Annotated in this window: 48 protein-coding genes and 1 tRNA gene (1 of these 49 cut by a window edge); 18 read left to right on the top strand and 31 right to left on the bottom strand. The window is 64.1% G+C overall.

The window, feature by feature from the left end; genetic code table 11:
- Nucleotides 1–184 precede the first annotated feature (184 nt).
- From LG661_RS06485 to LG661_RS06460, 6 genes are all read left to right on the top strand, one after another.
- Entirely contained in the window at nucleotides 185–3,247 is a 3,063-nt protein-coding gene (locus tag LG661_RS06485) for an ATP-binding protein (protein ID WP_230531060.1), read from the top strand.
- Complete coding sequence (locus LG661_RS06480) at nucleotides 3,244–4,455, top strand: YcaO-like family protein (RefSeq protein WP_230531059.1); 1,212 nt, start codon at nucleotides 3,244–3,246, stop codon at nucleotides 4,453–4,455. Before LG661_RS06485 ends, LG661_RS06480 begins: the two co-directional genes overlap by 4 nt.
- A gap of 1 nt (nucleotide 4,456) precedes the next feature.
- Nucleotides 4,457–5,221, top strand: coding sequence for a TfuA-like protein (locus LG661_RS06475; RefSeq protein WP_230531058.1), 765 nt, complete (start codon nucleotides 4,457–4,459; stop codon nucleotides 5,219–5,221).
- Nucleotides 5,222–5,314: 93 nt separating this feature from the next.
- On the top strand, nucleotides 5,315–6,514 hold the full coding sequence (locus tag LG661_RS06470; protein ID WP_230531057.1) for a gluzincin family metallopeptidase: 1,200 nt from the start codon (nucleotides 5,315–5,317) through the stop codon (nucleotides 6,512–6,514).
- Between the two features lie 62 nt (nucleotides 6,515–6,576).
- Complete coding sequence (locus LG661_RS06465) at nucleotides 6,577–7,077, top strand: hypothetical protein (protein WP_230531056.1); 501 nt, start codon at nucleotides 6,577–6,579, stop codon at nucleotides 7,075–7,077.
- A gap of 100 nt (nucleotides 7,078–7,177) precedes the next feature.
- On the top strand, nucleotides 7,178–8,809 hold the full coding sequence (locus LG661_RS06460; protein WP_230531055.1) for an acyl-CoA synthetase: 1,632 nt from the start codon (nucleotides 7,178–7,180) through the stop codon (nucleotides 8,807–8,809).
- 12 nt (nucleotides 8,810–8,821) lie between these two features.
- Here the strand turns inward: LG661_RS06460 and LG661_RS06455 are convergent, their stop codons facing one another.
- On the bottom strand, nucleotides 8,822–9,622 hold the full coding sequence (locus LG661_RS06455; RefSeq protein WP_230531054.1) for an enoyl-CoA hydratase: 801 nt from the start codon (nucleotides 9,620–9,622) through the stop codon (nucleotides 8,822–8,824).
- 134 nt (nucleotides 9,623–9,756) lie between these two features.
- Here LG661_RS06455 and LG661_RS06450 point away from each other — a divergent pair, with 134 nt between their 5' ends.
- Nucleotides 9,757–10,341, top strand: coding sequence for a peroxidase-related enzyme (locus LG661_RS06450; RefSeq protein ID WP_230531053.1), 585 nt, complete (start codon nucleotides 9,757–9,759; stop codon nucleotides 10,339–10,341).
- Nucleotides 10,342–10,355: 14 nt separating this feature from the next.
- Here the strand turns inward: LG661_RS06450 and LG661_RS06445 are convergent, their stop codons facing one another.
- Together LG661_RS06445 and LG661_RS06440 are read right to left on the bottom strand one after the other, a co-directional pair.
- Nucleotides 10,356–11,030, bottom strand: a complete 675-nt coding sequence (locus LG661_RS06445) for a nitroreductase family protein (RefSeq protein ID WP_230531052.1) — start codon at nucleotides 11,028–11,030, stop codon at nucleotides 10,356–10,358.
- 184 nt (nucleotides 11,031–11,214) lie between these two features.
- A complete protein-coding gene (locus LG661_RS06440; protein WP_230531051.1) occupies nucleotides 11,215–11,613 on the bottom strand; it encodes a helix-turn-helix domain-containing protein in 399 nt (132 codons plus the stop codon).
- Between the two features lie 348 nt (nucleotides 11,614–11,961).
- Here LG661_RS06440 and LG661_RS06435 point away from each other — a divergent pair, with 348 nt between their 5' ends.
- On the top strand, nucleotides 11,962–12,543 hold the full coding sequence (locus LG661_RS06435) for a GNAT family N-acetyltransferase (protein ID WP_230531050.1): 582 nt from the start codon (nucleotides 11,962–11,964) through the stop codon (nucleotides 12,541–12,543).
- On the opposite strand, the gene LG661_RS06430 is transcribed toward LG661_RS06435, so the two are convergent.
- The 7 genes from LG661_RS06430 to phhA all read right to left on the bottom strand — a co-directional run bounded on the left by LG661_RS06430 (nucleotide 12,501) and on the right by phhA (nucleotide 17,249).
- Nucleotides 12,501–12,764: a hypothetical protein gene (locus LG661_RS06430; protein ID WP_230531049.1), complete on the bottom strand. Its 264-nt coding sequence runs from the start codon at nucleotides 12,762–12,764 to the stop codon at nucleotides 12,501–12,503. The genes LG661_RS06435 and LG661_RS06430 overlap by 43 nt on opposite strands.
- Before the next feature lie 15 nt (nucleotides 12,765–12,779).
- Nucleotides 12,780–13,793: a LysR family transcriptional regulator gene (locus tag LG661_RS06425; RefSeq protein WP_230531048.1), complete on the bottom strand. Its 1,014-nt coding sequence runs from the start codon at nucleotides 13,791–13,793 to the stop codon at nucleotides 12,780–12,782.
- A gap of 234 nt (nucleotides 13,794–14,027) precedes the next feature.
- Nucleotides 14,028–14,726: an acyltransferase family protein gene (locus LG661_RS06420; protein ID WP_268995437.1), complete on the bottom strand. Its 699-nt coding sequence runs from the start codon at nucleotides 14,724–14,726 to the stop codon at nucleotides 14,028–14,030.
- On the bottom strand, nucleotides 14,726–15,094 hold the full coding sequence (locus LG661_RS25050; RefSeq protein ID WP_268995436.1) for an acyltransferase family protein: 369 nt from the start codon (nucleotides 15,092–15,094) through the stop codon (nucleotides 14,726–14,728). Before LG661_RS25050 ends, LG661_RS06420 begins: the two co-directional genes overlap by 1 nt.
- Before the next feature lie 233 nt (nucleotides 15,095–15,327).
- Nucleotides 15,328–15,882 (bottom strand): calcium-binding protein, encoded by a 555-nt coding sequence (locus LG661_RS25045; RefSeq protein WP_268995435.1) that lies wholly within the window; start codon nucleotides 15,880–15,882, stop codon nucleotides 15,328–15,330.
- A 331-nt stretch (nucleotides 15,883–16,213) separates the two neighbouring features.
- Nucleotides 16,214–16,289, bottom strand: a tRNA-Lys gene (locus LG661_RS06410).
- Between the two features lie 102 nt (nucleotides 16,290–16,391).
- Nucleotides 16,392–17,249 carry a phenylalanine 4-monooxygenase gene (gene phhA, locus LG661_RS06405; RefSeq protein ID WP_230531047.1) on the bottom strand — a complete coding sequence of 286 codons (858 nt, stop codon included), beginning with the start codon at nucleotides 17,247–17,249 and terminating at the stop codon, nucleotides 16,392–16,394.
- 117 nt (nucleotides 17,250–17,366) lie between these two features.
- Here phhA and LG661_RS06400 point away from each other — a divergent pair, with 117 nt between their 5' ends.
- From LG661_RS06400 to LG661_RS06390, 3 genes are all read left to right on the top strand, one after another.
- Nucleotides 17,367–17,843 (top strand): Lrp/AsnC family transcriptional regulator, encoded by a 477-nt coding sequence (locus tag LG661_RS06400; protein ID WP_230531046.1) that lies wholly within the window; start codon nucleotides 17,367–17,369, stop codon nucleotides 17,841–17,843.
- A 119-nt stretch (nucleotides 17,844–17,962) separates the two neighbouring features.
- Nucleotides 17,963–18,892 (top strand): IS1595 family transposase, encoded by a 930-nt coding sequence (locus tag LG661_RS06395; RefSeq protein WP_230531045.1) that lies wholly within the window; start codon nucleotides 17,963–17,965, stop codon nucleotides 18,890–18,892.
- A gap of 259 nt (nucleotides 18,893–19,151) precedes the next feature.
- Entirely contained in the window at nucleotides 19,152–19,433 is a 282-nt protein-coding gene (locus tag LG661_RS06390) for a hypothetical protein (RefSeq protein ID WP_230531044.1), read from the top strand.
- A gap of 15 nt (nucleotides 19,434–19,448) precedes the next feature.
- On the opposite strand, the gene LG661_RS06385 is transcribed toward LG661_RS06390, so the two are convergent.
- Nucleotides 19,449–19,622: a hypothetical protein gene (locus LG661_RS06385; protein ID WP_230531043.1), complete on the bottom strand. Its 174-nt coding sequence runs from the start codon at nucleotides 19,620–19,622 to the stop codon at nucleotides 19,449–19,451.
- A gap of 426 nt (nucleotides 19,623–20,048) precedes the next feature.
- Complete coding sequence (locus LG661_RS06380; RefSeq protein WP_230531042.1) at nucleotides 20,049–20,228, bottom strand: hypothetical protein; 180 nt, start codon at nucleotides 20,226–20,228, stop codon at nucleotides 20,049–20,051.
- Nucleotides 20,229–20,599: 371 nt separating this feature from the next.
- Between LG661_RS06380 and LG661_RS06375 the strand changes: the two genes are divergently transcribed.
- Nucleotides 20,600–20,875, top strand: coding sequence for a hypothetical protein (locus LG661_RS06375; RefSeq protein WP_230531041.1), 276 nt, complete (start codon nucleotides 20,600–20,602; stop codon nucleotides 20,873–20,875).
- 103 nt (nucleotides 20,876–20,978) lie between these two features.
- Here the strand turns inward: LG661_RS06375 and LG661_RS06370 are convergent, their stop codons facing one another.
- Nucleotides 20,979–22,538, bottom strand: coding sequence for a 2-isopropylmalate synthase (locus LG661_RS06370; RefSeq protein ID WP_230531040.1), 1,560 nt, complete (start codon nucleotides 22,536–22,538; stop codon nucleotides 20,979–20,981).
- Nucleotides 22,539–22,919: 381 nt separating this feature from the next.
- On the opposite strand from LG661_RS06370, the gene LG661_RS06365 reads away from it, so the two are divergent.
- Nucleotides 22,920–23,246 carry a hypothetical protein gene (locus LG661_RS06365; protein WP_230531039.1) on the top strand — a complete coding sequence of 109 codons (327 nt, stop codon included), beginning with the start codon at nucleotides 22,920–22,922 and terminating at the stop codon, nucleotides 23,244–23,246.
- On the opposite strand, the gene LG661_RS06360 is transcribed toward LG661_RS06365, so the two are convergent.
- From LG661_RS06360 to pdxY, 3 genes are read right to left on the bottom strand one after another with little or no spacing between them, the layout of a single operon-like run.
- A complete protein-coding gene (locus tag LG661_RS06360) occupies nucleotides 23,237–23,950 on the bottom strand; it encodes an NUDIX hydrolase (RefSeq protein WP_230531038.1) in 714 nt (237 codons plus the stop codon). The genes LG661_RS06365 and LG661_RS06360 overlap by 10 nt on opposite strands.
- Nucleotides 23,947–24,852, bottom strand: a complete 906-nt coding sequence (locus LG661_RS06355; protein WP_230531037.1) for a PhzF family phenazine biosynthesis protein — start codon at nucleotides 24,850–24,852, stop codon at nucleotides 23,947–23,949. Before LG661_RS06355 ends, LG661_RS06360 begins: the two co-directional genes overlap by 4 nt.
- A 3-nt stretch (nucleotides 24,853–24,855) precedes the next feature.
- Nucleotides 24,856–25,704: a pyridoxal kinase PdxY gene (pdxY, locus tag LG661_RS06350; RefSeq protein WP_230531036.1), complete on the bottom strand. Its 849-nt coding sequence runs from the start codon at nucleotides 25,702–25,704 to the stop codon at nucleotides 24,856–24,858.
- A 147-nt stretch (nucleotides 25,705–25,851) separates the two neighbouring features.
- Here pdxY and LG661_RS06345 point away from each other — a divergent pair, with 147 nt between their 5' ends.
- Together LG661_RS06345 and LG661_RS06340 are read left to right on the top strand one after the other, a co-directional pair.
- Nucleotides 25,852–26,373, top strand: coding sequence for a DedA family protein (locus LG661_RS06345; protein WP_230531035.1), 522 nt, complete (start codon nucleotides 25,852–25,854; stop codon nucleotides 26,371–26,373).
- Nucleotides 26,374–26,436: 63 nt separating this feature from the next.
- Entirely contained in the window at nucleotides 26,437–26,595 is a 159-nt protein-coding gene (locus LG661_RS06340; protein ID WP_230531034.1) for a hypothetical protein, read from the top strand.
- An 11-nt stretch (nucleotides 26,596–26,606) separates the two neighbouring features.
- Here the strand turns inward: LG661_RS06340 and LG661_RS06335 are convergent, their stop codons facing one another.
- Together LG661_RS06335 and ilvC are read right to left on the bottom strand one after the other, a co-directional pair.
- Entirely contained in the window at nucleotides 26,607–28,358 is a 1,752-nt protein-coding gene (locus LG661_RS06335) for a patatin-like phospholipase family protein (protein WP_230531033.1), read from the bottom strand.
- Between the two features lie 121 nt (nucleotides 28,359–28,479).
- On the bottom strand, nucleotides 28,480–29,529 hold the full coding sequence (ilvC, locus tag LG661_RS06330) for a ketol-acid reductoisomerase (RefSeq protein WP_268995434.1): 1,050 nt from the start codon (nucleotides 29,527–29,529) through the stop codon (nucleotides 28,480–28,482).
- Between the two features lie 248 nt (nucleotides 29,530–29,777).
- Here ilvC and LG661_RS06325 point away from each other — a divergent pair, with 248 nt between their 5' ends.
- Nucleotides 29,778–30,326, top strand: coding sequence for a DUF924 family protein (locus tag LG661_RS06325; RefSeq protein ID WP_230531031.1), 549 nt, complete (start codon nucleotides 29,778–29,780; stop codon nucleotides 30,324–30,326).
- A gap of 3 nt (nucleotides 30,327–30,329) precedes the next feature.
- On the opposite strand, the gene ilvN is transcribed toward LG661_RS06325, so the two are convergent.
- Genes ilvN through LG661_RS06310 form a run of 3 tightly spaced genes read right to left on the bottom strand, consistent with a single transcriptional unit; the run spans nucleotide 30,330 to nucleotide 33,374 of the window.
- On the bottom strand, nucleotides 30,330–30,872 hold the full coding sequence (gene ilvN / locus LG661_RS06320) for an acetolactate synthase small subunit (protein WP_230531030.1): 543 nt from the start codon (nucleotides 30,870–30,872) through the stop codon (nucleotides 30,330–30,332).
- Nucleotides 30,873–30,903: 31 nt separating this feature from the next.
- Nucleotides 30,904–31,584 carry a glutathione S-transferase family protein gene (locus tag LG661_RS06315; RefSeq protein WP_230531029.1) on the bottom strand — a complete coding sequence of 227 codons (681 nt, stop codon included), beginning with the start codon at nucleotides 31,582–31,584 and terminating at the stop codon, nucleotides 30,904–30,906.
- A 17-nt stretch (nucleotides 31,585–31,601) separates the two neighbouring features.
- Entirely contained in the window at nucleotides 31,602–33,374 is a 1,773-nt protein-coding gene (locus LG661_RS06310; RefSeq protein WP_230531028.1) for an acetolactate synthase 3 large subunit, read from the bottom strand.
- Nucleotides 33,375–33,654: 280 nt separating this feature from the next.
- On the opposite strand from LG661_RS06310, the gene LG661_RS06305 reads away from it, so the two are divergent.
- Nucleotides 33,655–34,485 (top strand): RMD1 family protein, encoded by an 831-nt coding sequence (locus tag LG661_RS06305; RefSeq protein WP_230531027.1) that lies wholly within the window; start codon nucleotides 33,655–33,657, stop codon nucleotides 34,483–34,485.
- On the opposite strand, the gene miaA is transcribed toward LG661_RS06305, so the two are convergent.
- Nucleotides 34,460–35,395, bottom strand: coding sequence for a tRNA (adenosine(37)-N6)-dimethylallyltransferase MiaA (miaA, locus tag LG661_RS06300; protein WP_230531026.1), 936 nt, complete (start codon nucleotides 35,393–35,395; stop codon nucleotides 34,460–34,462). The two genes, LG661_RS06305 and miaA, sit on opposite strands and share 26 nt — an antisense overlap.
- A 15-nt stretch (nucleotides 35,396–35,410) precedes the next feature.
- On the opposite strand from miaA, the gene serB reads away from it, so the two are divergent.
- Nucleotides 35,411–36,319, top strand: coding sequence for a phosphoserine phosphatase SerB (serB, locus tag LG661_RS06295; protein WP_230531025.1), 909 nt, complete (start codon nucleotides 35,411–35,413; stop codon nucleotides 36,317–36,319).
- Between the two features lie 98 nt (nucleotides 36,320–36,417).
- Here the strand turns inward: serB and LG661_RS06290 are convergent, their stop codons facing one another.
- From LG661_RS06290 to LG661_RS06250, 9 genes are all read right to left on the bottom strand, one after another.
- Nucleotides 36,418–37,239, bottom strand: coding sequence for an alpha/beta fold hydrolase (locus LG661_RS06290; protein ID WP_230531024.1), 822 nt, complete (start codon nucleotides 37,237–37,239; stop codon nucleotides 36,418–36,420).
- Nucleotides 37,240–37,641: 402 nt separating this feature from the next.
- Complete coding sequence (locus tag LG661_RS06285; protein ID WP_407666666.1) at nucleotides 37,642–39,156, bottom strand: DegQ family serine endoprotease; 1,515 nt, start codon at nucleotides 39,154–39,156, stop codon at nucleotides 37,642–37,644.
- Nucleotides 39,157–39,245: 89 nt separating this feature from the next.
- Complete coding sequence (locus tag LG661_RS06280; RefSeq protein WP_230531023.1) at nucleotides 39,246–39,437, bottom strand: DUF2065 domain-containing protein; 192 nt, start codon at nucleotides 39,435–39,437, stop codon at nucleotides 39,246–39,248.
- A gap of 21 nt (nucleotides 39,438–39,458) precedes the next feature.
- On the bottom strand, nucleotides 39,459–40,472 hold the full coding sequence (gene hflC, locus LG661_RS06275; protein ID WP_230531022.1) for a protease modulator HflC: 1,014 nt from the start codon (nucleotides 40,470–40,472) through the stop codon (nucleotides 39,459–39,461).
- The gene (gene hflK, locus LG661_RS06270) at nucleotides 40,469–41,632 is read right to left on the bottom strand and encodes an FtsH protease activity modulator HflK (RefSeq protein ID WP_230531021.1); all 1,164 of its coding nucleotides are present in this window, start codon (nucleotides 41,630–41,632) and stop codon (nucleotides 40,469–40,471) included. The genes hflC and hflK overlap by 4 nt, the downstream gene beginning before the upstream one ends.
- A gap of 136 nt (nucleotides 41,633–41,768) precedes the next feature.
- The gene (locus tag LG661_RS06265; protein WP_230531020.1) at nucleotides 41,769–42,281 is read right to left on the bottom strand and encodes a dihydrofolate reductase; all 513 of its coding nucleotides are present in this window, start codon (nucleotides 42,279–42,281) and stop codon (nucleotides 41,769–41,771) included.
- The gene (locus LG661_RS06260) at nucleotides 42,278–42,760 is read right to left on the bottom strand and encodes a GNAT family N-acetyltransferase (protein WP_230531019.1); all 483 of its coding nucleotides are present in this window, start codon (nucleotides 42,758–42,760) and stop codon (nucleotides 42,278–42,280) included. Before LG661_RS06260 ends, LG661_RS06265 begins: the two co-directional genes overlap by 4 nt.
- A 37-nt stretch (nucleotides 42,761–42,797) precedes the next feature.
- A complete protein-coding gene (locus LG661_RS06255; protein WP_230531018.1) occupies nucleotides 42,798–43,103 on the bottom strand; it encodes a DUF2293 domain-containing protein in 306 nt (101 codons plus the stop codon).
- Nucleotides 43,104–43,109: 6 nt separating this feature from the next.
- Nucleotides 43,110–43,473: the final stretch of a thymidylate synthase gene (locus LG661_RS06250; protein ID WP_230531017.1), read on the bottom strand. It continues 431 nt past the right edge of the window; only the last 364 of its 795 coding nucleotides appear in the window; its start codon lies off the right edge, out of view — the gene reads right to left on this strand; it ends in the stop codon at nucleotides 43,110–43,112.

Below are 43,473 nucleotides of genomic sequence, written 5' to 3'. Positions count from 1 at the left end.
GGCGCCGGCCCAAGCGGCCGGCGCCTTTTCGCTGTCGCCTTCACCGCAGCAATCGAACCCGTCCTTGGGCCTGCGCTGCTCTGTAACATAGACGAATGGCTCCGGTAGCCCGGACATGAAGGGCGTCGCGCGCAAGGCGAATCCCGACTAACATATCCGCCCCCTGCCTAAGGGAGCGGAGCCGATGGTAAAGCCTGCAGGTGAAGCACCATCATCGCTCAGGACGGTGACAGCCATCGCCGGTGAGCGTCGCCAGGTCACGGCGCTGTTCTACGATATCGTCGGCTCCACGCATCTTCTCCAGAAACTCGACCCGGAGGATTTCGCTCTCCTGCAGCGTCAGGTTCACAACCGCGCAGCCTCCGCGATCAGCAGCAACGGCGGATATTTCGACCGCCTCCAGGGCGACGGCGGATCCGCCTATTTCGGATTGCCGGTCTCGCAGGAGGATGCCGCGGAATGCGCCGTCGCTTCGGCGCTGGAACTGGTGGAGTGGAGCCGCACCTTCAACGAGAATGCGGAACCCGGCGAGGAACTGCGCGTCCGGGTCGGGATCGCAACCGGCATGGTCATCGTCTCCGACGTGGACGGCTCGGCCCTTCCGGGACCGAAGGAGATCATCGGAATCGCCCCGACTCTCGCCTCGCGCATTCAGGCGGAGGCGGACCCCAACAGCGTCCTGGTCTCGGATGCGACCTACCGGCTGACCCGCGGCGCCTTCGAATACGAGTTCACCGGCGAGCGAAGCCTGAAAGGCTTCGAGGGCTCCGTGCGCCTGTGGAGGCTGATCGCGCAGCGCCCGCTGGCGGACCGGTTCTCATCCTCGCATCAGACACTGACGCCCTTCGTGGACCGCATCGATGAACTCGAAGCCTGCCGGCAACGATGGGCCGAGGCTCGGGAAGGGCGAGGACAGGTCATCGTCATCGCGGGTGAGGCAGGAATCGGCAAATCGCGTCTGGTCGCGGAGTTGAGTCACGATGTCTCCTGCGCCGGATGCGAGACGTGGATCCTTCAGTGTCTTCCCCGTGGCAACAATCGCCCGCTGCATCCTTTCACCGACGCCCTGAGGCTGAGGATCCGGAACGATGCGCCGGGACCTTCCGCCCTCAATGGTCAGGACATACGCGCCTTCCTGCACTCGACCGGCGCAGAGATCAGCGACAGCACCATCGCGATGCTGACATTTCTGTCCGGCGGCAGGAGCGATTCCGCCTCGCATATTCCCTTCCCCGACCTCTCGGCCGATGACGCGAAACGACAGGCAATCGATGCAGTCTTCGAGGTCCTCACGGCCCTGTCACGGCGCAAGCCGCAGCTGGTTGTGCTCGAGGATATTCACTGGGCCGACACCCTGACCCTGGCCACCATCGCGGAGCTGACATCCAGGATCCGGGATGAGAAGGTGCTCGCCATCCTGACGACGAGGGACACTTCCCCGCCCCTTCCGGTCGAGCCCAACGTGATGGCGATGTCCTTGCCGCGGCTCGAAGCGCAGGACACGCCGCATCTGCTGGAACCGATCTGGAGCAATCCGCTCCCGGAAGGCCTCGCCCACTTCATCCATGAGAAGAGCGAGGGGGTTCCGCTCTTCGTGGAGGAACTCGCCACCCTGCTCAAGGAGCGCTTCGGGGGCACGCCATCGACAGCAAAGGATTGGAGGCGCACGCTCAAGGAAAGCAATGTCGCCTCCCTTCAGGAGCTGCTCTCGGCAAGGCTCGCCGGCCTCGGCGAGGCACGGCGGGTGGCGCAGGTCGCCAGCGTTCTCGGGCGCGAATTCCAGGCAAGCCTGCTCTCGCATCTCATCGACGAGAGCGCCTCGGGCATGTCCCTCGACAGGTTTCTCACCGAGCTGGTGCAGGCGGGAATCGTCAGGCGCCAGGGAGCCGGCAGTGAGATCTCATACCGCTTCCGGCACATTCTTCTCCAGGAAGCGGCCTATGAGAGCCTTCTGAAGGCAGACCGCCGCGAGATCCACAAGAGGATCGTCGAACTCGTCGAAGCCGGAGTGGCTCCGCCCCCGCCGGACGAGATCATGGCATGGCATTGCGAGCAGGCGGGGCGGCCCCTTGATGCCGCCTCTTACGCCGTCCGGGCGGCCGAGAACTGCGCCATGCGCTCTGCCATCCACGAGGCCGAACAGCTTCTCGCCATGGCGGAGAACAATCTATCCCGCTGCGAGCCGGGAGCGGAGACCGAGGATGTCCGGCTCCAGCTTCTCGCCACCAAGGGCCCGGTCGCGATCTCCACCTTCGGGAAGGGATCTCCCGAAGCGCGGACGATCTACGATCAGGCGATTGCGATCTGCCGGCAGCGCGAGATCGACGACAGGGAGAAGTGGTTTCCGCTCTATTGGGGCTGGTGGTACACCGCGCCGGACGGCGACACCAACAGGAGCCGGTCCCGGATCCTGATCGAGGATCTCGACCGGGCGAAGCATCCCGAGGTCAGACTCCAGAGCCTTCATTGCGCCTGGGCCGCCAATTTCCATGCCGGCCAGCATGGTCTCTGCATGGATTGCATCGAAAGAGGGTTGACGCTCTACGACCCGGAGCGCGGACGCGTCAGCCGCGTCCGGTACGGCGGGCATGACGCGAATGTCTGCGGCCTCGGCGAGCGGGCGCAGCTCCTGTGGCTCACGGGCGATCCCAGCGGTGCGGATGAGAGCATGGCGAAGGCGCTCGAATGGGCCGAGGCCATCGACCATCCCGGCAGCCTCTGCCATGCGCTCGACATCGCGAACCTACTCAGCTGCTACAAGCGCGACATCGCCGGAACCATCGCATTCTCGCGCCGCCTGCGCGAGCTTGGAGAAACCTACGAGCGGCCCGAGATCCGTGCGAAGAGCCGCATCTTCGGAGGCTGGGGCATCGCTCTTCAGGGACAGGTCGCAGAAGGTCTGCAGGAACTGGAAGAGGGGCTGGAAATCCAGCAGGCCACCGGGACGGATGAGGATGTGCCCGTCTATCGAAGCCTCTGGGCGGAGCTTTTGGTTCTCTCCGGAAGAGCCGAACGCGCTCTGTCCGTCCTCGATGAGGCCATCCGGGATGCGGAAGCGACGGGCAATCTCGTCTGGGCTCCGGAGCTCTACCGCCAGCGCGCTTCAGTGAGGGAGCAGGCGCAACCCGACCGCAGCGCATCGCTGCAGGATCTCGAGCGCGCCCTTGCGCTGGCCGAGACGCAGGGAGCGAAGGCCCTTGCCGAACGCGCTCGCGCGGATGCCGAACGGCTGCAGGACCAGCCGTGAAGGCGACCCACGCGCCAGCGGCATCGGCGGTTCCGGAACTGCTGGAGATGCATCCGGCCTGGAGCATGGACGAGAGAGACAATGCCGCCTCTGACTCTTGGCTCCACCGGCTGATCGCAAGGAGAGGCGATTTCGGCATCACCCGGATCGGATCAGTCACCAGGCTCGACCGGATCGGCATTCCCATGGTGCAGGTGGCAAGGCCGCTCTCGCTGTCCAACGCCGTCAGTCAGGGCAAGGGCCTGACCTTCGCCGAGGCGACCGCATCGGGACTGATGGAAACCATCGAGAGCTGGGCGGGAGAGAACCTTCCGCAAAACCGGCTGGTGAGTTGCACGGCCGAAGCCTGGGGAGAGGATACCTGCCGTCTTTACGAACCTTGGACGACAGGCGATGCTCCAGGAGAGTGGCGCGGCCGTCCAATCGCCTGGATCGAGGGCTGGGACCTGTTCAGCGGCGACACCAGGCCAGTGCCGGTTGCTCTTGTCGACACCATCTACACGCTGCCCTCTCCGCACCCAGTGATGTTTCCGCGCACGACGACGGGGCTCGGCGCGGGTAGAAATCTCGCCCGCGCCATCATTCAGGCAGGTCTCGAGATCCTGGAACGGGAGGCCATCGCACAGGCCCGTCACGATCCGCACTTCTTCGACATGAACCAGGTCGACACCTCAAACCTGAGCGATGCTCGGTGCACGGAGCTTCTCGCCAGGATCCGGCAGGCCGATCTCCTCTGCGCGTTGTGGCTGACGCCTGCGGCTCATGGCCTGCCGGTCTACTGGTGTCACGTGATGGAGCGCGGTCCGCCTCGCGAACTGGTCCCTCTGCCGAGCGAGGGCTTCGGATGCGATTTCACCCATGCGGGCGCTGTTACGAAGGCTGTTCTCGAAGCCTGCCAGGCCAGGGGCACGGCCATATCCGGGGCAAGAGAGGACATCACGCGGGCGCACTATCCCCAGGACTACGATCGCGCGCATCTGGCGGCGTGGCGGGAGCAGCTTGCGTCCCCGCGGCGGCTTCGCCTCGCTCCCCGTTCAGATGCGCGAGAGGAAGTGTCCGATCAAGTCAAACTGAAGCGCGTGACGGACGCATTGCGCGAGGCAGGGGCGAAAGCGGCCATCGTCGTTCCTCTGTTCAGCGATTCCGAAAACGACATCCATGCAGTACGCCTCGTTGCGCCGCCCCTGCGCCTGGACCCGGGGGCGTGAGATGGGAACCGTCGTCGCCTTTCTCGGCCCAACCCTCAGGCGCGATAACGCAATTCTCCGCCTCGATGCGATCTGCTGTCCGCCTGCGGAACAGGGCGATATCGTTCGCGCCGTTCTTTCGATGCAGGCAGCCGTGATCGTGCTGATCGACGGCGTATTCGCACAGGCGCCCGCAATCCGGCACAAGGAAATCCTGTGGGCGCTCGCCCGTGGCGTCCATGTGGTCGGAGCAGGCAGCATGGGAGCCTTGCGGGCGGCCGAGCTGCACCCCTTCGGAATGCAGGGGCATGGCCTTGTCTATCGTTGGTACAGGGTCACTCCCCTTGCCGACGACGACGAGGTCGCCGTCGCGATGATGCCGCGGGAACTGGGGTCCCATGCGCTCAGCGAGGCACTGATCAATATCCGTCTCACCCTCCGGAAAGCCGAGCGGGCGGGCATCATCACACAGGAACTCCGGCAATCGCTCGGCGAGATCGCCCGCAGCCTCCACTTCGTCGACCGCACCTATCAGGTTCTTTTCCAGCGCGCCTGCATCCTGCTCCCGGAAGAGCAACGGATGCCGATCGAGCCGCTGAAGGACTGGATCTGCACGAATGCTGTCGATCAGAAGCGCATCGACGCCGTCGGCCTCCTGCGCCGGATCGTATCCGAACGGGATGCGTTGCTCGCAACGCGCCACGATCCGACATTTTCGTTTCGCATGACGGAGGCGTGGGCTGCGGACCTGGATACGGCCGGATTGTACGGTCCCGATATCCTTTAGAGTGATCCCTGTCCCTTTAGAACCTTTGTTGAAAACGCGGCTTGATCCCATGGTTTGGAATGGCGTTCCCATGCGCTTGAGGACGATGCACCCATGGCTGCTTCCGCGACATGGTCCCTCGATGCCGGTTCAACGGCGGCCAGTTCCGGAACGCGCTTCCTCGTCTATCCTCAACCGCCCTTCGTGCCGGGTTACGAGCGACCCGAACCCGTCTGGCTGCCCTTCCCTCCGGGCGAGATTGCGCCGGGCCCGGAGAGCCGGCTTGCCTATGTCCGGGATCCCATCCTCCCGAAAGCGCCTTATGAATCGCCCTATCTGCCGCCCTATCGCGGCCTGAGCCATCCACGCGCGGAGCCTGGACCGGACGGGCACTTCGATCATCTCGAGCCGGGGTCGCGCGCCTTCATGGCCGCTCACGCCTTCGCTTGCGTGCACCGGGTCCTCGACATCTGCGAGAACTACGCCGGGCGTCCCCTCCCCTGGTTCTTCACCTCGAACTTCGAGAAGCTCGAGATCGTCCCGAATTTTCCCTGGAACAATGCACAATCGGGCTTCGGCTTCATCGAGCTCGGGGAGGACGACAGCAGCGACATTCCTTTTCCCTTCGCCCTGAACTTCGACGTGATTGCGCACGAGGTCGCTCACCTCGTGCTCTTCAGCGCCCTCGGACCGCCCCGCACCGGCGCTCCGACGGCGGATTTCGGCGCCTATCACGAAGCCGTCTCCGACTTCCTCTCGCTCGTCGGCCTTTTGCATTTCGATACGGCCCTCGACCGGATCCTGCGGCGGACGCGCGGCAATCTTCTCGTCATGAATGAGCTCGACCGCTTCGCCGAGCTGACGGACGAACGGCAGGTCAGGCGTCTTAGCCATTCCCTGCGTCTGCCGGATGTAGGAAGTGAAGTGCATGACCGCTCCCGGCCTTTTGCGGGAGCCTTCTTCGACGCCTTGATCGAGGTCTACCAGGTGATCCTGTTCGAGCGCGGCCTGACGGAGCTCGACCCGCGCGATTTCTCCTACCTTCGGATGGAACTGGGCGCGCATGAACTCGAACGGCAGCTTCAAACGACGGCGGAGGATTACGCGCTCCGCCATTTCGCCGTGAAGGCGGCGCTGGCGGATGCGCGGGACATCCTGGGACGCACCCTTGCCCGATCCTGGCGTTTCCTGGAGGCGGACGGCCTCAGCTTCGGCGACGCCAGGGAGGCCCTCGTCCTCGCCGCCCGGTCCGGACCGGACCGCGCCTATGCCGATCTGATCGCGGCCAACTTCGCCTGGCGGGGCTTCGGATGATTCCGGCCCGCGAAAAAGGCCGGCACGCCAGCAGTCGTTCTCGTGAAGAGAGGTGACACGTCATGTCAGAATTCGATCTCGCTCCGGCACCGGGCGGCAGAAGGTTCGCTCCCGATGAAGTCATCATCTATGGGGTCGATCTGAAGACAGGTCCGAACGATGACCCACACGCTGAAATCCTCGTCCGAAAGGACTGGATCATATCGCTGCGCTCAGCCTCGGACCCGGCGGGAAGCCAGTATGAGATCGTCGCAGCCTATGGATATGCCTATGAAGGACATTGCTACCGCTTCGACCGGCCGAAGATTCTGGTCTTCGACACGGACGATGGAGGCGCTGCTCCAGGCGCGCGAGCTGAAGGATGCGGCTTTGGCATCTCGGCGGACTACAAGATGTGGCGGGTCCGTCCTGATGCGGATGTGCTCGAACTGGCGCCCCAGACGGATTCCTTAAGGAAGGTGCTGCTGGAAGCCAATATGCCCGGCCAGCGGCCGCCGAACACCTATTCCTCGCACATGATGCTGGCGCACCGCGGAGGGCGGCTGACAGGGTCCGGCTCCTGACCCGCTCCGGAAGCTGCCGGGTTCGCCGCCGCTCTCCCTTCGTAGGGTAGCCAGTTCCGATGGTCTCGGACAATATCTGGCAAAACACGGGAGGGCCGGCATGACCACGACCGCTTACGACAGGGACCTCGATAAGAACCCGGCGAACCATCAGCCGCTGACGCCCCTCGCCTTCCTGGAGCGGGCCGCGAGCGTTCATCCGGACCGCACCGCCATTATCCATGGCGCGACGAGGCGCAGCTACCGCGAGTTCTATGCCCGCTCGCGCCGTCTCGCCTCGGCGCTCGCCGGGCGCGGCATCGGGCGCGGCGATACGGTCTCGGTGGTGCTGCCCAACACGCCCGCCATGCTCGAATGCCACTACGGCGTGCCCATGGCCGGAGCGGTGCTCAACACCCTCAATACCCGCCTCGACGCCAAGATCATCGCCTTCTCCCTCGACCATTGCGAGGCCAAGGTGCTGATCACGGACAGGGAATATTCGGCCGTCGTGAAGGCGGCCTTGGAACTGGCGAAGGTCAAGCCGCTCGTCATCGACTACGACGATCCGGAATTCGCAGGCGCAGGCGAGCGCCTGGGCACGATGGAATACGAGGATTTCCTGGCCGAGGGCGATCCCGACTTCGCCTGGAGCCTGCCCCGGGACGAGTGGGACGCCATTTCGCTGAACTACACCTCCGGCACCACGGGCGACCCGAAGGGTGTCGTGTACCATCATCGCGGAGCCTATCTGCTCGCCATGGGCAACATCGTCACCGGCGGCATGGGCCAGCACCCGGTGTACCTGTGGACGCTGCCCATGTTCCACTGCAACGGCTGGTGCTTTCCCTGGTCGCTCTCCATCGTGGCCGGCACCCATGTGTGCCTGCACGCCGTGCGGGCAAAGCCCATGTACGACGCCATCGCCGACCACGGCGTGACGCATCTGTGCGGCGCGCCCATCGTCATGTCGACGCTCCTCAATGCACCGGCAGGCGAGAAGCGTCCCCTGCCCCACATTGTCCGCTTCTTCACCGCCGCCGCCCCGCCGCCGGAAGCCGTTCTCGCCGCCATGAAGCAGGCGGGCTTCGACGTGACCCATCTCTACGGGCTGACCGAGGTCTACGGCCCGGCGGTCGTCAACGAATGGCACGAGGAGTGGAACGATCTGGATGCTTCCGGATATGCCGCGAAAAAGGCCCGCCAGGGCGTGCGCTATCCGGTGCTGGAAGCCCTCGACGTGCTCGACCCGGAAACCATGCAGCCGGCGCCCGCGGACGGGACCACGCTCGGCGAGGTCATGTTCCGTGGCAACGTGGTGATGAAAGGCTACCTTAAGAATCCGAGCGCCACGGCGAAGGCCTTCGAGGGCGGCTGGTTCCATTCCGGCGATCTCGGCGTCAAGTACCCGGACGGCTACATCCAGCTGAAGGACCGCTCGAAAGACATCATCATCTCCGGCGGAGAGAACATCTCCTCCATCGAGGTAGAGGATGCCCTCTACAAGCACCCGGCCGTCCAGGCGGCGGCGGTGGTGGCAAAGCCCGACGAGAAATGGGGGGAAACGCCCTGCGCCTTCGTGGAGCTGAAGCCTGAAGCGGATGTCTCCGCAGAGGATCTCATCGCCTGGTGCAAGCAGCACCTCGCCTCGTTCAAATGCCCGCGCACCGTCGTCTTCACGGAGCTGCCCAAGACCTCCACCGGCAAGATCCAGAAATTCCGGTTGAGGGAGATGGCCCGCGCCGCGCGGTAAGAGAGCCGAGCCTCAGCGGCCCTTCCAGACCGGCTTGCGCTTGCCGACGAAGGCGTCGATGCCCTCGCCCGCATCCTCCGCCATCATGTTGCAGGCCATGACGCTGCCCGCATAGGCATAGGCCTCCTCCAGGCCCATGGAGCGCTGCCGTGCGAACATGGCCTTTCCGGTGCGGATCGCGACGGGGCTCTTGGCGCAGATGTCCGCGGCAAGCGCCGCCACGGCCTCGTCGAGTCCGGCATCCGGCGCCACCCGGTTCAGGAGACCATAGGACAAAGCCTCCGCCGCCGGAATGAAGCGCCCCGTCACCAGCATGTCGAAGGCCTGCTTCGCCGATACGTTGCGGGAGAGCGCGACGGCGGGCGTCGAACAGAACAGCCCGACATTGATGCCGGAGACGGCGAAGGTGGCGCTCTCGGCGGCAACCGCGAGGTCGCAGGTGGCGACGAGCTGGCAGCCCGCGGCCGTCGCCATGCCGTGCACCCGCACGATGACCGGCACGGGCAGGTTGACGATGCTCAGCATCACCCGGCTGCATTGCGCGAAGAGAGACTCGTAATAATCCTGCCGGGGATTGGCGCGCATCTGCTTGAGATCGTGTCCTGCGCAGAAGGCCTTGCCCGCCCCCGCCAGAACCACGCAGCGCACGCTCTCGTCCGCGCCAATGTCGTCCAAGGCCGTCTGCAGCGCCGTCAGCATCTCCTCCGACAGGGCGTTGAACTGGGCGGGGCGGTTGAGGGTCAGGGTGGCGACCCCGTCCCGATCCTCCCGCAGCAGGATGCTCTCGTTGGCTGAAGTGGCTGGCAGGCTCATCGGCAATCTCCTCGCGGCGAGTGTAGAGGACATCGCGCGGGTGGTCCAAGCCTGGTGGTCCAATTCTCTTGCGTCGGCCCGAGCGACAGCCGATCCTGAGGCACGTTCGTCTCACCGGAGGCCAGGAGCACACCATGAGCCAGCACCCCGTCAGCCGCTTTCCCGTTCCGGATCTCGCCGAGATGCCGGGGGACATCCGGGAGCGCATCCTGGCCGTCCAGGAAAAGTCGGGCTTCATCCCCAACATTTTCCTGGTGCTCGCCCGCAGGCCGGACGAGTTCCGCGCCTTCTTCGCCTATCACGACGCCCTGATGGACAAGCCCGGCAACCTGACCAAGGCCGAACGCGAGATGATCGTGGTCGCCACGAGCAGCGCCAACCAGTGCCAGTACTGCGTCGTCGCACACGGAGCGATCCTGCGCATCCGGGCCAAGAACCCGCTGATCGCGGATCAGGTCGCCATCAACTACCACAAGGCGGACATCACGCCGCGGCAGAAGGCCATGCTGGACTTCGCCCTGAAGGTGGCCCTGGAAGCCCATGCCGTCGGCGATGCCGATGTTGCGGCCCTCAAACCCCACGGTTTCGACGAGGAGGATGTCTGGGACATCGCGGCCGTCGCGGCCTTCTTCGCCATGTCGAACCGCCTCGCCAACGTCACCAGCCTGCGGCCGAACGACGAGTTCTACATGCTGGGCCGGAGTGTACCCGCAGCGTAAGCCGTCCCCGCCCCTCAGATCCAGGAGGCAATCGCCTCCAGGGGCTTCTTGATCCCGCCATGGACGGGCACCTTGCAATCCTCCGCCGGGTAGCCGGCGACGAGGAGGATGTAGGGCTTCTCGGTCTCGGGCCGGCGGCAGATCTCGTTCAGGAAGCCCATGGGGCTCGGGGTATGGGTGAGCGTGACGAGGCCCGCCTCGTGGAGCGCGGCGATCAGGAAGCCGGTCGCGATCCCCACCGATTCCGGCACGTAGTAGTTCTTGACCTTCTTCCCGCCGGGCCCCTCGCTAGAGCGCTGACCGAAGATCGCGATCAGGACCGGCGCGGTTTCGAGAAAGGGCTTGCTCGCATCGGTGCCGAGGGGCGCCAGGGCATCGAGCCATTCCTGGGGCGCGCGCCCGTTGTAGAACTCCCGCTCCTCGACCTCCGCCTCCTCGCGGATCCGGTGCTTCGCGTCCGGGTCCACGATGACGGCGAAATGCCAGGGCTGGAGATTGGCTCCCGAGGGCGCGGTTCCGGCGGCCAGCAGCGCGTACTCGACCGTCTCCCGCGGAACGGGTTTGTCCGAAAAGTCCCGCACGGTGCGCCGCCGCCGGATGTCCTCATAAAAGGCTTTGGCGCGGGCGATCATCTCCTCAGGCGGATAGGAGCGATAGGCGCTCAGGCTCTCCAGGACGGGACCTGTCATGTATGGCTCCGGCGGTTCAGCGACGCCTCCAGTTAGAGCATTTCCGCTGCGTTGGGTGCAAGCGCCGGCGGGAAAGCCGTTCCGCGGCCGCAGGGCGGCAGCCGCACATGGGCGCGGCATCGAGCGGCCCCGTGTCCCGGAGCCGCGATGCGAGGAAGCTTCACGTGAATGCCCGATCCTGCCCTCAGCAGGCCTTGGCCTTCTTGATGTCCAGAACCATTTCCACGAGATCGACGATGCGGCGCTGGATCTGGATGTCGTCGAGGGTGGCGAAGGCTTCGATCAGGCGGGTTCCCTCGGCGGTGCTGGTCACCCTCCCGAAAGCGCTCTCGACGTTGCCTTTGCTCCCGGACTGCTCAGTCACCCCTTCGAAGAAGTACTGCACGGGCACACCCAGCGCCCATCCAACCTCCACGAGCCGGCCGGCCCCGACGCGGTTCATGCCTTTTTCGTATTTCTGAACCTGCTGGAAGGTGAGACCCAGAGCCTCGCCAAGCTTTTCCTGGCTCATCCCGATGGCTATGCGCCTCGTCCGGATGCGGTTTCCGATGTGACGGTCAATATCGCTCGGCGACTTCTTCATGGGCCCTCGTCCAGCACGACCTCAATGCAGGGCGCTCGGACGAGACGGGGCGCGAAAGCCCAGAAGGCGGTCGATATCCTCCGCCAACCTCTGCTGATCATCTCTCGGCATGAGAGCGATGCGCTCGGCTACGTAAGCCTGGATGCGCCCCCAATCATCGCCAAAGCGTTCCACTGCTTCTTGGCATAGCTCAGCCAAGCTCTCCGGCCCATGACTAATACGCTGGATCATACACCCCCCTTGTTCAACACAGATGTAGAACGGCCCAACATCTTGACCCCTTCAGCCTCCGCAGCAGCCGTGTTCCTTAGGCGAGGATCGACCAGGCAGTTCAAGGGGCTCAAGTTCATGAACAAACCGACCTTCAACGTTGAACGCCACGACAACCTCATCCGTGTCGAGGTGGTCACGACCCCCGAGCAGCTTCTGCACGCCCATGCGATCCGGGCGATCTGCTTCATGGAGGAGCACGGGGTTTCCGCGCGCCAGACCTATGACGGCAACGATTATCAGGCCACCCACATCATCGTTTATGCGGGAGATGAGCCCATCGGCACGGCGCGGATCCGCTGGTTCAAGGATTTCGCGAAGATGGAGCGCACGAGCTTCCGCCAGGCCTGGCGGGATCCCCGCGTCATCAAGCGCTGTGCCGAGTTCATCTTCGAGCACATCGCCCGCAAGGGCTATGACCGCGTCATCACCCACGCCCAGCCCAAATACGCCCGCCTGTGGCAGAGAATGCTGGGCTTCAAGCCGGCTGCCGGCAAGGAGCCGCTCCATTTCGACGGGCACGAGGAGCCCTATATCGAGCTCGTCAAGGAATTGACCCCGCCCGCGAACGCGATCACCCAGGATTCCGACGCCGCCATTCTGTTCCGCATCGAAGGTCATTGGGACACCCACTCCGAATTCGAGGCGGCGGGCGCATGAGAAAAGGCTTTGCCGACGAGGCCGAGGACCTGGAGCGACCGGACGGGGAAGTCGTCTCGGACTACCTCCAGGCCTATCTCCAGCAGGTCGTCAGCCTCCACATGGCCATGTTCCAGAAGCTTCTCTTCGACAGCGATGGAGTGCCGGCCGAACTGGCCGAGCTCTTCGAGGATGTGGGGAGAACCTATCTCGACCTGTCGGAGAGCATCAGTCGGCACCATCTCCAGCGGCGCCTTTCACAGGTTGAAGAGCAGCTTGATGCCGGTATCGAACCTGCTCTGCGGCGGGTCGAGGCGCATCTTGGGATTGAACCAGGGGTTCGCCGGGCCGAACATTTCGCAAAGCCAGTCGAAGACTAGGCTCACAGGGCGCGCGTTGAGCCGCTCCGTGAGCGCGAGCGCATAGAGCGGCACGGAAATCTTGACGTCGAGTTCGAGCGGGACCGCATTGGGCTCGAGGATCGTGTAGCTGCCGAGCAGGCCGACCCCGAGCCCGGCCTTGACGAGCATGCCATAGGCCATGGAGTTGTCGCAGTAATGGGCGACCTGACCCTGGGCGACGATGCGGCTCCAGGAATCCCACAGGCCCGTCTTGGCCGTGTAGAACTCGGATTGCAAGAAAAGGTGCTGCGAGAGATTCAGCCGGTTCGGAATCCCGTGCTGCCGGATGTAGGATTTCGCGACGATGGGGATGAAGTGCAGACAGCCCAGCTTCCTCACCGTGATGTCGGCGGCCTCCGCCGGAGCGAAGCCGATCATCATGTCGGTCTGGTTGTCCCGCAGGCTGACCAGGTTCGAGGGGCTCTTCAGGTGCAGCTGGATCTTCGGATGGTCCACGGCGAAGGTCGAGACGGCGGGCGCGACGAAGAAGGTGTTCAGGCCGTCCGTGATGCTGACCCGCACGATCCCTTCCGCCTTCTTGCTCTCCGCCTTCAGGTCGTTCGTGAGAGCAAAGAGCGAGTGGTCGAGGGCCGTGAGCGCCTGCGCCAGGGCCTGCCCCTTCTGCGTCAGCTTGACGCCGTGCTTGGTCGGCACGAAAAGCTGCGAGCCCATCAGGTCCTGAAGCCGCTTGACCTGTCGGCTCACGGTGGGCTGGCTGGTGTTCAGGATCTCGGCCGCCCGGTTGAAGGACTTGGCCTTGGCCACGGCAAGAAAAACCCGCAGCTCCCCCCAGAACTGGCCGCTCAGGATGTTTTCGCTATCGAGAGGAGAGCGAATGAGGTTTCGTTGATCAGGATCGAACGGCTTCATCTGTCCTCTGCCGGAGGGCGGAGTTTCTGGTAGGAATAAAGCTATACAACCAGAAGGATCCCCGCAATCCTGGGAAATGCCGGTTTTTTGCCAAAGACCTTGAGCAGGAGGGGGCAAAAGCTTCACGCTCCGGTCGAAGCGGGGCCGGGACGGACAAAGCCCTGGCCATGACGAAAGCCCGCGCCCCTTTCTGAAAGACAGCCGGCAGGCGGGCCGCGGCTGCGGCCTTGAGGCTCAGGCCGCCGCCCTGGCCCGGTAGGCCCATCCCATCTTGCCGAGGCGAATGAAGGGCTCCTCGATCCACCGGTAGGTCAGGCAGGACAGGGCGATCGTGGACGGAACGGTCAGCAATGCGAGCGCGATGAAATAGGGCCACGTCCTGAACTCGAACTGCCGGTGCACGATCCCGTACTGCACCAGCACCAGCACGATCATGTGGACCAGGTAGATGCTGAAGGAGATCTTGCCCAGGAAGACGAGAGGGTGAACGGTCAGCGCCTGGTTCATGCCGGGACAGGTGCAGAGGGCCGCATAGATCAGCAGCCAGGCGGCTGCCACGTAGGAGCCGGTCAGCACGACGACCGCCGCCGCTCCGATCAGAAGGGCGGCGAGCCCGACCTGCGGCAGTTTGCGGGCATGCTCCAAGGCGAAGTAGCTGCCGATCCCGACGAGGAAATACACCATGGAGAGCGGCAGGAACGAGCCTCCCGGGAAGGAATAGACCTCCCCTGCCAGGGTGATGCGGCTGCCTGCGATGAGAGCGCTGGCAGCGAAGAGCGGCAGGAACAGTTCCAGACGCCCCTTCGCAAGGGCTTTTATCAGGAACGGGGCGATGAGATAGAACTGCCACTCCAGGGACACGCTCCAGGCGGGCGACAGAAGCGCCTTCGACGCCCTCGGCAGCCACTCGTGAGGGATCGCCCCGTGGGCCATCACGGAATAGGCCCCAGATATTCCCAGATATAGCTCTTGTCGAAGATGAAGAACTTCGGCGAGACGCCGTAAGAGAACAGGACGACGACGCCGATGCAGGACGCCATCAGCGGGAAAAGCCGCAGCCAGCGCCGGACGATATAGGTCCCGTAACTCTCATTGGACGTGATCACGAGATGCGTGATGACGAAGCCGCTGATGATGATGAAGACGCGGACGGCGTCGTCGGGCCCGGCGATCACGCTGAGAGGCCAGACGACCTGCTTCGACAGTCCTGCCTGCTGCAGCAGGTGTCCGAACATGACCCACAGGGCCAGCAGCGAACGCGCGCCCTCAATGGCCTGAAATCTCTGCTGGCCGCTCTGCATCGCCACGCCCCCTTGGCATGTACGATACTTTGCACCCGATGGCAGCGATCTTTCTGCCACACCTTCCGCCGGGCTGAAGGCTGCGGGTGAGATGCGAAGCACGGGCCGTTCCGGAGAAATTCAAGCAGGAACGGGATGTGTTCCTCGACGGCTGGAAGACGAAGGCCGCGACGAGAGCCAGGGAGACCGCTTGGTCGGAACTGAGAGAACCTCAGTTCCGCCTTTTCATCCCATCAACTGAACATGTAGAAGTCTCTGTACGTCAGCTTCAGGTTCTCGCTGATCGTTGCGAACTGGATGGCTGATCTTGAACCCGTTCCATCGGGAACGTAGTACACAGCACCGGTATCTTTGTTGTAGATGATCCGATCATCGGAATCATGGGCCTGCGCTCCAACCCAGAAGGCTCCAGATTTCATTTCGGTGCCCCCTGCCTTCACACCCTTGAAGACCCCGGTATCCAGAGCGAACATGTCGTCTTTGACGTTGAAGTCCATAATCTTATCGACATTGCTCCTTGATGGCTTTTTCTCGAATTCGAAGAGATCATCACCGCCATGACCGGTCAGGACGTCGCGTCCACCGTCGCCACCAATGATGTCGTCCCCGCTCCCGCCCCAAATCGTGTCATTGCCAGTCCAGCCGTAAACCCTGTCGTTGCCGCGATTTCCTTGGATCCAATCGTTCCCGCGGCCTCCATCGATGTAGTCTCTAAGATGGCTTCCGTATATGCTGTCGTTTTTCGACGTTCCATACGTGTCGCCCAGGCCTGCATATATAGTCGCCATATTCATTGCCTCCCATAGGTTACAGTCAGCACAAGCTCTCAACGAATCGCCCGCTCACGCAAACATCGAATCGTTATAACGAAAAATTACGTAAGTTATGATGCAAGACGCGGCGTCACCGTGTGCACGCGCACACGGAGTGCCTCTAAGGAAACCCAGGCAAGATGGGGTCTTCAGACTGTGGGGCTCGGCTGGCTCTTAAACCCTAGGCCGTAGGGATTGAGCGTTATCAATCGCGGCGCGACGGGCGCGAAGGCAACGATATCGGTCAGAGAGAGGGCCTGCTGGCAGGCTGCCAGAAGTCCCTGCCGAAGCACAGCTTTGACTTGATTGGTGGGTGTGCAAGGATTCGAACCTTGGACCCGCTGATTAAGAGTCAGCTGCTCTACCAACTGAGCTACACACCCGTCGCCGAAGCGCATTCAGCGGCGCGGTGTCCGCTGAAGAGGCCGTGCGTGTAACAAACGGCACGGCCTCTGTCTACCCCATTCAGAGAGGTTTTTCGGCGATTATGCGGCCGACTTCGCCTTGTCCCGGTGATAGCTGCCGTCGCCATTCGTGAGCACGCGATCTTCGGACTGGATCTCGCCCGGCTGGATGTCCTCCTGGGCCTCCAGTTCCTTCCAGAGCGGGATCAGGCGGTCGAGGTCGAGGCTCGGCCAGGCCTCCACGCCGTCGAGGACGAAATAGGTCTCCTGGTAGTCGTCGATCCGGTAGAGCGTACGCATCACCCGGGCGAGGTCGAAGCCGATCCGGTTCGAGGACGGGCTCTCGAGCGAGAACACCGTTTCGCCGGGGGACGAGGCGATGCCCGCACCGACGATGCGAAGGCCCTGGGGCGTCTGGGCGAGGCCGAACTCCACCGTGTACCAGTAGAGCCGCGCCAGCCGCTTGAGCGCCCCGTGCTCGGCGGCGACGAGGCCGGCCTTGCCGTAGGCCTCCAGGTAATCGGCATAGATCGGCTGCATGATCAGCGGCACGTGGCCGAACACGTCGTGGAAGATGTCCGGCTCCTCGATATAGTCGATCTGCTCCGGCTTCCTGATCCAGAAGCCCGCCGGAAACTTGCGGTCGGCGAGAAGCCTGAAGAAGGCGAGATCGGGAATGAGGCCGGGCACCGCCACCACCTCCCAGCCGATCGCGGCCCTGAGGCGCTGGTTCATGGCGCGGAAGTCGGGGATGCCCTCCTCGCCGATGCCGAGACGGTCGAGGCCGTCCAGAAACTGGTCGGCGATGCGGCCCTTGAGGATGTCCCGCTGGCGCCTGGCCAGGGTGTTCCAGGTGGCGTGGTCGGTCTCGGTGTAGTTCTCGTAGCCCTGGTCGAGGAGATAGTCGCGCGGGTCGTCGCTGCCGGTGGCTGAGTTCATGGCGTTCCTCCGTCGTTATGCTGACAGAATAACACCCGGCCCAGGTGATTGTTCGCCCGATCCCACCTGGAAACCGGCCGGACGGGTCATAAAATGACATGACACCCAGGAGCATCCATGAGACGTCCCCTCTCCCCATCCGACCGGCGGATCCTGCGCGTCCTGCAGGGCGACGGGCGCATCACCAATGCGGCCCTGGCCGAGAAGGTGGGCCTGGCCGCCTCGCCGTGCCTGCGGCGTCTCAAGGCCCTGGAGGAGGACGGGGTGATCGAGGGCTACCGCGCGGTGGTGAACCGCAAGGCGCTCGGCTTCGAGGTGGAAGCCTTCGTGTTCATCAAGCTGGAGCAGTCGGAGCCCGGCTGGCGCACGCGCCTTGTTGATCGCCTGAAAGGCTATGACGAGGTGATCGCCTGCCATGCGCTGGCGGGCGAGGTGGACCTCATCGTCCATGCGGTCGCGCGGGATCTCGACAGCTTCGGCGAGTTCACCATGAACCGCCTGCTCACCCTGCCGGGCGTGGCGGACGTCCGCTCCAGCTTCGTGCTGTCGGCGATCAAGCCTTTGACCCCCATCCCGGTGCCGGAGCACGACTAGGAGCGCGGCTGAAGGCGGCCAAATGTTCATATTTTGTTCTTGACAACAATCCGGGATTATATACTTGACGTAGTAAAAGTCATCAGATACCTTGCTTCATAACGGTTTGAGCAATGTCCATGGTCGATCTCACCAACCCCATCTACACAGACCCCAACAAGGCTCGCGAGCACCTTGAGGCCCTGCATTGGCCCAACGGTCCGGTCTGCCCTCACTGTGGCAACGTCGATCAGGCCCGCATCAAGAAGATGGAGGGCAAGAGCCTCCGCCCCGGCGTGTATCAGTGCAACGAGTGCCGCAAGCCGTTCTCGGTCACGGTCGGCACCGTCTTCGAGGACTCCAAGATCGCCCTCAACAAGTGGGTTCTGGCCACGCACCTGATAGCGTCGAGCAAGAAGGGCATCTCAGCCCACCAACTCCATCGTATGCTGGGCGTCACCTACAAGACCGCTTGGTTCATGGCCCACCGCATCCGCCTCGCCATGGAGCCCACCGAGACCCCGCCTCTCGGCAGCGGTGGCGGCACGGTCGAAGTGGATGAGACCTTCATCGGTCGCCTTGAGGGCCAGCCCAAGAAGCGCCGTGGCGGCACCACGACCTACAAGAACACCGTGTTTGCTCTGGTGGAGCGCGGCGGCTCGGCCCGTCTCTTCCACGTTGAGGGCACCACGGCGGGCGAACTCATTCCGATCATCCGCGCCAACGTTGCGCCCGGAGCCACCGTGTTCAGCGACGAGGGCCGCTGGTACAAGCCGCTCGGCCAGCACTTCACCCATGAAGTCGTGAACCACTCCCGCAAGGAGTACGTTCGCGGCGACGTTCACACCAACACGGTTGAGGGCTTCTTCGGCACCTTCAAGCGCGGCATGAAGGGCGTCTATCAGCATTGCGCCGAGAAGCACCTGCACCGCTACCTTGCGGAGTTCAACTTCCGCTACAACAACCGCATTGCCCTTGGCGTAGGCGATAGTGAACGCGCCGACCGCATCCTCAAGGGCGCTGACGGCAAGCGCCTGACCTATCGGCGGGTTGACGAAGCCCGACTTTAAACGTCAGGCGAAGCGCTTCCTGCGCTGGCGTAAACGCCAACTTAACCGTTCTGGACTCCGAGTCCCGAATCAGAATATGTTCCGCCGTTGATGCGGAACACGAAAAGCCGCCGGGTCGCCACAACCCGTCGGCTTTGAAGGTTTCGTCCCGCAAGCCATGGGGGCCGACGCGGGCAAAACCTGTAGGTAACAGGGGTATAACTACCCCAAAACGCGTTCAGGTCAAGTCGGCTCTCGCATATCTTATGGAGAAGCCGATATGGCAAACAACTACATAGTTACCTACGATCTGGATAGCCCTCGCCCAACGCACGCGGAGATGGACAAGCATCTTGAAGCTCTTGGTCCAAGCTCCTTACGAGGGCGAGTGCTTGAGACCGTATGGTTTGTAAAGTTCCCTGGAACTGAGATTCAGCTTCGGAACTACATTGCGCAGATTTTGGACCGGGAAGACCTGTTGCTGGTGGTAAAGACCGACCGGTCTGCATGGACAAAGCTCCTGGTAGATGATGCGCAGTTCAAAACTGCCTTCGAGGCGTAAATAATGAAGCCCGGCTCATGAGCCGGGCTTTTCCCTTTCGGGCTTTGATTTCCCGCCCTTGTCCTGTTTTGCCTTATGCGGCTGCGGCTTGGTGCTGAGCATCCGCTTCAACACTTCGTCTCGCCGCTCATCATCGGAGGCTTCGTTTGCCTGACTGGTCTGACGATCCTTGGATTGAGGATCACTCATCACTCTCCCCCGCAAAGCTCCACGCCCTCGGCGTGGTCACGTTTCGCTGGAACATATGCGAGTACTGGTCCAGGGCCGTCTTCAGTATGGTGGTGGACGTACCCGATCCGGTCGCAGATTGCCTATGCCACGACTTGGGCGACATCACGCTATGGACCAAGATCCTGGACATAGCACGAGCTAAGAACCTGAGCGCGGGCACAACCGACACTCTACAATATGCGGCGAAACTCTACGAGCGGAATAGGATCAACAGGAACCAGTTTGTTCATGCCAGCGGCGCGATGGCAGGAGGCGGTGACGGGCTGAAACTCATTCGGGTCAAGGGGCCTAAAATGGAGTCCCAGCCCATTGCCGATTCGCTACAAGATATCCGCCGAGTGGCAGAGGAGATTGATGCTCTTAGGGCCTATCTGGAACGGACGTTCATTTACGTTCGCTCACAGAGAGCAGGCGGGACCTTTCCATCGCCTGATAAACCATCTCTGCCAGAGTCGGTTTGGTCACCTCCCCCTCAAAAGCTTCCAAAACAGAAACCCCCGCGTCAATCATCGCGGGGGTAACTTCGATAGAGTCCGGCCTGTCGCGGTCCTTTGAATCAGACATTGCCCTGCTACGTCAAGTATATAATCCCGCAACAATCCCAAGCTCGGCTATATGATGAGGCGTTGTGGCTCACCGAGGGGCGCGCTCGCGAGGCGTCGCTAACGTGGAGCCCGGCACGGTCCTGCGGGAGAGGGCAACGCACCTTTTCCCGAAGGGAGGTCAGTCGCATCCGTAAAGGGTGATGGACCGCCTAAGAAAGCCGTGCGCGAGAGGCCAACCGGCTCTTGCTTTCACTACAAACAATCGAGCCGGAACGCCTCTCGCGCGACCCCTCGACCTTCTCCGGCTCAGGGCCTGTCGGCCCTGGGCCCGATCCCCCATGCCTTTTTTATATCCATTCGTTCTTCCCCATTCATTGCCGAGACGAAACCATGAAGCACAGCATCCGCCCCCTCCCCCATCTGCCCGATTGCGACGACACCCTGCGGCGCTTGGCCGATGTGCTGCAGATCCCGCTCACCTGCCGCAGGCGCGCCTGCCGGGCGGGCCGGTGCAAGGGCGGTTACGGGCCGCCCTGCTATCTTGAGCAGCGGCTCGAATTCACGAAAGGCGTCCACGAGCAGATGCACGAATACCGGGAGTTCTGGAAAGCGCGGCGCGACAGCCTCCTCTCCGGACCGGACGAGGAAGACGACGCGGAAGACTGAACGAACTCCTGCCGCCATCTCGATCATGGCGGAGCCATCCGCACCCCTGCAAAAAAATGCCCGGCGCAAGGCCGGGCATTCGAAGGCGACAGATGACCGAAGCCTATTCCGCCGCGTATTGCGCGTGGAGGCTCACGCCCCGGCTGATGAGCTTGTTGAGCGCGCCGAGATAGGCCTGGGCGGAGGCCACCAGCGTATCCGGGTCGGCGGCGCGGGAGGTCACGCTGCGGCCGTCCGCCGAGAGGCGCACCGAAACCTCGGCCTGGGCGTCGGTTCCTTCCGTCACCGCATGGACCTGATAGAGCTCCAGCACCGCCTCGTGGGGCACCAGCGCCTGGATGGCGTTGAAGGTGGCGTCCACCGGCCCGTTGCCCTCCTGCTCCTCGACGACGGGTTTGCCGTCGATCTGGAGGCGCATGGTGGCGCGCTGCGGCCCGCGGGTTCCGGCGACGACCGAGAGCGAGACCAGCTTGATGCGGTCATGCGCCATGGCGATGTTCTGGTCGACCAGGGCCTCGATATCCTCGTCGTAGACGTGCTTCTTGCGGTCGGCGAGATCCTTGAAGCGCTCGAAGGCGTCCTGGAACTGGTTGTCGGACAGCTGATAGCCCAGCTCCTCCAGCTTGTTGCGGAAGGCGGCGCGGCCGGAATGCTTGCCCATCACGAGCGAGGTCTTGGAGACGCCGACGCTCTCCGGCGTCATAATCTCGTAGGTCTGGGCGTTCTTGAGCATGCCGTCCTGGTGGATGCCGCTTTCGTGCGCGAAGGCGTTCCGGCCCACGATGGCCTTGTTGTACTGCACCGGGAACGACGTGGCGGCGGAGGCGAGCTTCGAAGCGCGCGTCAGCATGGTCGCCTCGACGCCGGTCTCGTAGGGCAGCACGTCGCCGCGGGTCTTGATCGCCATCACGATCTCTTCGAGCGCCGCATTGCCCGCGCGCTCGCCGATGCCGTTGATGGTGCATTCGATCTGCCGTGCGCCACCCTCCAGGGCCGCGACCGAGTTCGCCACGGCGAGACCCAGGTCGTTGTGGCAATGGGCGGAGAAGATCGCCTTGTCCGCCCCCGGCACGCGCTCGCGCACGGCGCGGAACATGGCCCGGTATTCGTCGGGCGTGGCGTAGCCCACCGTGTCGGGCAGGTTGATCGTCGTCGCGCCGGCGCGGATGGCGGCCTCCACGCAGCGGCAGAGATAGTCGATGGACGTGCGGGTGGCGTCCATGGCGGACCATTCCACATCCTCGACCAGGTTGCGGGCCTGGGTCACCGTCGTGGTGATGATCTCCAGCACCTGTTCCTCGGTCTTGCGCATCTGGTGCGCCAGATGGATCGGCGAGGTCGAGACGAAGGTGTGAATGCGGGGCTTCGCCGCGTGGCGCACGGCCTCTCCGGCGCGGGCGATGTCGGCCGAGATGGCGCGGGCGAGGCCTGCGACGGTCGCGTTCTTCACCCGCTTGGCGATGAGGGATACGGCCTCGAAGTCGCCGTTGGAGGCGATGGGAAAGCCCGCCTCGATGATGTCGACGCCCATGGTGTCGAGCAGGTCCGCGACCTCGAGCTTCTCTTCCAGGGTCATGGTCGCGCCGGGGCATTGCTCGCCGTCGCGCAGGGTGGTGTCGAAGATCAGGACGCGGTCCTTGGAGGCGGAGGAATTGGCGGTCATCGGTCTAAAATCCTTCTCGGGGTGAGCGGCCTTGCGCGCTCTCGGTTGTTCCTTGTTCGAGAACCCCTGAGAGCCCAGGCGCCAACGCCCAGCCGACCCTCAGGGGCGACTAAGGAGAAGGAGGCCGAGGAGACGCGCGGAAGCGGCCGCTGGAGCGGAGCCGTTCATCTCTGCGCTGGGGAAGCCGATTGCCATCGCTGCCCGATCCTCTTTGCCCACGCGGCTCGAGCCGCGAAATCGGTATCGTTTGTAACGGCGCTTCGCCGGGATGGCAAGTCTGTGAAACAACCGCAAAGCCGTCCCCTCCCCTTGCGCATGAAACGGCCTAGATTGGGGAAGGCCGAGCTTAGGCTCCCCCATCCGATGAAGAGGTGATCGAGAATGACGATTGCGATGCGTTCCCTGTGGCTTGCGGGCCTCGTGGCCCTTCCGCTTGCGGCCTGCAACCAGACCGCGGCCCCGACCGCCGGCAGCGCCAGCGTCACGCCTGCAAGCTTCCGCATGCCCGAAGGCTCCGGGTGCCGGGGCGAAGTGGCCCGCTACCGGGCGGTCATGAGCAACGACCTCGCCATGGGCCACGTGAACCAAACGGTCTATTCGCGGGTGGAGCGGGACATCGCCCAGGCCGAGGCAGCCTGCGCCGCCGGCCGCGATGCGCAAGCCCTGCGCATGGTGAACGCCACGAAAGCCCGCTTCGGCTATCGCTGATCGAAGGTCCAGCGGAAGAAGGACTGAAGGAAGAGCGGCATCGTCTTCGGGTCGACATCCTCAGGCCCGCGGACGATCCGCACGTCCGACAGTTCGGGTTCGGTCTGCGCGGCGATGTTGGCGCGGATGATTTCCGCGCCCCGCTCGGCGGGCACGGGCAGCGTCACGAGCCGCAGCAGGCCGATGGTCGGCCAGCGGTGGACGACGATCCACTCATCGTCCATGCGGTAGTCGCCCTCCGTCAGGCCGGTCTCCTCGAAAAGCTCGCGGGTGATGCTGGTCGCCAGATCGACGGAGCCGTCGGGCCGCAGGTCGGACGGGTCCGGGGTTCCGGCCGCGAAATAGACTCGGCCCGAATTCACCGTCTGCCCCGCCATCACGCCGCAGATGAAGGCGCCGTCGGAGCCGCGCAGCGCGCCCATGGCGAAGCCGTTGGCGACGGTGGGATCGGGATAGCCGCTATCGATCCAGGCGATGAAGTCGGCGTAGTCCGTCTCGAAGTAGGTGTTGCGGCACAGGCCCTGCTCGTACTCCACGCTCTGGAGCAGCAGGACGCGGCCGTTGAACATCTTCGGCTTGTCGGCGGTGCGGCGCTGCCAGTTGGCCTCGATCAGGTTCCGGTTCTGCCCGGCCCATTGCCAGCGGAACGGCGCACAGCGCGCCTCGATTCGGGAGACGCGCCGGATCGAAGGCTCGTGCTTCACGACAGAAGCTCGCCGCGGCTCATCATGACCGCCCCGCCGCCGATCTCGGCGGAGACAATGGCTCCGTTCTGGATCGATATCTGCAAGATGATCTCGCTCGGGCGGCCCATCTCGACGCCCTGCTCGATGGTGACGTCATGATCGCCGTCGCCCATGGGCTCGCACTGCATGAGGGCGCCTGCGAAAGCGGCGGCGGCGGAGCCGGTGGCCGGGTCCTCCGCAATGCCCATGCCGGGACCGAACATGCGCGCCCGGAAGCTTAGCCCCTCCGCATCCGGAATGCGGGTATATACATAGGCAGCCGGATGTTCGCTGTCGCCGAAGGTCCTGTCGAAAGCCTCGCCCTGGGGCTTCGCCTTGGCCAGGGCCTCCAGAGAGGCCACCGGCACGAGGTCGTAGGCGACGCCCGCCGAGTGGCGGCTCGGGATATGGCGGTCGAAACCGATCTCCGTCGGGTCGAGGCCGAGCGCCCAGGCGCAGTCGGCGCTCTCCTTGCCCTCGCCCCAGGTGAAGGGGAAGCGCGGCAGCCGGAATCGGGCCGTTCCCGCCGTCCCGTCCCTGACCTCGACGACGCAGGGCACCACGCCGACCTGCTCACGCAGGCCGAAGGCGACGGCTCCGGGTGCGCCGTCCTGGTCGAGGAGCGCCAGAAGCACGGCGGTGCCCACGGTCGGATGCCCTGCGAAGGGCAGTTCGCGGCCCGGCGTGAAGATGCGGATGTCGGCGCGCTGGTGCGGATCGGATGCCGGAAGGACGAAGACCGTTTCGGAGAGGTTGAACTCCTTGGCGATGGCCTGCATCGCCTCCGTATCGAGACCCTCCGCATCCAGCACGACGGCCAGCGGATTGCCCGCAAAAGACTTTGCGGTGAAGACATCGAGGGTCACGAAACGGCGGGGCATAGATCAAACCTCCTCGGCGGTGAAGCGGTAGGTCGGCGAGACGAACTCGTCCTGCGCGGCAATGGTCAGGATCTCGCGGGAGCCTGCCTCTTCGGTGCGCTTGAGCAAGCCGTAGACGGAGGCCGAGGCTTCGGCAAGGGCGGTCGCCGCAGAGCGGGAGCGCGCATAGTGCACGAAAAAGAGCGCGGCGATGGCGTCCCCCGCCCCGTTCACGCTAAGCGACAGCTTGGGCGTGCGCACCCGCCAGAAGCGACCGCCCTCGCCGGCAATGAGGTCAATGGTGTCGGAAGGCGTCTCCTGCGTTTCCACCGAGGTGACGAGCACGGCTCCGGGGCCCATCCCGTGGACGATCGAGACGGCCTTCTTGATGTCGCTCAGGCTCTCCACGGTCAGGCCTGACAGGTATTCGAGCTCGAACTGGTTCGGCGTCACGATGTCCGCGGCGGGCACCGCCTGGTCACGCATGAACTCCGGAATGCCGGGACGGACGAAGACACCGCGGCCCACATCGCCGATCACCGGATCGCAGCAATAGAGCGCCTCCCCATTCAGCGCACGCACCCGCGCCACGGCGGAGAGGATCGCAGTACCGATATCCGCGGAGCCCATATAGCCGGAGAGAACCCCGTTGCACCGGCTGAGCACTCCGCGCTCGGCGATGCCCTCCACCAGCTCCTCGATGGCCGGCCCGTCGAAGACCCGGCCCTTCCAGGAGCCGTAGCCCGTGTGGTTGGAGAACTGCACCGTGTGAATAGGCCACACCTCAACGCCGAGGCGCTGCATCGGGAAAACCGCAGAGGCGTTTCCCACATGACCATAGGCGACGTGGGATTGGATCGAGAGAATATTCATGGCAAGCCCCCTTCACCTTTCGGTTAGCGCATCGACCGACCATCTTCAAATTGCGTGATGTGATCTTATTCATCACAAACCCCACTATCGCCGTGCGTTCCGCACAAGCGTCCGCATCGCCCGAGAGAACAGACCTGGATCGGCTTGATGGATTTCGAGTTTCTGAAGAATACCTTTGTCGACTTCGTACGAGTCCATCAGGCCTATGCGCCCTTCATCCTCGGGCTGCTGACCTTTGCCGAGTCGCTCGCCTTCCTCTCGCTCATCCTGCCGATGATGACGATCCTCGTTGGACTGGGCTTCGTCATTGCGACCGCGGACATCCCGTTCTGGCAGGTCTGGGCGGGGGCGGCAGCCGGCGCCGTTCTCAGCAACTGGATCTCCTTCGAGATCGGGCGTCGCTACAAGAAGGCGGCCTATGGGGTCTGGCCCCTATCGCGCAATCCGCAGCTCATCCTCCGGGGCGAGCAGTTCTTCCAGCGCTTCGGGTCCTGGGCCGTGTTCCTCGGCCGCTTCTTCGGCCCCACCCGCGCGGTCATTCCCCTCATCGCCGGCATCTTCCTGATGCCCGGCGTGCTGTTCCACGCCGCCAACATGGCCTCCGCCTTCGTCTGGGCCTTCCTGATCCTCGCGCCGGGAGCGGGGCTCGCCCATTACCTGCTGTGGTGATCTTTCGCGGGAACTTGGGCATCCCAGGGGTCATTAACCTCCCAACACGATGGAGGTATCCCCATGGGCAAAGGCAAGATGAACGGCGACAACTCCGCAGACAGCAAAGACCTGCATCTGGACCGCATGACCCGCGGCTCGGGCGGCACGACGAAGAAGCGCCTCGATCCCGGCAAGCAGGACAACAACAAGGCCCAGAACACCAAGAGCAACCGGCAGTAAGCGGAAACTCTTCAGCCGAACCGGAACGCATCGAGCGCACCCGCCTCGATGCGTTCTCGTGCGTGCTCGTAGCCGAGGGTCACGACCTTCTCGAACTGTTCCCAGGCCCGGAGCGGAACGTCCGCGAGCGGCGGGTGGATCACCAGTGTCGCCTGCGAGCGCGCCCTCAATGTCTGCGCATCGCTGGAAATGGTCGCAGAGCGGTAGAGAAGGCTCACGATGTCCGGCGCCTCCGCCGGCAGCCCCAGCAGGCGCCGCAGGAACGGCGTCTTGCGCTCCTCGTCGGCGGGAGACGCGAAAGCGGCGTCGCGCGCCACGTCGATGCCGAGCACGGGGCCGCGCTGAAGATCGGCCATGACATCCGCCGGCAGGTTGTTCATCATGGCCCCGTCGACGAGCACGCCGTCCTGCTCGATCACCGGCGGGAGCAGGCCTGGAATGGCAAGGCTCGCCCGCAAGGCCCGCCAGAGCGGTCCGCGGCGGTGGACATGGGTCGTGCCGAGGGTGAGGTTCGACGAGACGCAGAAGAACGGCAGCCAGAGATCCTCGATATCGCGGTCCCCGAAATGCTGGATCAGGCGCGCATCGACCTTCCGGCCGCGCACGAGCGCCACGAGCGGGAACGTGTAGTCGTTCAGCGGAGGGTCCTGCACGAAGGCCTTGCGCATGAGCGCCTGCACTTCGCCCAGCCCGATCTGAACGGCGCAGGTCGCGGCCATGACCGCGCCGATGCTGGTCCCGCCCACGAGATCGACGGGAATCCCATGTTCCTGCAGGGCCTGGATGACGCCGAGATGCGCGAAACCCCGCGCCCCTCCCCCGGCCAGGACCAGCCCGACGGCGCGCCCCGTGGAGGTGCGGATGAGCCGCTGCAGATCCGCCAGGCTTCCCTGGCGCACCTGCAGGCGCTGGTCGACCGGCAGCCGGTTCAGGGACGGATGGGCCGGCGCCGGGCGGGCCGCGTCCGGCTTCTGGAGCATGACGAGATCGTGGCGGCGCCAGTCCAAGGCGGCGCGGACGAGACTTTCGGCCTGAGGGCTCAGCGGCTCTCCCGGTTGCGCCAGCAGCATCACGTGATCGGCGTGGCGGATGCACCGCTCCGTCCAGGACCCGGACGGCCCGGAGGCGACATAGACGACCTGCTGCCGGCTGGCCTCGAAACGGTAGAGCCAGCTCTCGTCTTCGTCAGCCGGCATGGCGTCGAGGAGTTCGACGCCCGCCCCGTGGCTGCGCCGCACCTCCTGGAGGAACGTTTGGGCGAAGTCCGCGACCGCCACTCCCTCGGTGACGGGCACGATGGCGAAGCTGGTCGGCTTGAAGGCGATGGGCTGGCTGCGCGTGGTGGCGCGCAGGCGATCCGCCAGCAATCTCAGAAGATAGTGCATCACCGAGGGGCAGCGCTCGATGAGGCGCTCGAAGGCGGGCCGGGTCAGCTTCAGAAGAACGGTGTCCCGCAGGGCGACGACGCTGGCGGAACGGGGCGCTTGGGATATGAGCGCCATCTCTCCGACGGTCTCGGGCGGCAGCACCCGGGCCACCCGCCGCTGCTCGCCGTGGCTGCCGCGGACGGACACCCCCAGCGCGCCGGAGACCACCATGTACAGCGCGTCGGCCTGGTCGCCCTCCTGGAACAGGGTTTCCCCTCCGGGAAGAAAAATCCGCTCGAGCTCCGACCGGATTTCCCGGCGCGCCGCAGGATCAAGTCCCGCCCAGAGGGGCATGTCATAGTCCGGGAGATCGCCAGCCAGTTCCGTCGCGCTCATGGGCTTTCGAATGTGATGGTCTTACAGCCCAGTAGCCGAAATCCTCGTGGCTGACAAATTCCGAGGCTCGCCCAAGACCGTCACGGGCGCGCGGATCGGAATCCGCGCGCCTCGACAGGGCTCAGTTCTTGCTCTTGTCGACCAGGGCCTTTTCCTTGATCCAGGGCATCATGTCGCGCAGGCGCGAGCCCACATCCTCGATGGGATGGGCGGCGTTGCGGGCGCGGATGGCCTTGAAGGAGGTCTGGTTGACCTTGTTCTCGAGCATCCAATCGCGGGTGAACTTGCCGGTCTGGATGTCCTCCAGGACGCGCTTCATCTCGGCCTTGGTCTCGGGCGTGATGATGCGCGGGCCGGTGACGTACTCGCCGTATTCCGCGGTGTTGGAGATCGAGTAGTTCATGTTGGCGATGCCGCCCTCGTAGATGAGGTCGACGATTAGCTTCACCTCGTGGAGACACTCGAAATAGGCCATCTCGGGGGCGTAGCCCGCCTCGACCAGGGTCTCGAAGCCCGCCTTGATGAGCTCCACGAGGCCGCCGCAGAGCACTACCTGCTCGCCGAAGAGGTCGGTCTCGCACTCTTCCTTGAAGGTGGTCTCGATGATGCCGGCCCGGCCGCCGCCATTGGCCGAGGCGTAGGAGAGCGCGATGTCATGGGCATTGCCGGTCGCATCCTGGTGGATCGCGATGAGCGTCGGCACGCCGCCGCCGCGCAGGTACTCGGAGCGCACCGTGTGGCCGGGACCCTTGGGGGCGACCATGAGCACGTCGAGGTCCTTGCGGGGCTCGATGAGGTTGAAGTGGACGTTGAGGCCGTGGGCGAAGAGGAGCGCCGCGCCCTGCTTCATGTTGTCGTGAAGCTCGTTGCGGTAGATGTCCGCCTGCAGCTCGTCGGGGGTCAGCATCATGACCACATCGGCCCACTTGGCGGCCTCGGCCACATCCATGACCTTGAGGCCGGCCTTCTCGGCCTTGGCGGCGGAGGGCGAGCCCTTCCGAAGCGCCACCACGATGTCCTTCACGCCGGAATCGCGCAGGTTCAGCGTGTGGGCGTGACCCTGGCTGCCGTAGCCGACAATGGCGACCTTCTTGCCCTTGATCAGATTGATGTCGGCGTCGCGATCGTAATAGACACGCATGGTCCTCAAGTCCCTTCTCAAAGGGGGCATTCCCCCGGTCTTCGTTGACGCTGCACCGCCCGGACGGGACCTGGCGCAACATTTATTTGTCCGGCGCCGCTTTTAGCGAATAAAACTGCGCTGACAAGCTGTCGTTTGTAGCAAAACTGCCGCCCGTCCCTACGCTGGATGCAGGGCCCCGGCCACCGCTGCCGCAAACGATCCGGGCGCAGGAGTTCAAAGGAGACTCCCCCGCCCTAGATTGGCATTCGTATTCTGCCCCGAGAAGGACAAGACCCATGCAGCGCCTTGCCACTACCGACGAGGTTCTCAGTTTCTGGCGCGAGGCCGGGCCCGACAAGTGGTTCGCGAAGGACAATGCCTTCGACCAGGCCTGCCGGGAACGTTTCCTGCCCACCTATGAGGCCGCCGCCAGAGGCGACCTCAACGAGTGGGAGCTCACTCCTGAAGGCGCGCTCGCCGTCGTGCTCCTCCTCGACCAGTTTCCCCGCAATATGTTCAGGGGAACGCGCGAGGTCTACAAGACCGACCCGGTCGCCCTGATGGCCGCGGACCGGGCAATCGAGAGAGGTTTCGACCGGCAGGTGGAACCAGACCTCCGCCGTTTCTTCTATCTCCCCTTCATACACTCCGAGTCCTTACGGCACCAGGAGCGCTCGGTGGCCCTCAACGAAGCCCTCGGCGAAGAGGATTCCATTCATTGGGCGCGCCACCACCACGACGTCATCGCCCGCTTCGGCCGCTTCCCCCACCGCAACGCCATCCTCGGTCGCGAGACGACACCGGAGGAGGAGGCGTTCCTGGCGGAGGACGACTTCAGGGGCTGATCCTCACATCGCCTCGGGGCCGCGCGCCATGGCGGCGACGCCGGTGCGGGAGACCTCGGCAAGACCGACGACCGTCATCGTCTTGATGAAGCGCTCGACCTCCTCCGTCGTGCCGGTCAGCTCGAACACGAAGGACGTCAGCGAGGCATCGAGCGTGCGCGCACCGAAGGCCGAGGCCAGGCGCATGGCCTCGACCCGGTGATCGCCCTTGCCCACCACCTTCACGAGACAGAGCTCCCGCTCGACGGCCTCACCGGTGAGCGTCAGGTCCACGACCCGGTGCACGGGCACGAGGCGCTCGAGCTGACTCTTGATCTGCTGGATGATGCTGTCGGTGCCGGCAGTCACGATGGTGATGCGCGAGATATGCGCCTCGTGCTCCGTCTCGGTGACGGTCAGGCTCTCGATATTGTAGCCGCGGCCCGAGAAGAGACCGGCGATGCGGGCGAGAACGCCCGGCTCGTTGTCGACGATGACGGCGAGGGTATGCCGGTTGACGGGCTCGACGCGAGTGGCGTCGGGATAATGGGTTTTCATCTGGAGCATGGTCTCGACCCTTAAGCCTGTTCTCTGATCTTCAAGCCGCCTTGCGGTAATCTTCGACGGGTTGCTCATCGACCTCGTCGGCCTCGACGACCCACTCCTCCTTCAATCCGGCGGTGCGCCATTCCTGAAAGGCGGGAAGCGAAAGGATCGCGTCCACATAGGCCTGGGTCGTTGCGTCGAGCTCGATGGAATAAGTGTCGAGCCGCGTAACCAGCGGCGCATACATGGCGTCCGCCGCCGAGAACGCGCCGAAGAGAAAGGGCCCGCCTGCGCCGAACTTTTCGCGCGCCTGCCGTACGATCTCGAAAAAGCGCGCCACGTCGCGGGCCACCGCCTCGCCCCGGTTGCGGCGTGCATATTTCTTGCCGAGATTCAGGGGGCACGCGGAGCGGAGCGCCGAGAACCCGGCATGCATTTCAGCCGCCACCGAGCGCGCCATGGCCCGGGCCTTGCGATCCTCCGGCCACACGGGTGCGCCATAGGTCTCGCCCACATAGTCCATGATGGCGATCGACTCCCAAACGGTCACATCGCCGTCGATGAGGATTGGCACCTTTCCGGCGGGCGAGTGCTTCAGAACCTTCTCTTTCGTGTCCGGCAGATCGAGCGGGATGAAGATCTCGTCGAAGGCGACCCCAAGCTGCTTCATCAGCAGCCAGGGGCGCAGCGACCAGGAGGAATAGAGCTTGTTGGCGATGACGAGGGTGGGCATGGTTCAGGCTTTCCGCATCACACCAGCATCTTGCCCTTCTCGTCGATCACGGAGCCGATATCGGCTCCGGTCTCGCCGAGATAGTCGTTGAGCAGCATCTCGTTATGCGCTTTGCCCGAAGGGATCATCGGGAAGCAGTTTTCGGTCTTGTCGACGATGCAGTCGAAGATGACCGGCCGCTTCACGTTGATCATCTCGAGGATCTTCGCATCGAGATCGCCGGGCTTACCGCAGCGGATACCGACGCCGCCATAGGCTTCCGCAAGCTTCACGAAGTCGGGCAGCGATTCCGAATAGCTGTGCGAGTAGCGCCCACCATGCAGCAGCTCCTGCCACTGGCGAACCATGCCCATATATTCGTTGTTGAGGATGAAGACCTTGATCGGCAGGTCGTACTGCAGGGCGGTGGACATCTCCTGCAGCATCATCTGGATCGAGGCCTCGCCCGCAATATCGATAACGAGCGCGTCCGGATGCGCGAGCTGGGCGCCGACGGCAGCCGGCAGGCCGTAGCCCATGGTTCCATGGCCGCCCGAGGTCATCCAGCGGTTTGGCTCGTCGAACCTGAAATACTGCGCCGCCCACATCTGGTGCTGGCCGACCTCCGTCGTGACATAGGTCTCGCGGTCCTTGGTGAGTTCATAGAGGCGCTGGATCGCATATTGCGGCTTGATGGTTTCCGTGGAGTTCCGAAAGCCGAGGCAATTGCGCTCGCGCCAGCCCTCGATCTTGCTCCACCAGTCCGTCAACGCCACCTTGTCGACCTGCGGAGCGCTCTGCCGCCACAGGCGCACCATGTCTTCCAGCACATGCGCGCAGTCGCCGACGATGGGGATGTCCACCTTCACCGTCTTGTTGATGGAGGACGGATCGATGTCGACGTGGATGCGCTTCGAGAAGGGCGAGAAGGCGTCGAGCCGTCCCGTGATGCGGTCGTCGAAGCGCGCGCCGATATTGATCATCACGTCGCATTCGTGCATCGCGAGGTTGGCCTCGTAGGTCCCGTGCATGCCCAGCATGCCGAGCCACTGCCTGTCGGAGGCAGGGTAGGCCCCGAGACCCATCAGGGTCGAGGTGATCGGGAAACCCGTCAGCTGGACGAGTTCGCGCAGCAGCGCCGAGGCATGCGGTCCCGAATTGATGACGCCGCCGCCCGTGTAGAAGACCGGACGCTTGGCATTCGCCATCAGCTCGACGGCGGCGCGGATGTGGTCCATGTCGCCCTTCACGGTCGGGCGGTAGGTCTTGTGCTGGTTGCTAAGGGGCCGCACATAAGTGCCGGCCTTGAACTGGATGTCCTTCGGCAGGTCCACGACGACCGGACCCGGACGTCCGTTCTGGGCCACGTAGAAGGCTTCGTGCAGCACGCGCGGAAGGTCCTCGATGGATTTGACGAGGTAGTTGTGCTTGGTGCAGTGGCGCGTGATGCCGACCGTGTCGCATTCCTGGAAGGCGTCCGAGCCGATGAGATGGGTCGGCACCTGCCCCGTGATGCAGACCAGCGGGATCGAATCCATCATGGCGTCGGCCAGGCCCGTGATGGCGTTGGTTGCGCCAGGGCCGGATGTCACCAGAACCACGCCAGGCTTTCCGGAAGAGCGCGCATAGCCCTCGGCCGCATGCACCGCGCCCTGCTCGTGTCGGACGAGGACGTGGCGCACCTTCTCCTGGTGAAAGAGCGCATCGTAAATGGGGAGCACCGCGCCGCCCGGATAGCCGAAGATTACCTCGACTCCCTGATCCTGCAGAGCACGGATCACCATTTCGGCTCCGGTCATCGTCTCGCTCATGTCACTCGCTCCGTCGGGTCTTTCGTGTTTGCTGTGCTGAAGGCATTCGGGCAATAAAAAAGGCCCCTGAGGGGGCCTGTGCGCCATCGCCGGACCTGCGGGGTCAATCCCGCTCCGTCGATGGCGCTCGTACTACGAGAATAAGCTTGCGCATTTGGGCAGCTCTCGGTTCAAAAGTTGCGTTGACGCTAAACGATCGGTGTCATTCGGTCAAGCGGGGTCCATTTGGCAGGAAGCGGCTTAGCTTTTACTCTGAGGCCCCTATTTTAGTCGTATGACCATGACCGACACCATCTCCTCGACCGGCGCGCCCATGCAGAACACGCGCCTCACCGCCCGTGCCCTCCTCCTCGGGGATCGCCTCGATATTGCCGGGCTGGAGCGCAGCGATGTTCTCTCCACGACTCCCCTCGCCTTCAAGGCAGGGCAGGACGGGTTCGTCGCCCTGTTCCGTTTCGGCGTCGCCGTTCTGGTGGGCCTGACCCCGCTGGAGGAGGACGAGGTCATCCGCGGGCTTCGCCAGCGCATCGTGGGGGAATTCGCCCGCCACGAGGAAGAGACCGCGATCATCGAGATTTCTCCGGACAAGGATGACCAGATTCCTCCGGGCGGGCCGATCTACATCAAGAAACTCTCGACCGAGCGGCTGATCGTCATCGCGGATGCCCTGTCCAAGAGCGCGGCGCTCGCCCGGGACGAGCGCGAGGCCGCAGCCGTCTTCGACCTGGTGGAGCCCGCCGCCCGGCATCTCGCCGAAAAGGGCAGGCGTCCGCCCGGCCGCCGCGAGATCCTCAAGCGGGTCGGCCATGCGCTTCTCGTCCGCCAGCGGGTCTCAGGCCGCGTGGCGGTTGAGGAAAAGCCGGACGTGCTCTGGGACCGCCCGGACCTGGAGCGCCTCTACGCCCGCCTCGAGGACGAATACGAGCTGAAGGAACGCGCCTCGGCGCTCCACCGCAAGCTCGTGGTGATCGGCGACACCGCCCAGACTTTGACCGACCTCATCGATACCGAGCGGTCCCTGCGCCTCGAACTGATCATCGTGCTCCTGATCGTGTTCGAGATCTTCATCACCTTCTATCAGATGCTCACGGGCTATCTGGGCGGGCATTGAGCCGAGCCATCACCGCCTCGAAGCCCCTTTCCGGCTCGATCCATTGCCAATCCGGCAACTGATGGCGGAACCAGGTGAACTGGCGCTTGGCGTAGCGGCGCGTGTCGCCCTGGCCTTTTGCAATGGCCTCATCCAGAGAGATTTCGGCTCGCAGATAGGCCAGAAGCCCTGGAACCCCATGCGCCCGCATGGCCGGGAGCATCGGGTCGAGGTGCCGTTCGCCCAAGGCTCTCACCTCGTCGAGAGCCCCCTCCTCCAGCATGGCAAGGAAGCGCCGGTCGATGCGACGGCGAAGCTCCTCCCTCTCGGGAGCGAGGAAGAGCTTGACGATGGGAACGCCGCTCAAGGGGCCCGGCTGGCGGGCCCCATGGAAGGAGACGAGCGGCTGACCGGTCGCGGCGAAGATCTCGAGCGCCCGCTGGATGCGCAGCCGGTCGGAGGGGCGCAGCGTGCTTGCCGTCTCGGGGTCGCGCTCCGAGAGAAGGCGGTGCAACTCGGGTGTCTCCAGCCCCTCGCTCTCCCGACGCACCTGTTCCCGAACCTCCTCCGGAACGGCCGGGACGTCGGAGAGGCCCTCCGTCAGCGCCTTGAAATAGAGCCCCGTCCCGCCGACGAGGATCGGCAGCTTGCGGCCTTTGATCTCCTGCAGCACGGAAACCGCATCGGCCACGTAGCGTCCGACGGAATAGTTCACGGCGGCGTCCACATGGCCGTAGAGCCAGTACGGAGCGAGCGCCTCCTCCTCAGGCGTCGGACGCGCGGTGATGATCCTCAGGTCCCGGTAGACCTGCATGGAATCGGCGTTGATCACCACCCCGTCGAGGGCCTGGGCCAGCCTGATGCCCAATGCGGACTTGCCTGATGCGGTCGGCCCTGCGATGAGAACCGCGCCGACCCGAACGTCACTCACAGTCAGGTCTCCCCGATGGCATCGTCCCAAAACTCCCTTGTCGCGACCCTCGTCGCAAACCCGTCCCAGCCCGTCTTGTCTGACGAGGCCGTGGATGCGGCCGCGTCAGCCCTCGGACAAGAGACGGAACGCTCGGTTCTGGCAAGGGGGATTGCAGCCGATCTCATCGTTCCGGGTCCGATGGAGGCGAAAGCCGTCGAGGCAGTTTTGCGCCGGGCTCTGGAAGGAAAGCCCATCGACATCGTCGTGCAGCGCGTAGATCAGCGGCGCAAGCGCCTGTTCCTGGCGGATATGGATTCCACCATGATCGGCCAGGAATGCATCGACGAACTGGCGGATTACGTGGGGCTCAAAGCGGAAGTCTCCGAGATCACCGAACGCGCCATGCGCGGCGAGATCGCCTTCGAGCCGGCCCTGCGCGAGCGGGTGGCCCTGCTCAAAAATCTGCCCATCGGCGTGGTCGATGAGATCATCGAGAAGCGCATTACCCTCACCCCCGGCGGGCGGGCGCTCGTGCAGACGATGCGCGCGAACGGCGCCTATGCCTGCCTCGTATCCGGCGGCTTCACCCTTTTCACCGGCCCCATCGGCGCCAAGATCGGCTTCAATGAGCACCGCTCTAACCTCCTGATCCTGGACGGCGAGAAGCTCGCAGGTCTGGTCGAGGAGCCGATCCTTGGCCGCGAGGCCAAGCTCGCGACCCTGCTCGAATTGCGCAAGCGGTTCGGTCTCGCGCCTCATGAAACGATGGCCGTGGGCGACGGCGCCAATGACCTCGCCATGCTGGGTGAGGCAGGCCTCGGCGTCGCCTTCCGCGCCAAGCCGGCCGTTGCCGCCGCGGCCTATGCCAGGATCGATCACGCGGACCTGACGGCGCTGCTCTATGCGCAGGGATACAGGGCCGAGGAGATCGTTGGGGACTGAGAGAGGACAGCTCCCGACCTTCGGACCGATTTCGGGGGCTCTCGCTATACGCGCGCTCCGCCCCTCCTGATAAGCTCCAGTCACAGCAGCGGCTGAGATCAGCCCTGGATGAAAGCCAGAAGATCGCTGTTGAACTCTTCCACCTGGACCTGCGCCAGGCCGTGCGATCCGCCCGGATAGACCTTCAGCGTTGCATTCGGCGCGAGCTTGGACGAGAGCATCGCCGGTGGGCCTAAGGGGACGATCTGGTCGTCGTCTCCATGGACGATCAGCATCGGAACGTCGATCTTCTTCAGATCCTCCGTGAAGTCGCTCTCGGAGAACTGCTTGATGCAGTCGTAGGCCGGCTTAATGCCGGCCTGCATGCCCTGCAGCCAAAAGGCCATGAGCAGCCCCTCGGAAACCTTCGCAGCCTCACGATTGTAGCCGTAGAACGGCACCGTCAGGTCATGGAAGAACTGCGACCGGTTGAGATAGGTGTTCCTTCGCATATCGTCGAAAAACTCGATCGGCGTGCCGTTGGGATTGGCTTCCGTCTTGAGCATCAGCGGGGGTATCGCTCCCACCAGCACGGCCTTGGCGACCCGCTGCGTTCCATGCCGGCCCATGTAGCGCGTGACCTCGCCTCCGCCGGCCGAATGCCCGACGAGAACGACCTCGCGCAGGTTCAGACTCTCCATCAGCGCGGCAAGATCGTCCGCATAGGTGTCCATGTCGTTGCCGTTCCAGGTCTGGCTTGAGCGCCCGTGGCCGCGGCGGTCAGGGGCGATGACGCGGTAGCCTTGCTCTCCGAAGAACAACATCTGCGCATCCCAGGCATCCGCACTCAGCGGCCATCCGTGGGAAAAGACGATGGGCTGTCCCGAACCCCAATCCTTGTAGAAGATCTGCGCGCCGTCCCTGGTCGTGATCGTGCTCATGGCTTTTGCTCCTGATAGCCCCTTGGGTTTTCGGACTGCTCATTCAGCGCGCTCGGCCGTCGCGGCCAGCGGCTATGGCCCCATTTGATTGTCGGAATCAAACCGGATGCGGAGTACTGGAACTAAACGAGAAGAAATGGACGGCCGGAGGCTACTCTCCCCGGCTTTCGGTCGCGCGAGCTATCCTGATGAAGTGCGCCCGCGATGACAAGGTCGCAAGATGGTTAGCTTTTGGGCACTTGGAGTCGCTGCACCATCTTCGCCCCTGGTGCTGGGTTCGAGCATCATGCGGGATCCGGTTTTTACGACGCAGGATCCTGCCAGAGCGGTCCAGCGAACAAGCCTGCCGGCATGAAAAAGGCGGCCTGAAGCCGCCTTTTCCGAAGAAGGAAGAGGAGAACCTTACTCGATCGACAGCGCCACGAAGCGCACCTCGCCCTGGGCGTTGGAGACGAGGAGCAGCGCCGATTTGCGGCCCTCTCCCTTCAGGGCGTCGATTTTCCGGGTCACGTCCGTGGGGGTGGCCACCGGCTCCTGGTTGACCTCGACGATCACCTCGCCGGCCTGGATCCGTTTGTCGGACGCCGCCGAGTTCGGATCGACCTGGGTGATGACCACGCCTTTCAGATCGTCCCTCAGGCTGTAGCGCTTGCGCAGTTCGTCGGTCATGCCGGAGAGGTTGAGTCCGAGGGCTTGGCGGGTTGCCGTGGGCGTTTCCGTCGAGGGCTGCTGCAGGCTCGCCTGCTTCTCGCCGTCCTCGAGGCGGCCGAGGGTGACCTGCTTGGTCATCTCCTCACCTTTGCGGAAGATGCTCACATCGACCGTCTTCCCGACCGGCGTGGAGGCCACGATCCGCGGCAGGTCGCGGGAATCCTTGACCTCCTTGCCGTCGAACCGGACGATCACGTCGCCGACCTCAAGGCCCGCCGGCTTGGCCGGGCCCTTCTCGTCGATGCCGGCGATCAGGGCGCCGCGCGCCGCGCCGAGGCTCAGAGCCTCTGCGGTCGCATCGTCTACGCTCTGGATCCGCACGCCCAGCCAGCCGCGACGGGTTTCGCCGAACTCGCGCAGCTGGTCGATGACAGGCACTGCCAGGGCGGTGGGAACAGCAAAACCGATGCCGACCGAGCCGCCCGTGGGCGAGAGGATCGCAGTGTTGATACCGATGACCTCGCCGTTCATGTTGAACAGCGGACCGCCGGAATTGCCCTTGTTGATGGAGGCGTCGGTCTGAATGTAGTTGTCATAGGGACCGGAATCGATGTTGCGGCCCCGCGCCGAGACGATGCCGGCCGTGACCGAGCCGCCGAGGCCAAAGGGGTTGCCAATGGCCATCACCCAGTCGCCCGGACGGATGGCCTCCGAGTCGCCGAACCTCACCGCCTTGAGGGGCTTGTCCGACTTCACCTTCAGCACGGCGAGGTCGATCTTGGAATCCTTGCCGACGATCTCGGCCTTCAGGCGCGTACCGTCGGGGAAGATGACGCTGATATCGTTGGCGTCGCCGATGACGTGGTTGTTCGTCACCACGATGCCGGACGGATCGATGACGAAGCCAGACCCCAGGGAGTTCGAGCGCCGGGGACGTGAGGGCGTGCTGTCCCCGTTGCCGTTACCCTGGCCGCGGCGATTGAAGAACTCCTCGAAGAGATCCTCGAAGGGCGTGCCCGGGGGAAGCTGAGGCAGGGTGCGGCTGCTGGCCTCCACAGTGGTCGAGGCCGAGATGTTGACCACGGCGCCCGTCACCTCCTCCGCCAGGTCGGCAAAGGATTCCGGCGCCGCACGGGCATAGGCCGGCAGCGGCACCGCCGTCGCGATGAAGGTCATGACCGCGAAGCAGGACGCGGCCAGCCGGCGCATGGGACGCTGAGGCGATGCCGGTCGTGCAAGTTCCGGCGCGTTCGTGACAAGGCTCATCGAAGATCCTCTCTCGGAGAACGTGAACAATAATTTGTCGATCTGCTTCGTCATTCAAGCGGGGATTGCGGCGGAAGCGGGGCTAACGGCTACCCGAACTGGCGAACCAACCACACAACTCCGAGACCGATCATGGCCGATACGATGCCGACGACCCGCATACGGTCGCTCGGGCTGTGCGCCGCCTCGTACATGGCCCGCCGCATTCCATCGGGGAAGGCCGCAAACAGGATGCCCTCGACCACGAGTGCGAGGCCGAGGGCTGCGATCAGATCAAGCATTAGTCCGGATTTCGCTACGGATTACTGGGTCGTCACCGGCTGTACAGGAGCCGGAGCAGGCTGAACCGGAACGATGGTCGTCTGCGGCGCCGGAGCCGGTTGAGCCGGAGCGGTTCCGGTGGCAGCCGGAGCCGGGCGCTGAGATGCTCCTGCCCTGCTGTTCCCCCGACCGCCCGCATCGTTGAAATAGCGGAAGAAGTCGGAGGTGGGGCTCAGCACGAGCCGGGTCTCGCCCGGCCGCAGACCGGACTCATAGGCCTGCATGGACCGGTAGAAGGCGAAGAAGTCGGGATCCAGGCCGAAGACCTCGGCAAGAATGCGGTTCTTCTCTGCATCGCCCTGGCCGCGCAGTTGCTCGGCCTCACGATTGGCCTCGGCGCGGATCACCGTCGCCTGACGCTCGGCGCGGGCGCGGATGGTCTGCGCCTGCTCCTGTCCCTGCGCGCGGATATCCGCCGCCTCGCGTTCACGCTCGGTGCGCATGCGCTGGTAGACGGCCTGGCTGTTCGCGGCCGGGAGGTCGACGCGTGTCAGGCGAACGTCAATCATTTCGATGCCGAGATTCTGCGCCTGCTCGTTCACGTTTTCCTGGATGCGGTTCATCAGAGCGCCACGCTCCGTGCGGACAATGGCGTCGCGCGAGGCGTTAGCGAGCACGTTACGCATGGCGGAGTTGGTGAAGCTCGCCAGCCGCTGGTTCGCTAGCGGAATGCTGCCGACGGCCTGATAGAACCGGAGCGGATCAACGATCCGGTAGCGGGTAAACACGTCCACTTCCAGGTTCTGCCGGTCGGCCGAGAGAATGGTCTGGACCGGCAGGTCGAGGTCGAGAACGCGCTTGTCGAAATAGGTGACATTGTCGACCAGCGGCACCTTGAAGTGCAGGCCGGGCTCGGTGACCTGATCCTGCACGGCGCCGAAGCGCAGCACCAGCGCGTACTGGGTCTGCTGGACAATGAAGACCGCACTATAGAGGACGATGACGGCAAGCCCCAGAAGAATCAGGAGCCCCGTGCGAAGAGCCGGATTTTTCATCGCAGTGCTCCCTGCTGGGTGGTTGTGGCGCCGGTCTGGGCCTGCGGGACCGGTTGGCGCTGCAATTCATTGAGCGGCAGGTAAGGCAGTACGCCCTGCCCCTGCCCGTTCTGGTCGATGATGACCTTATCGACGCCGTTCAGGACGCGCTCCATGGTTTCGAGGAAAATCCGCTCCCGGATGACATCCGGCGACTTGCGATACTCGTCATAAACCTGACGGAAGCGGGAAGCCTGACCGGTTGCGTCCGCAACGGCCTGCTCGCGGTAGCCTTCCGCCTGCTGAACGATGCGCGCAGCCTCGCCTCGAGCCTCTGGCACGACGCGGCTTGCAAAGGCTCCGGCCTCGTTCTGTACGCGGACGGCGTCCTGCTGGGCAGCGTTCACATCGAAGAAGGCTTGACGCACCTCTGCAGGCGGCTGGGCAGCCTGAAGCTGCACAAGGTTGACGAGAACGCCGGCGCCATAGGCGTCCAGGGTCTCCTGCGAGATCTGGCGTACTTCCTGGGCGATGGCGGCCTGATCGGTGGTGAGGATCGCCTGAATGTTGCTCCGCCCGATCACTTCGCGCAGGGCGCTTTCGGCCACCGCCTTGATCGTTCCCTCAGGGTTCTGCAGATTGAAGACGAAGTTCTGCGGCTGCGCGGGGTTGACCTGCCAGACCACGTCGGCATCGATATCGACGATGTTCTCGTCGGCGGTGAGCATCAGGCTCTCTTCGATCACGTCGCGGGGACGGCCCTGCCCTGTCGGAGTCGAGCGGTAGCCGACCTCGATCCGCTGCTGCTCGGTTACATTCGGCTTGAGCACCCTGCCGATTGGATACGGGAGGTTGTAGCGGAGGCCCTCGCCGGTCGTGCCGGTATAGCGGCCGAAGATCATGTTGATGCCGACCTCGTTCGGCCGGACCGTGTAGAAGCCGGTCAGAAGCCAGATCGCGAGCACGGCGAGGACAATGAGAACCAGCCCCTTGCCGCCCATGTTGCCGCCGGGGATGAAGCCCTTCAGACGGTCCTGGCTGCGGCGCAGGATCTCCTCGAGATCCGGAGGCGCGCCATTGCCCTGCGGTCCGCCGGAGCCCCATGGGCTCTTGCCACCGCCGCCTGATCCTCCACGCTGCCCCCAGGGGCCGCCTCCGCCGCTTTGGTTACTCCAAGGCATAGGTCGCCTTTCCTCACTCTGAAAAGACCGGCCGAAAAAAGCCGATTGGATGAAGACGGTTGTCGGTTTTATCTCTTCCGTCTGTCAAGGCTGGGAAGTGGGTATTGCAACGCCTTTCGTCAACCTTTGCAGGAACCTATGGCCGCCTTTCGAGGTCAATGAAGGTAAAGGGGTGCTCATTGTCCGCCCCCCTGGCGTGATCGACGCGCCGAACCTCGCTAAACCGTGATCGCTCGAAGGACGGAAAGACCGCATCGCCTTCCGGAGCAGCATGAACTTCCGTCAGGTAGATTGTCTGCACGTGCGGTAGGGCCAGGGCGTAGATTTCGGACCCACCGGCCACCGCAACGGCATCGGCCCCCATCGTCCCGGCGATCTCATTCCCCTTCGCGACCGCCTCGTCCCAGCTCCGGGCAACATGAACGCCTTCGGCCGAGAAACCGGGATCGCGGGTCAATACAATGGTCTCCCGGCCTGGCAGTGGCTTGCCGATGGACTGGAACGTCTTGCGTCCCATGATCATAGGCTTGCCCCAGGTGAGCTCCCGGAAGCGCTTGAGATCGGCCTTGAGCCGCCAGAGCAGATGATTGTCGCGCCCGATCACGCCGTTCTCGGCAACAGCGACGACGAGGATGAGAGGAAGGGTCATGGTGCCTCCGCCAATCTGCTGAGCGCATCGCCGGTCACGCGCTGCACCGTCCATTCATCCATAGGCTTCGCCCCGATGGCGCGGTAGACACGCAAAGCCGGCTCATTCCAGTCGAGCACCCACCATTCGAGTCGCGGCAACCCCTCCGCGACGCAGCGGCGGGCGAGATGCCGCAGGAGGGCCTTGCCGATCCCCTTCGAGCGGAATTCGGGCCTGACGAAGAGGTCCTCGAGATAGATTCCGTGGCGCCCCCGGAAGGTGGAGAAATTGTAGAACCAGAGCGCGAAGCCCGCCGGCTCCCCATCCCATTCCGCGATATCGGCGAAGACACGCGGCTGAGGCCCGAAGAGGGCCTTCGCAATGTCCTCCTCGGTCGCATCGACCTCATGGGCAAGCCGCTCATATTCGGCGAGTTCGCGGATGAAGGCGAAGACGAGAGAACTGTCGGACGGGACTGCGGGGCGGATCGTGAGAGTCATGGATGCGTTGTGCCGGAACCCGGACCAGCTGTCGAGATCATTCCGGCTCGCCCTCCTCCGCAACCCGCCGCGGCGAACCCCATTCCTCCAGCGTGCCATTGATATCGTCCAGCACGAAGAAGCGGGCGCTCTCCACGTCGTAGCCTTCGTCGAGAAGGCTGTCGTAGTCGGTCAGCCGGTGGCGGATATAGGCGACCAGGGATAGCCAGGCGGCGGCTTCCGGCGAGGCGGTGTGAAGGCCACGGCTGCCGAGGGCGTGATCCGTCACCGCCTCGAATTCATGCCGTGGGATCCGCGGCGCGAGGATGCGCACGGCGCTCTCGATGGCCTCGCGCCGGTTCATCGCGCATCAGACCGCGACGGGCGCCTTGATGGCGGGGTGCGGATCATAATCCTCGATGGCGATGTCATCGAAGGTGAAGTCGAAAAGCGACCGCACCGCAGGGTTCAGGCGCAGTTTCGGCAGCGCCCTGGGCTCGCGGCTGAGCTGCAGGCGCGCCTGCTCCAGATGATTGAGATAGAGATGCGCGTCACCGAAGGAATGGACGAAATCGCCCGGTTGCAGGCCGGTCGCCTGCGCCATCATGTGCGTCAGAAGCGCGTAGGACGCGATGTTGAAGGGAACGCCCAGAAAGACGTCCGCCGAGCGCTGGTAGAGCTGACAGGAGAGCCGCCCTTCCGCGACATAGAACTGGAACAGGCAATGGCAGGGC

This window comes from Microvirga roseola (assembly GCF_020866965.1).
Lineage (GTDB): Bacteria > Pseudomonadota > Alphaproteobacteria > Rhizobiales > Beijerinckiaceae > Microvirga > Microvirga roseola.
Note: the sequence above shows the minus strand (reverse complement) of the source record. Positions and strands in the feature narration are given on the sequence as shown.

Coding starts and splice junctions, on each gene's coding strand:
- LG661_RS06395 (WP_230531045.1), top strand. CDS start 17,963: ATGGTCGATCTCACCAACCCCATCTACACAGACCCCAACAAGGCTCGC.
- LG661_RS06290 (WP_230531024.1), bottom strand. CDS start 37,239: ATGAGCACGATCACGACCAGGGACGGCGCGCAGATCTTCTACAAGGAT.
- LG661_RS06260 (WP_230531019.1), bottom strand. CDS start 42,760: ATGACTCTCACGATCCGCCCCGCAGTCCCGTCCGACAGTTCTCTCGTC.
- LG661_RS06280 (WP_230531023.1), bottom strand. CDS start 39,437: ATGCTTGATCTGATCGCAGCCCTCGGCCTCGCACTCGTGGTCGAGGGC.
- serB (WP_230531025.1), top strand. CDS start 35,411: ATGGCATCGTCCCAAAACTCCCTTGTCGCGACCCTCGTCGCAAACCCG.
- LG661_RS06475 (WP_230531058.1), top strand. CDS start 4,457: ATGGGAACCGTCGTCGCCTTTCTCGGCCCAACCCTCAGGCGCGATAAC.
- LG661_RS06385 (WP_230531043.1), bottom strand. CDS start 19,622: ATGAGTGATCCTCAATCCAAGGATCGTCAGACCAGTCAGGCAAACGAA.
- LG661_RS06375 (WP_230531041.1), top strand. CDS start 20,600: ATGAAGCACAGCATCCGCCCCCTCCCCCATCTGCCCGATTGCGACGAC.
- LG661_RS06400 (WP_230531046.1), top strand. CDS start 17,367: ATGAGACGTCCCCTCTCCCCATCCGACCGGCGGATCCTGCGCGTCCTG.
- LG661_RS06380 (WP_230531042.1), bottom strand. CDS start 20,228: ATGTCTGATTCAAAGGACCGCGACAGGCCGGACTCTATCGAAGTTACC.
- LG661_RS06390 (WP_230531044.1), top strand. CDS start 19,152: ATGGCAAACAACTACATAGTTACCTACGATCTGGATAGCCCTCGCCCA.
- ilvN (WP_230531030.1), bottom strand. CDS start 30,872: ATGCTCCAGATGAAAACCCATTATCCCGACGCCACTCGCGTCGAGCCC.
- LG661_RS06425 (WP_230531048.1), bottom strand. CDS start 13,793: ATGAAGCCGTTCGATCCTGATCAACGAAACCTCATTCGCTCTCCTCTC.
- LG661_RS06435 (WP_230531050.1), top strand. CDS start 11,962: ATGAACAAACCGACCTTCAACGTTGAACGCCACGACAACCTCATCCGT.
- LG661_RS25050 (WP_268995436.1), bottom strand. CDS start 15,094: ATGCAGAGCGGCCAGCAGAGATTTCAGGCCATTGAGGGCGCGCGTTCG.
- LG661_RS06430 (WP_230531049.1), bottom strand. CDS start 12,764: ATGGTGCCGACTGATGCTCTCCGACAGGTCGAGATAGGTTCTCCCCAC.
- LG661_RS06285 (WP_407666666.1), bottom strand. CDS start 39,156: ATGAGCCTTGTCACGAACGCGCCGGAACTTGCACGACCGGCATCGCCT.
- LG661_RS06315 (WP_230531029.1), bottom strand. CDS start 31,584: ATGCCCACCCTCGTCATCGCCAACAAGCTCTATTCCTCCTGGTCGCTG.
- phhA (WP_230531047.1), bottom strand. CDS start 17,249: ATGAACTCAGCCACCGGCAGCGACGACCCGCGCGACTATCTCCTCGAC.
- LG661_RS06325 (WP_230531031.1), top strand. CDS start 29,778: ATGCAGCGCCTTGCCACTACCGACGAGGTTCTCAGTTTCTGGCGCGAG.
- LG661_RS06310 (WP_230531028.1), bottom strand. CDS start 33,374: ATGAGCGAGACGATGACCGGAGCCGAAATGGTGATCCGTGCTCTGCAG.
- LG661_RS06335 (WP_230531033.1), bottom strand. CDS start 28,358: ATGAGCGCGACGGAACTGGCTGGCGATCTCCCGGACTATGACATGCCC.
- LG661_RS06465 (WP_230531056.1), top strand. CDS start 6,577: ATGTCAGAATTCGATCTCGCTCCGGCACCGGGCGGCAGAAGGTTCGCT.
- LG661_RS25045 (WP_268995435.1), bottom strand. CDS start 15,882: ATGGCGACTATATATGCAGGCCTGGGCGACACGTATGGAACGTCGAAA.
- LG661_RS06420 (WP_268995437.1), bottom strand. CDS start 14,726: ATGGCCCACGGGGCGATCCCTCACGAGTGGCTGCCGAGGGCGTCGAAG.
- LG661_RS06370 (WP_230531040.1), bottom strand. CDS start 22,538: ATGACCGCCAATTCCTCCGCCTCCAAGGACCGCGTCCTGATCTTCGAC.
- LG661_RS06485 (WP_230531060.1), top strand. CDS start 185: ATGGTAAAGCCTGCAGGTGAAGCACCATCATCGCTCAGGACGGTGACA.
- LG661_RS06450 (WP_230531053.1), top strand. CDS start 9,757: ATGAGCCAGCACCCCGTCAGCCGCTTTCCCGTTCCGGATCTCGCCGAG.
- LG661_RS06355 (WP_230531037.1), bottom strand. CDS start 24,852: ATGCCCCGCCGTTTCGTGACCCTCGATGTCTTCACCGCAAAGTCTTTT.
- LG661_RS06255 (WP_230531018.1), bottom strand. CDS start 43,103: ATGAACCGGCGCGAGGCCATCGAGAGCGCCGTGCGCATCCTCGCGCCG.
- LG661_RS06440 (WP_230531051.1), bottom strand. CDS start 11,613: ATGAAGAAGTCGCCGAGCGATATTGACCGTCACATCGGAAACCGCATC.
- ilvC (WP_268995434.1), bottom strand. CDS start 29,529: ATGCCCCCTTTGAGAAGGGACTTGAGGACCATGCGTGTCTATTACGAT.
- LG661_RS06345 (WP_230531035.1), top strand. CDS start 25,852: ATGGATTTCGAGTTTCTGAAGAATACCTTTGTCGACTTCGTACGAGTC.
- LG661_RS06455 (WP_230531054.1), bottom strand. CDS start 9,622: ATGAGCCTGCCAGCCACTTCAGCCAACGAGAGCATCCTGCTGCGGGAG.
- LG661_RS06365 (WP_230531039.1), top strand. CDS start 22,920: ATGACGATTGCGATGCGTTCCCTGTGGCTTGCGGGCCTCGTGGCCCTT.
- hflK (WP_230531021.1), bottom strand. CDS start 41,632: ATGCCTTGGAGTAACCAAAGCGGCGGAGGCGGCCCCTGGGGGCAGCGT.
- hflC (WP_230531022.1), bottom strand. CDS start 40,472: ATGAAAAATCCGGCTCTTCGCACGGGGCTCCTGATTCTTCTGGGGCTT.
- LG661_RS06265 (WP_230531020.1), bottom strand. CDS start 42,281: ATGACCCTTCCTCTCATCCTCGTCGTCGCTGTTGCCGAGAACGGCGTG.
- LG661_RS06460 (WP_230531055.1), top strand. CDS start 7,178: ATGACCACGACCGCTTACGACAGGGACCTCGATAAGAACCCGGCGAAC.
- LG661_RS06340 (WP_230531034.1), top strand. CDS start 26,437: ATGGGCAAAGGCAAGATGAACGGCGACAACTCCGCAGACAGCAAAGAC.
- pdxY (WP_230531036.1), bottom strand. CDS start 25,704: ATGAATATTCTCTCGATCCAATCCCACGTCGCCTATGGTCATGTGGGA.
- LG661_RS06305 (WP_230531027.1), top strand. CDS start 33,655: ATGACCGACACCATCTCCTCGACCGGCGCGCCCATGCAGAACACGCGC.
- LG661_RS06470 (WP_230531057.1), top strand. CDS start 5,315: ATGGCTGCTTCCGCGACATGGTCCCTCGATGCCGGTTCAACGGCGGCC.
- LG661_RS06445 (WP_230531052.1), bottom strand. CDS start 11,030: ATGACAGGTCCCGTCCTGGAGAGCCTGAGCGCCTATCGCTCCTATCCG.